Here is a 57,413-nt window from a genome sequence, read left to right on the forward strand (position 1 = left end):
CGGAACTCAAACAACGCTGGCGAACCCTCCAGCACGTCACGATCAGCCCCACCCGCATCGGCGCCATCACACAAGCAGCTCTGGCACTCAACAACGCATGGAAATAACCACCGCTGAGAAAACCTCACTGTGTGTTGAACAGAACGTGCCCCGTTTCAGGAGAGCACCCGGCCTCGCGTAAGCGAGGCATAAAGCCCCGCGGGCCCGCTGAACGACGCGCGCGCCCGCCCCGGACCGGCCCGCCCCATAAGCTCAACGTGCGCGCGGTAAACGACGATTGCGGCGGCCAGGGCAGGCCCGAAGGGTGCGCGCCACCCCAGCCGACCACCGGGAAAACGGCCGCCAACAAGGGACGCGGCCGCGCCCGTTCGGCGAACGGCCCCAGCCCACAGCGAGACCGACCGTTTACCGAGACGGCCGCACACCGGACACCCCTCCCCCCGTAGGTGCCCTCCCTGACCCGCACCACCACAACACCCGACACCCGGCAGACGGCGAGCGGGAGGGCGTCCAGCCCGTAGCCGCCGCCACAGCCGCCCGCAGGGCACCCGCACGGGCACCCCTTGACGCGGCGCCTACGATCGGGAGGGTGCCCGACTCACTCGACCTGGTGCAGCTCCGCAGCTTCGTCGCCATCGCCGACTGCGGAGGATTCGGCCGCGCCGCGGCCGCGCTGCACCTCAGCCAGCCGACCGTCAGCCAGCATGTGCGGCTGCTCGAGAAGCGGCTCGACGCCGAGCTGGTCCGCAGGGACGGGCGGCGCACCCGTTTCACCGACGCCGGGGAGCGGCTGCTGGTCGAGGCCCGCCGCATCCTGTCCGTGCACGACCAGGCGCTCGAACGGCTGGACGCCGCCAGCCGGTCGCGGATCGTCATCGGCTCGGCGGAGACCGCGGCCGACCAGGTGCTGCCCGGGGTCCTGGCGCGGCTGCGGGCGGCGTTCCCGCACCATGGCGTGCAGTTCCACATCGACCGCTCGACGCAGATGACCGAGGCCGTGGCCCGGGGCACCATCGATCTGGCTGTGATCCTGAGCACTACCCCCGACACCCCGGGGCGCCGCGTCGGCTCCCTGCCGCTGGCCTGGTACGCCGCCCCCGGGTGGCAGCCTCCGGCGGGCGGCGAACGCTGGCCGCTCGTGGCCTATGTCGAGCCCTGCGGGATGCGGCAGCGCGCCCTGCACGAGCTGGCCGAGGCGGGCCTCACGGTCGACGTGGTCGCCGAGTCCACCAGCCTCGAGGGCGTGATGGGCGCCGCGCGGGCGGGCCTCGGAGTCGCCGTACTGCCGTCCGCGGGGCGGCTGTTGCCCGGGCTGGTCGAGCGGAACGACCTGCCGGACCTGGGGCTCGCGGGCGTGCACCTGACGGCCCGTCGGGGCCTCGACATCGACGTGGAGGCCGCCGCGCTCGCCGCGATGGAGGGCTTCTTCGCCGAGCTGCGCGGCACCGCCTCCGCCGACCTCGACGAGGTCGCCGAGGTCGCCGACGAGGTCGCGCCCCGGCTGGAGCACGACGGGCGCTGACCGCTCCGCGTCGGCCTTCCATCACCGCTCCCGATGGGTGTCCATCGGACATCGTTGTTGGACGCCCGCGCGGCCCCGTCCTAGGGTGTTGGCCATGACACGCACTCGAGGACACGTCCCAGGGCGACTGCCGCACGGCGCGCTGTCCTGCGCGGTCTCCGTGCCGCGATGTCCGTGTCGCTCCTGTCCGGCCTGTTGAGCCGGTCCCCCGGTCGACGGGGGTCGTGACGGCCGAGGCCGCGCCGTTGGGCGGGCCACCCGGTGAACGCCCTGGCGCCGCACGGCGCCCGGCTCCCCCGCGCCGTCACGCGCTCCCCCTCGCCGCCACCCCGTAACCCGCTCGCCCTCCGCGCCGCCCCCTGGCCCGGTCGCGCCCGGCCGCCGCCGTGCCCGCGACCGCCACGGGGCGGGTGGTCACGCCTGTCCCAGGAGCACCGCCATGCCCGTTCTCGTGTCCCCCGACGAACTCGCCGCCCTGCTCGCCGCCGACCCCCGCGTCCGGGTGCTCGACGTCCGCTGGTCGCTCGCCGCGCCCGATGGGCTGCCCGCCCATCGCGCGGGCCACATCCCGGGCGCCGTCCATGTCGATCTGGAGCGCGAGCTGTCCGCGCCCGCCACCCCCGGCGGCGGCCGCCACCCGCTGCCGCCGATCGCCGACCTCCGGCGCGCGGCCAGCCGTTGGGGCGTCGACGACGGCGACCCCGTGGTGGTCCACGACGACTCGGGAGGGCTCGCGGCGGCCCGCGCCTGGTGGCTGCTGCGCCACGCCGGGGTCGCCGATGTGCGGGTCCTCGACGGGGCGTTCGCCGCGTGGCGCGCCGCCGGGCTGCCGGTGGCCACGGGGGACGAGCCCGCGCCGCCGCCGGGGAACGTGCGGCTGTCCTACGGCCACCTCCCGGTGATCGACGCCGACGAGGCAGCGGCCCTGCCGGACCGTGGCACCCTGCTCGACGCGCGCGCCGCCGCCCGTTACCGGGGCGACGAGGAGCCGGTCGACCCCAGGGCCGGGCACATCCCCGGGGCGGTGAGCGCACCGGCCACCGACCACCTCGACCCGGCGGGCCGCTTCCGCTCCCCCGCCGAACTGCGCGTCCATTACGCGGCGTTGGGCGTGCGCGCGGACCGGCCCACGGCCGTCTACTGCGGATCGGGCGTGACCGCGGCGCACAGCGTGCTCGCGCTGGCCGTGGCCGGGGTCGATGCGGCGCTCTTCCCCGGCTCCTGGTCGGCGTGGTCCGCCGACCCCGCGCGCCCCGTCGCCACCGGCGCCTCGCCCCGGCCACCCGCGCCCACTGCGCCGCCCGCGCCGCCCGTTCCCCCCGCCTCCTCCCCCGCCGCCCCGACGACAGGAGCCCCGGCATGACCGTCGAGTTCATCAGCGCCAGCTATGTGAACGACTCCACCGAACTCCATCCCCGCCCAGGGCAGGGCATCGACCGCTCCTTCCTGGTGCGCTACGCCCGCACGCTGGACGAGTACGGCTTCGACTACACGCTGCTGCCCTACGGGTCCGCGGGCTACGACCCGTTCACCGTGGCCGCCGCCATCGCCCAACACACCGAGCGCGTACGCCCGTTGGTCGCGCTGCGGCCCAACACCGTCTATCCGACGGTCGCCGCCAAGGCGCTCGCCACCCTCGACCAGCTCAGCGGCGGCCGGGCCGCCGTGCACATCATCTCGGGCGGCGACGACCACGAGCAGGCCCGCGAGGGCGACCGGCTGCCGAAGGAGCGGCGCTACGCGCGGTCCGCCGAGTTCATCGAGATCCTGCGCAGGGCGTGGACCGCGGCCGAACCGTTCGACCACGCCGGGGAGTTCTACTCGTTCGAGGACTTCCGCGCCGAGTACCGCCCTGTGGCGGGCACCATCCCCGTCTCCGTCGGCGGCTCGTCGCCCGAGGCGTACCGGGTGGGTGGCGCGCTCGGCGACATCTTCGGGCTGTGGGGCGAGCCGCTGGCCGAGACGCGGCAGCAGATCGACGCCGTCCACCGGGAGGCCGAACGCGCGGGCCGCGCCGACCGGCCCAGGATCTGGGTGACCTTCCGCCCGATCATCGCGCCCACCGAGGAGCTGGCCTGGGAGAAGGCGCACCGGGTGCTGGCCGCGCTGCGCCGCCCCGAGGCCAAGGACGCCATCGCCCGCTGGCCCCGGCGCGAGGGCCGCCCGCAGAACGTCGGGTCCCGGCGCCTGCTCGACATCGCCGACCGCGGCGAGCTGCACGACCGCGCCCTGTGGACCCCGGTCGCCACCGCGACCAACGCGCGCGGCGCCTCCACCGCGCTGGTCGGCACGCCCGAGACGGTGGCCGCCGCGATCCTCGACTACATCGATCTGGGCGCCGAGCTGATCTCGATCCGCGGCTACGACAACCTCGACGACGCGATCGACTACGGGCGTTACGTCCTCCCCCTGGTCCGCCAGGAGCTGGACGCGCGCGCCAGGGGCGCGTCCCGGCTCGACGCCGGTCCGCCGGTGCCGCCCCCGGGATCCCCCTTCGCCGCCGGATCCGGAGCCACCGCGTCCGAGACCGCCAGGACCGAAGCCACCACCACCGCCTGAGCACGGCCCCGCCGTGCCCGCACCCCGAGGAAAGCCCATGCGTCCCCAGACCAGAACCGGGGCGGCCCGCCGCCCCCTCCGCCTGGCCACCGCCGCCGTCGCCCTGCCGCTGACCCTGCTCGCCACCGCGTGCGGCGGGACCGAGGCCGCGGGCGGCGGCGACGCGGGCGAGCCACGCCCGGGCGGAACCCTGGCCGTCGGCCTCAACACGAGCCTGGCCTGCGCCGACCCGCACCAGAACTCCTCGAACGTCACCATCTTCGTGGCCCGGCAGATAGCCGACTCGCTCACCGACCAGGACCCGGAGACGGGCGAGATCACCCCGTGGCTCGCCGAGTCATGGGAGGTCTCCGAGTCCGCGGACTCCTACACGTTCCACCTGCGGGAGGGCGTGACGTTCGGCGACGGCACGCCGCTGAACGCCGAAGCGGTCGCGGCCAACTTCGAGACGATCGCCGACCTCGGCCCCGGCGTCACGCCGTTGGCCTCCACCTACCTGGACGGCTACGCCGGGTCCGAGGTGGTGGACGAGCACACCGTCACGGTCACGTTCGACCACTCCAACGTGCAGTTCCTCCAGGGCACCGCCACCATCACGCTGGGCATCCTGGCGCCCGCCACCCTGGAGCGCACGCCGGAGGAGCGGTGCGCGGGCGAGCTGATCGGGGCGGGCCCGTTCGTCATCGACGGCTACCAGCCCGAGCAGCGGATCACGCTGCAACGGCGCGACGGCTACGACTGGGCCTCCCCCGTGCTCGAGCACACCGGCGAGGCGTATGTGGAGACCGTCGACTTCGATGTGGTCCCCGAGGCCGGGGTGCGCGCCGGGCAGCTGCGCAACGGCGAGCTGCACATCGACACCATCCCGCTCACCGAGGACGTGCCCGGCTTCGAGGGCAACGGCTTCGGCGTCGTCGGCCGCCCCTACCCGGGCGTCGGCGTCAACCTCATCCCCAACCTGCGACGCCCGCTCGCCGGCGAGACCGCCGTGCGCCGGGCCATCCAACTCGGCGTCGACCGCGAGGAGATCGTCTCCGGCGTGCTGACCGAGTACGACCGGGTGGCGGAGAACGTGATCACCTCGGCCACGCCGTTCTTCGAACCCCTCGACGGCATCGCCCACGACCCCGGGCGGGCGGTCGAGCTGCTCGAGGACGACGGCTGGCTGCCGGGCGCCGACGGCGTGCGGGAGAAGGACGAGCAGCGCCTGGAGCTGCTCGCGCTCTACCACGCGGGGCGGCAGGCCGGGCCGATGATGGAGCTGGTCCAGTCGCAGCTGCGGGAGATCGGCATCGACCTCCAGATCAGGCTGCTCGCCCCCGCCGAGCTGGCCGACGCCGAGGCGAGCGGCGAGTGGGACCTGTGGTACTCGCCGTTCCACCGGGCCGAGGCGGACTCGGCGCGCGCGGTGTTCGGGTTCACCGGGCGCAACCAGAACCGGGTCGAGGAGGCCAGGCCGGTGGACGAGCTGCTCCAGGAGCAGTCGGGCGAGGCCGACCCCGAGCGGCGACAGGAGCTGATCACCGAGGCCACCCAGGAGCTGGTGGACGAGGCGTACGCCATCCCGCTCTACGAGCTCGCGGGCGTGATGACGCACCGCGAGGGCGTCCAGGGCTTCCACTTCGAGGCCAGCTCGCGGCTCAGCCTCTACGACGTCTGGCTCGACGAGTGACGCGCCCGCCGCGCCCGCCCCTCCGACCTGATCCGACCTGAGGACTCGACCCATGGGGAAGTACCTCGCCTCGCGCGGCCTCCAGGCGCTGCTCGTGCTGCTCGGGACGTTCACGCTGGCCTTCGTGCTGCTGTCCGTGCTGCCGAGCGACGCGCTGTCCATCAAGCTCTCAGGGGCGGGGGACGCGGCGCTCAGCCCGGATGAGGTGGCCAGGCTGCGCGCGGAGCACGGCTACGACGACCCGCTCGTCGAGCAGTATCTGCGCCAGCTGGGCGGGCTGCTCGGCGGTGACCTGGGGACGTCGCTGCACACCGGCGCCCCGGTGCTGTCCATGCTGGGCAGCGCCCTGCCGCACACCGCCCAACTGGCGGGTCTCGCCCTGCTGTTCGGGGTGGTCGCCGGGCTGCTCGTGGGCAGCGTGGCCGCGCACACCCGTGGCCCGTGGGCCAGGGAGGCGCTGATGTCGCTGCCGCCGCTTGGGATCTCGTTCCCCACCTTCGCGGTGGGCCTGGTGCTGATCCAGGTGGTGGCGTTCCAGTGGCAGGCGCTGCCGTCGGGCGGCACGGACGGCTTCAGGAGCCTGGTCCTGCCCGCGATCACGCTGGCGCTTCCGGTCACCGCGACGGTGGCCCAGGTCTTCCACCGGAGCCTGCGCGAGGTGCTCGAACAGGGCTATGTGGACACCGCGGTCGCCAAGGGCGCGGGGCGGGCGCGGATCCACCTGGCGCACGCCACCCGCAACGCCGCGGGGCCCACGCTCACCGCGACCGCCGTGGTCGTCGGGAACCTGCTCGGCGGCGCGGTGGTGACCGAGACGGTCTTCTCCCGCGAGGGCGTCGGGCGACTCACGGCCGACGCGGTCACCCGCCAGGACCTGCCCGTGGTGCAGGGCGTGGTGCTGCTCTCCGCGCTGGTCTTCGTCGTCGTCAACCTGCTCGTGGACCTCGCCTATCCCCTGCTCGACCGCCGCGTCACCGTCAAGGAGGCCGTCAGATGACCAGCACCGAGACCGTCGCCGCCGAGGTGGCGGGCCCGGCCGCCGCCGGGCCCGCCAGGCGGCGGCGCGAGCCGCGCCGCCTCGGCCCCGGGGTGGTGCTCGCCCTGCTGGTGCTCGGGCTCGCGGTGCTCGCCGCGTTCGCCCCTGGGCTGCTGACGTCGCACTCGCCGACCAGCGACGACGTGCTCGACAAGCTGCGACCGCCCAGCGCCGAGCACTGGTTCGGCACCGACCAGCTGGGGCGCGACGTGTTCGCGCGGGTGGTGCACGGTGCGGGTCTTTCGCTGCGGGCGCCGCTCATCGCGGTGGCCATCGCGTTCGGCGTCGGCTCGACCGTCGGCCTGGTGTCCGGCTTCGTCGGCGGGGCCGTGGACGCCGTGCTCATGCGGCTGGTGGACATCCTGCTCGCGGTGCCCTCGCTGCTGCTCTCGCTGGCGATCGTCGCCGCGCTCGGCTTCGGGATCACCAACGTCGCGGTCGCCGTCGGCATCGCGTCGGTCGCGTCGTTCGCCCGGATCACCAGGGCCGAGGCGCTGCGGGTGCGGGCCTCGCCGTTCGTCGAGGCGGCCGTCGTGCTGGGGGTGCGCCGCCCCGTGGTGCTCGCGCGGCACGTGCTGCCGCACGCGATCGGGCCCGCCCTTGTGCTCTCCACCCTGGAGTTCGGCACCGCGATCCTCTCGGTCTCGGCGCTGAGCTTCCTCGGCTACGGCGAACCGCCGCCGACCCCCGAGTGGGGCAAGATCGTCAGCGAGGGCCGGGACTATCTGGCCACCGCGTGGTGGGTCGCGCTGCTGCCCAGCCTGGTGATCGCGGCGACCGTGCTCGCCACCAACCGGGTCTCCCGCTGGCTCGACACCCAGGGGGCGGGGCGATGACCGCGCTGTCCGTGGGCGCGGAGCGGCACGCCGGGGAACGGGCCGACGCGGGGCCCCTGTTGGAGGTCTCCGACCTCACCGTCGCCTACCGGGTCGGCGGGGCCGAGCGCCCCGCGGTGCGCGGTCTCGGCCTGACCGTGCGCGCCGGGGAGACGGTCGCCGTCGTCGGCGAGTCGGGCTCGGGGAAGAGCACGCTCGCCCACACGGTCAACGGCATGCTGCCGGACAACGGCCGGGTGCTGGGCGGGCGGGTCCACTACGCGGGCCGCGATGTGCTCGGGCTCTCCAGGGCCGGGCTGCGCGCGCTGCGCGGCGCGGAGATCGCCCTCGTCCCGCAGGACCCCGGCACCTCGCTCAACCCCACCACCAGGGTCGGGCGGCAGGTCGCGGAGGCGCTGCGCATCCACCGCATCGCCGACCGGGCGACGGCGGCCGAGCGGGCGGTCGAGCTGCTGGAACGGGTCGGCATCGACCGCCCCGGGACCCGGGCGCGGCAGTTCCCGCACGAGCTGTCGGGCGGGATGCGGCAGCGGGTGCTCATCGCCATCGCCCTGGCGGCCGAGCCCCGGCTGCTGATCGCCGACGAGCCGACCAGCGCGCTCGACGCCACCGTCAGCCGCCGGGTCCTCGACCACCTGGCGACGCTCCGCGCCGAGCGGGGCATCGCGCTGCTGCTGATCACCCACGACCTGGCCATGGCGGCCGAACGCGCCGACCGCATCGCGGTGTTGCGCGGCGGCCTGCTGGTCGAGGAGGGACCGGCGCGGCGGCTGGTCACCGACCCTGGCCACCCGTACACGCGGGAGCTGCTCGCCGACACCCCCAGCCTGCGCGGGCGACGGCTGGTCGCCGCGCGCGAACGGGCCCCGGACGCGGAAGCGGACGCGGACCCGGACCGGCCGCCGCTGCTGCGGGTGCGCGACCTCGTGAAGGACTTCGGGCGGGCGGCCGACGGCGGCGTCCCGCGCGCCGTCGACGGCGTCGGCTTCGACCTGGCGCGGGGCCGAACGCTGGGCGTGCTCGGCGAGTCGGGCTCGGGCAAGACGACGACGGCCCGCATCCTGCTCGGCCTCGAACGCCCCGACACCGGCAGCGTGCGGCTCGACGGCACCGAGCTGACCACGTTGAACGGCGCGGGGCTGCGCGCGGCGAGGCGCCGCCTCCAGATCGTCCAGCAGAATCCTTACGCCTCCCTCGACCCGCGGTTCACCGTGCGCCGGATCATCGACGAGCCGCTGCGCGCGCACCGGATCGGCGACCGGCGCGAACGCGCGGCGCGGGTCGCCGAGATGCTGGAGGCGGTCGCGCTGTCGCCCGAGCTGGCAGAGCGCCGCCCACGGGAGCTGTCGGGCGGGCAGCGGCAGCGGGTGGCCATCGCCCGCGCCCTGGTGCTGCGGCCCGACGTGGTGGTCTGCGACGAGCCGGTGTCCGCGCTCGACGTGACCGTCCAGGCCCAGATCCTCGACCTGCTGACGCGGCTCCAGCGGGAGCTCGGCATCGCCTATGTCTTCATCTCCCACGACCTGGCCGTGGTGCGGCAGATCTCGGACGACGTGATGGTGATGCGCGGCGGCGCGGTCCTCGAACACGGCCCCGCCGACGAGCTGTTCGAACGCCCGCGGCACCCGTACACCCGCGAGCTGCTCGCCTCGGTGGCCGCGCCCTTCCCCCTGGACGACCCTGACGGCCCCGACGCCCCCTGGCCGCACGAGTCCGAGTCCCCCGAGACCCCGAAGGAGGCCACGATGCCCCCGACCGACACCGTTCACCTGGCCGAACTCCTGCCCGGCGCCGACCCGTCGGCGCCCTCCTGGCCCGCGCTGCGCGACGCCGTCACCGACGCCGAGGCGCGGGGCGTCACCACGCTCGTGCTGCCCGCGCCGGGGCCCACCGCCGCGCCTGTCGAGGCGACCACGGTGGCCGCCGCCGTGCTGCGGGCCACGGCCGCGCTGCGCGTGGTGGTGCCGTTCGACCCCGAGCGGGTCGCGCCCTACAACGCGGCCAGGGTGCTCGGCACGCTCGCCTACCTCGGCCCCGACCGCGTGCTGGTGACCCCGGCCGCGCCACCGGACGGGCAGCGGGACGAGGACGGGGACCGCTGGGCCGACTGGCTCGCGGCGGTCCTGGCGCTGTGGGAGAGCTTCCCGCGCGCGGCGATCGTCGCCGACCGCGCCACAGGGCGTTACTTCGACGCCGGGCGGCTCGACCGGCGCGGCCACCGCGGCCCCCACCACACGGTGGCGGGCCCGCTCAACCTGCCGAGGCCGCCGGGCGACGCGCCGCGCGTCTGGCCCGACGAGAGGACGGAGACCCCCCGATGACCGCCGACGACCGGCAGCGCCTGATGCATCTGAGCCTGAACCTCAGCGGCGTCGGGCGGCACACCGCCGCCTGGACGCACCCGGCGAGCGTGCCGGGCGCCGAGCTGGACGTGGACCACTTCGTCCAGGTCGCGCGGGTCGCCGAGGAGGGCCTGTTCGACGCGGTGTTCCTCGCCGACTCCCCGGCGCTGACCCCCGGCGAGCGCGGCGTTCCGCACCGCTTCGAGCCGTTGACGCTGCTGACCGCGATCGCCGTGGCGACCGGGCGGATCGGGCTCATCGGCACCGTCTCGACCACCTACAACGACCCGCTCACCGTCGCCGACCGCGCCCGCTCGCTCCACACGCTCAGCGCGGGGCGGGCCGCGATCAACGCGGTGGCCTCCGCGGGTGACCGGATCGCCGCCAACTTCGGCCTGGCCGCGCAGCCCAGCCACGGGGAGCGGTACGCCAGGGCCGAGGCGTTCCTCACCGCCGTCGAGGAGCGCTGGGCGCAGGCGCCGCCGACGGGGCAGGGGCGGCCGCTGATCGTGCAGGCGGGCGGCTCGTCCCGGGGCCGCGACCTGGCGGCCCGGCACGCCGACGTCGTCTACGCGGGCGGGTATGGGATCGACGACGCGCTGGCGCTGGACGCCGACATCCGGGCCAGGGCGGTGCGGCAGGGGCGCGCCGCCAGGTCGTTGCGGGTGCTGCCCGGCGTGATCCCCTACCTCGCCGACACCACCGCCGAGGCGCACCGGCTCGCCGACCGGCTCGACGCGGTCCAGCGCGGCGTCATCGACCCGATCGCCTGGCTCGGGCCCGTGGTCGGCGCCGACCTCACCGGGCACGACCCGGATGGGCCGCTGCCCACCGAGGCGCTGCCCACCGACCCCGACAAGCTCTCCGGCGCCAGCCTCGCCGGGCTCGCCCGCACCCTGGGCGAACGGGAGGGGCTGACCGTCCGGGGGATCGCCGAGCGGCTGCACGCCGGGGGGTTCGGCAACATCCAGACGCATGTGCACGGCACGGCCGATGAGATCGCGGGGCGGCTGATCGCGTGGTTCAGGCGGGGCGTGGACGGCTTCAACCTGCTGCTGCCGCTGCAACCCTCGGGCGTGGAGCGTTTCGTGGCCGAGGTGGTGCCGCTGCTCCAGCGCGCGGGCGTGTACCGCACGGGGTACGAGGCGGAGACGCTGGCCGGGCACCTCGGGCTGACCGCGGGCGACGCCGGGGACACCGGGGACGCCGTGCTCGCCGGGCCGACGCCGGGGAGGGCCTCGTGACGCGCTATGTGGTGATCGGCGCGGGGGCGGTGGGTGGCGCGCTCGCCGCCGACCTCCAGCTGGCGGGCATACCCGTGGTGTTGGCCGCCAGGGGCGCCGCGCTCGCGGCCATCGAGGACCGGGGGCTGATCCGGATCACCCCCGCGGGGCGGCGGACGGTGCGGCTGCGCGTGGTCGGCGGCCCCGAAGCGATCGAGCTGACCCCGCGCGACGCGCTGGTCCTCGCGGTCAAGACGCAGGACGCGCGGGACACCCTCGCCGCCTGGGCCTGGCGCCCCGTCGTCGACGGCGGGCGGACGGTGGGCGCCGCCTCGGGGCTGCCGCTCTTCACCCTTCAGAACGGCCTTGACGCCGAACGCGTCGCCGCCCGCCACTTCCGCACGGTGCACGGCACGACCGTGCTGGTCCCCGCGCGCCATCTGGTGCCGGGTGAGGTGCTGACCGGCTCGGCGCCGCGGACCGGCCAGCTCGTCGTCGGCGGCCTGCCCCACCCCGCGCCGCCCGGCGAGCCGGGGCCCGCGGCGGTCCGTTTCGCCGAGGACGCCGAGGCCGCGGGCTGGGTGGGCAGGACCGTGCCCGAGATCTCCCGCTGGAAGGCGTGGAAGCTGCTGATGAACGTCACCAACGCCGTGGAGGTGTTCGCCGGGCCCGCCGACGAGTCGGCCGCGGTGAAGCGGGATGCCGCCGCCGAGGCCGCCGCCGCGCTCGCCGCCGCCGGGTACCGGGTCGCCGACCCGGCGGCCGAGGGCTTCCCCGACCCCGCGCTGACGCGCGTCGTGCCGGGCGCGGGCTATGTGCCGGGGCAGCAGTCCACATGGCAGAGCTTCGCGCGCGGCGCGTCGAGCGAAGTCGACTTCCTCAACGGCGAGATCGTCCTCATCGGCCGCCTGCACGGCGTGCCGACCCCGGTCAACGAGGCGTTGCAGCAGCTGCTCGCCGCCTCCGCGGCCGCCGGGGAGCCGCCGGGCACCCGGCGCGTCGCCGAGGTCACCGCGCTCGCCGCCGAGCTCGCCCGACGCGCCGACCCCACCCACGCCATCGCGCACACGACGGGAAACCCAGCGACATGACCTCCGTTGACCACACGCCCGACCCCACCACGCCCGAACGCACCACCTCCGAACGCACCGCGTCCTGGCGCGAGCCCGACGGAATCGCCCCGCGCGGCACCCTCGTCGTGCTCGCGGGCCCGGGCGAGACCGCCGCCGTGTACCGGCGCTTCGGCGCCCGACTCGCCGCCGACGCCTACCGCGTGGTGGCCGTGCCCGCCGACGCCGCGGACGCCGAGGAGGCGGCCGAGGAGGCCCTGGCCGCCGCCCTCGCCGACCCGGACACGCCGAGGCCGCTCGTGCTGGTCGGCTCCGACACGGGGGCGGCCCGCGCGCTGCGGCTGGCCCGTCGGCACGCCGACGCGGTGGACGGGGTGGTGCTCGCCGGGCTGCCCACCCGCGAGGCCACCAGGGCCGACGCCCCCGAGGCCGGGCTCGACGAGCGCACCGCCTGTCCCAACCACCGCCTGGTCCTCACCCGTGAGGGCGCCCTCGACCGCGGGGCCGCGCCGCCCGAACCGCTCGCCGACACCGAGCCGTTGAGGCTTCCGCTGCTCGCGGTGCACGGCGGCGCCGACCGGATCAGCCCTCCCGAGGAGGCGCTGCCCCGTTACCGCGCGCTGGGCGCGGCGCCGCTCGTCACCGTCAGGGGCGGGCTGCACGACATCCTCAACGACGTCACCCACCGCTCGGTGGCCGCCACCGTGGTCCTCTTCCTCGAACGGCTCAGGCTTGGCGCCGAACTCCCCCCGATCGTCGAGGAGTTCATCGAGCCGACGGCGCCGGGCGCATGACCGGGGGTGCCGTCGCGCGGGCGGGCGAGCTGGCCGCGCTGGCCCGGGCGGTGCGCCCTGGGGCGCTCTCGACCGACCCCGGCGACCGCGCCCGCGTCGCGGTGGATCGCTCGGGCCACCGCCAAGAAGGGCTGCCGCTCGCCGTGGTGCGGGCCGGGGCGGTCGACGACGTGGTGGCCACCGTGCGCTGGGCCGCCGCCCACCGGGTGCCGGTGGTGCCGAGGGGCGCGGGCACCGGGCTCGCGGGCGGTGCGACGGCGGGCGCGGGGAGCGTGGTGCTCGACCTCGGCGGCATGGACCGGATCCTGGCGATCCACCCGGGCGACGGCATCGCCGAGGTCGAGCCCGGGGTGATCACCGCCGAACTCGACCGCGCGGCACGGGAGGTGGGGCTGCGTTACACCCCCGACCCGGCCAGCGCCGCGCTGTCCACGGTGGGCGGGAACATCGCCACCAACGCGGGCGGCCTGCACTGCGTGAAGTACGGCGTGACCCGGGACGCCGTGCTGGCCCTCGACCTGGTGCTCGCCGACGGCACCCTGCTGCGCACGGGACGCAGGACCGTCAAGGGCGTGGCGGGCTACGACCTGACCTCGCTCGTCACCGGCTCCGAGGGAACGCTCGCCGTGGTCGTGGGCGCCACGCTGCGGCTGCACCCGCTCCCGGCCGCGACCGGCACGGCGGCCGCGTACTTCGCCTCCCCCGAGGAGGCGGCGGCCGCCTGCGCCGCGGTGCTCGACGCCGGGCTGCGGCCCAGCGTGCTCGAGTTCCTCGACGCCCGCACGCTCGGGGCGATCCACCGGGCGGGCGGCGAAGTCCCCGCGACGGGCGAGACGTTCGTGCTGGCCAGGACCGACGGGTTCGCCGCGGCGGCGGAGATCGAGGCGGTGCACGCCGTGCTCCGCCGCACCGCCACCCGCGCCGAGTACACCGGCGACCCCGCCGCGGCCGACCGGCTGCTCGCCGTCCGCCGCGCGGCCCTGCCCGCCGTCGAACGCCTCGGCCGGGTGCTGATCGAGGACATCGCCGTGCCCCGCTCCCGGCTCGCCGAGGCGGCCGGTGCGCTGACCGCGCTCGCCGACCGCACGGGGGTGCCCGTCTTCACCTTCGCCCACGCGGGCGAGGGCAACATCCACCCCCTCGTGCTGGCCGGTGGTCAGGACCCGGCGGCCGTGCGGGAGACGGTGGACGAGGTCTTCAGGCTGGCGCTGCGCCTCGGCGGCACCATCACCGGGGAACATGGCGTGGGCACCCTCAAACGCGCCTGGCTCGACGCCGAGTTGGGGCCCGCGGCACGAAGTCTGCACGTGAGGATCAAGCAGGCGCTCGACCCGCTGGGCATCCTCAACCCGGGGAAGGCCATCTGAACCGACTCGCCCGCCCGCACCACCGCCACCGTCCGTGTCACCGAGAGGAAGTCCCCTTGTCCACCGAGACCACCGAGACCACCGAGACGTCGGCGAACCCGCACATCGTCGCGCTCTCCGGCAACCCGCGCCCCGGCTCCCGCACCTCCGCCCTGGCCGAGGAGGTGGCCGACGCGCTCGCCCGCGAGGCGCTCCCCGGCGCCGCGGTGACCACCGTCGACCTGGCGGAGTTCGCCCCCGAGATCCTGGCGCCCGAGCACCCGGCCGCTGACGCGGCCCTGGCCACGCTCGCCGCGGCGCGGATCGCCGTGGTCGCCACCCCGGTCTACAAGGCGTCCTACACCGGGCTGTTGAAGGCGTTCCTCGACCTCTACCCCGCCAACGGGCTGCTCGGCGTGGTCGCGGTGCCGCTCGTGGTCTCGGGCGGCCCCGCGCACGCCCTGGCCGGTGAGGTCCATCTCAGGCCGCTGCTGGTGGAGTTGGGGGCGACGGTGCCCACCAGGAGCCTGGTCGTCACGGAGGCGACGCTCGCCGAGCCCGCGCCGGTCGTCGCCGACTGGCTCGCCACGGCGGGCCCCGCGCTGGCCCGCGCGGCGGGCGTCACCGGCGTGGCCGGTGCGGAGGCGCGGCGATGACGGCGGAGCCGACCGGGGCCGATCGCCTCACCGGCCATCTCACCGGCGAGGAGTACAAGGCCGTCTTCCGGCGGCACCCCGCGGGGGTGGCCGTGGTCGCCATGACGCACCGGGGGCGCCCCGTCGGGTTCACGGCCACGTCCGTCATCTCCGTCTCCGCCGAACCACCCCTGCTGGCCTTCTCGTTGGCCGACACATCGTCCTGCGCGCCCGCCGTCGTCGCCGCCGAGACGGTGACGGTGAGCCTGCTCGCCGAGCACCAGGACGACGTCTCGGCCCGCTTCGCCACCAGCGGCGTGGACCGTTTCGCGGCCGGTGGCTGGTCCACGCTGCCGACGGGCGAGCCGGTGATCGACGGGGCACACGCCTGGATCCGCGCCCGCGTCCTCGAACGCACGCCGGTGGGCAGCAGCTTCCTGGTCTCGCTCCTGGCCCTCGAGGCCGAGTGGCACCCCGAGGCGGCGCCGCTGGTCTTCCAGGACCGCGCCTACCACCGGCTGGCCCGACGGTTCAGTGCCGGTGCGGGCGGTACTGCTTCGGAAGCGTGAAGCCGCGCTCGGCCATGACGGTACGCAGCCGGTCGGGGTAGTCGGTGATGATGCCGTCGACGCCGTCGTCGATGAGCTTGTGCATCGTCGCCACATCGTTCACCGTCCACGGGATCACCCGCAGCCCAGCGGCGTGTGCCTCGTCCACCAACTCCTCGGTGACATAGGGGACATAGCCCGGCTGGCCCACCTGGCCGTCCTGCGGGTCGCCGTGCACGGGCGAGATCGCGTCCGCGCCGAAGGAGACGGTGGCGTCGACGAGGCTGCCGTCGAAGTCGTCGATGTCGATGCCGCCGAGCCAGGGGGACGCCCCCGGCTGGCCGACCTGGAGGAACTGCTGACCATTGGTGAGCGCCACGATCGGCAGGCGCGGCTCGACCTCGCTCATGCGCATGAGCGCGCCCCAGTCGAAGCTCTGGATGGTGACCTGGTCGATCAGCCGGGCCCTGCGGACCTCGCGCGCCACGACCTGGACGAACTGCTCGCGGGGCGCCGTCTCGTGCGGCGCGCCCGCCTCGACCTTGGTCTCGATGTTGAGCCGGACGCGGTGCGCCCGATAGCGGTCGACCAGGTCGAACACCTCGGTGAGCAACGGCATCCGCGCGCCCGGGCTCGGCCGCTGCTCCGGGTACTGCGGCAGGGTCTGCGAGCCGCAGTCCAGGGTGCGCACCTGGGCGAGCGTCAGGTCGACGATGTACGTGCCGACATACGGGTACTCGGGGTCACCGGCGAACGCGGGCCCGGTGTCGCGGCACTTGGTCCCCGCGATCCGCCGGTCGTGGGTCACCACCGCGTGGCCGTCCTCGGTGATCTGCACGTCGAGCTCGAGGGTGGTGACGCCGAGTTCGAGGGCGTTCGAGAACGAGGCGATCGTGGACTCCACGCGCAGGCCGATGCCCCCGCGATGGGCCTGGAGGTCGAACTGGCGGTGGTGGCCCTGCCCGTGACCGGGCCCGTGGCCGCCCGAGGCGGCGGCGGGCCCCGCGACGGCCAGCGCCGCGACCGACGCGGCGGCGAGCGCGACCGCCACGAGCGCGCGCGGACGCGGCCGCGGCGAACGGATGCTTCTGAGATGGCCCAGCATGTGCTGCCCTTCCATCGAGACCTGGACTCGCGTATCCGCACGACTATGTGAGGCGCCAGGGGACGGGGCCTTGCCGGGAAGCGCTCTCCCCGTGGCGCGCACATGACGTTTCGGCCACGCGCCGGGCGCGGGACGGGCGGGGCGGCGTGCCGCCGGTCCCCGACCTCGGGAGGTCGGGGACCGGGGCTCGGCGGCCGGTGGCGGTCATGGCGCCGCGGCCGCGGTGGGGAACGTGGTCAGCAGGTGCCGTCCGACTCCCGCAGGCCGGTGTTGGCGCCCGCCGTCTCGCTCACGACGTCCGGCACGCAGCTCGCGTCGTCGAGGCTGTAGGAGTAGGGGATGCTGACCGTGGTGGTGGACTGCGGGTCGGGGCCCGCGGGGTTGGTGTCCTCGCCCGGGCTCGACCACGTCACATTGTCGAAGACGTTGTCGTTGACCTGCCAGTAGCCGGCCTCGTCGGTGTAGAAGGTGCCGAGGACGTCCTTGGAGTCCTGGAAGTAGTTGTTGTCCACCCGGGCGCTGGCTCCCGCGCGGGAGTTGATGCCCGACTCGTGCAGGTCCACGTAGTGGTTGTTGTAGATGTGGGCCGTGCCGCCGCGCAGCAGGGGCGTGCGCGAGTCGATGTTCTCGTACAGGTTGTGGTGGTAGGTGACGAAGCCGTTGGAGCGGTCGCTCTCGCTCGACCCGACGAGCCCGCCGCGGCCCGAGTTGCGCAGGATGCTGTAGGAGAGCGTCACATACTGGGTGTTGTTCTTCATGTCGAAGAGGCCGTCGAAGCCCTCGGACTCCCCGCCCGACGCCTCGAGCGTGACATGGTCGACCCAGACGTTGCGGACGTCGCTCTCCATGCCGATGGCGTCGCCGCCGTTGGACGTGGGCGAGCCGGACTTCTTGACGTTCCGAACGGTCACGTTCTGGATGATGATGTTGCTGGCCTCACGGATGTGAATGCCCAACTGGTCGAAAACGGCCCCGTTCCCGACTCCGATGATCGAGACGTTGCTGATCTGCTTGAGCTCGATCACCCCGGCGGCGGTGTTGCAGCTGTCGCCCGACACCTTCTCGGTGTTGCCGTGGTTGATGGTTCCCTCGACCTCGATGATGACCGGGGTGTCGTCGCTGGCCCTGTCGCACAGGGCCGCGTGGATCGCGGTGCCCGTGGTGGCCCGGACCGTCTGTCCGCCCGCGCCCCCCGTGGTGCCGCCGTTCTGGGTCGCGTAGCCGGTGGCGCTGCCCGCCGCCGCCGACGCCTCGGGGGTCGAGAGCACCACACCGGTCGCGACCGCGACGGCCATCAGGGCCAGCAGCGCGTGGAATCGCAGCGCGAATGATCGTTTCATGCTCGGCTCGCCTTTCGTCTTGACGATACTGGGGTGGGACCGGTCAGTTCATGACCTGGGCGCCGCCGAACGTCACCCTGAGGCTGCCGTCCTCGGCGAAGGACCAGTCGAGCTCGCCCGCGTAGGCGGAGCACGCCGGGCCGTTCTCGCCCGACCAGAACTGGTTGGAGGCGTCGGCGTCGCCGATCGTCCTGTCGTTGGAGCCGCTGTCGCACGAGACGTTGTCCCGGAACACCGAGGAGCCGCCGTCGAAGTTGAAGTTGCGCTCGGCGCTGCCGACGCTGACGTTGCCCGAGACCGCCATCGAGCCGGTGTTGCGGTTGAAGGTGAAGCCGTGCTTGCCGTTGTCGACGGCGATGTTGCCGCGCAGGACGTGGTCGACGCCGATGTCCTCGCCGCCGAGCTTGTAGCCGTTGCGGTCGCCGTTCCCGGCCTGCGAGCCGTCGCTGAGCGTGCCGTTGTCGTAGGCGAGGGAGTTCTCGACGGTCACCGCCCCGATGGGCCCTGTGTCGGACTTGGTGTAGAGGTCGTAGCCGTCGTCGATGTTGTTGTGCGAGACGGTGTGGCGGAAGACGTTGCCGGGGCCGACGGTGAGCTTCGGGGCGAAGCCGTCGGCGTCCTCGCCGTCGGAGTCGGCGTTGTCGTGCGAGACCGCGCTCACGATGAGGTTGTTCGAGGGCCATTCACTCTCGGGGGTGTCCGAGGTGGCCCGGGAGAGTTGCAGCCCGGAGTCGCGGTTGAAGCGCGTCACCGTGCGCTCGATGACGTTGTCGCTGCCGCCGACGAAGATGCCGTTGTCCCCGGCGTGTTCGACGACGATGCCGTGGACGTGCCAGAACGACGCGTTCAGGGCGAGTCCTCGGTTCGCCGGGTCCTCGCTCTGGGCCGAGAAGTCGAGCACCGGGGTCTCGCCCGGGTAGGCGGACAGGGTGGTGCGGGCGGCGGCGGTGCCGTCGTTGCCCTGCGGGATCGTGACCGTCTCGGCGAGGCCGTAGGACCCGCCGCGCAGATAGATCGTCCCGCCGGGGGTGACGCGGTCGAGCGCGGCGGTGAGCGTGGTGGGGTCCGACTCCGTTCCGGCCGCGCTCTCGCCGCCGTCGGGCGCGGCGTAGAGCGCGTCCTGCGCCAGGGGCGCGGCGGCGGGGTCCGCGGCACCGGCCGTGCCACCGGCGCCGAGCAGCCAGGCGGCCATCGCGCCGGTCAGTGACACGGCCGTCGCGGCGACGTACCGGCGGCGGGCTCGGCGGAGGACGGGGGTACGTGACATGGACTCATCTCTCCTGTGCGAGGTCCGGTGGGGGAAGTCCGTGGAACGCCCCGGCCTGACCGAAGGGCGGGACGCGGAGGGCACCGGACATGTGGGGGGTGGTGTGGGGGGTGGTGAACGGCGCGAGGTGGGGCGGCTCCCAGAAATACGACCTCGGCCGGTAAGCGCTTGCCCTCCTGGACGTGAGGGTCCCTCGGTCCAGTCGGGCCACGTGAACGGCCCGACCAGCGTAGGGGCGGGAATCGGCACGATTCCGCGCACCGCGAGGACAATCCCGCGCAGTCCCCGGCCCGTTCCGGCGCGAACTCTCCCCCGGATCCGGTGGGCGCGGCCCGGGCCCGGCGCGGCCCGCCCCGGCCTTACCCTGGGCGTCGGCCGCACAGCGGGCCCCGCCGAGCAGGGAGTTGGGATCGAACGATGAGCCATCGAACGATGAGCCGCGCCTCCACGACAGCCACGGGTCCGCCGCCCGGTGGCGGCCCCGGCCAGGGCCCGGCCGGGTGGCCGATTCCGCTCCCCCCGGCGGGGCGCCGATGAGCCCGCGCTTCGAGGTGTGCGTCGACTCCGCGCGCGGCGCCGTGACGGCGAGGGACGCCGGGGCGCACCGCGTCGAGCTGTGCAGCGCGCTGTTCGACGGCGGCGTCACGCCGAGCGCGGGCCTGCTGGAGACGGTCGTCGAGGCGGCGCGAGGGATCGCGGTGAACGTGCTGATCCGCCCGCGCGGCGGGGACTTCATCTATGACCGTTACGAGGTGGACGCCATGGTGCGCGACATCGGAACGGCGGTCCGCCTCGGCGCGCACGGGATCGTCCTCGGCGCCCTGACGGCCGAGGGCGCCGTCGACATGGCGGTGTGCCGACGCCTGCTGGCCGCCGCCGATGGCCGCCCTGTCACCTTCCACCGGGCGTTCGACATGGCGAGGGAGCCGTTCGAGGCGCTGGAGAGGCTGGTCGAGCTCGGCGTGGAACGCGTTCTGACGTCGGGCCAGGAGATCTCGGCGCTCGAAGGGGCGCCGCTGCTCGCCCGGCTGGTCAGGGCGGCGGGCGACCGCGTCATCGTGATGCCGGGCGGCGGCGTGACGGCGCGCAACGTGTCACGCGTCCTGCGCCTGACCGGCGCGCGGGAGATCCACTTCAGCGCGGGGACGACGGTGGACAGCCCCGCGACCCACCGCAACTCCCGTGCCCTGATGGGCGGAACGCTGAGCAGGGGCGAGTACACGCGCCGCATCACGGGACCGGCCGAGGTCCGCGCCCTGATGAACGCGGCCCGCGCGCCCGAGGGTTCGGCCGAGGGTCCATTGTGAAGGACCAGCACCCCGGGGCTCCGTCAGCGAGCGCCGGAACGCGCTCGCCCCGGTCCCGTCTCCGCTCGTGTCATGCCGTGAGCGAGGCCGGAGTGACCAGTCGTGCGCGCTCGTACAGCTCCCGGGCTGTGCGATTCTTCATGTGCGGAGAGTTGACTTCCTCTCCCGCCTAGAGGCGGGGGGTTCCAGCGGTCGCCCGCTGGGGTTCCTGCTTCATCGACGACTGCCGTGTCCGGGAGGACTCCCGTTGAGGTCTTACACCGTCTCCACAGGCTGCTGCCGCCAGCCCGGCGGCCAGGATGGTGCGTGCCGCGTTCACGTCACGGTCGTGCACCGCGCCGCACTCGCACGTCCACGTCCGGACGTTCAGCGGCAGTTTCCCGCGGACCGCGCCGCAGGCCCCGCACAGCCTCGAGCTGGGGAACCATCGGTCGATCACCACGAGTTCACGCCCGTACCAGGCGCACTTGTACTCCAGCATGGAGCGCAGTTCCGTCCAGGAAGCGTCCGAGATGGCGCGCGCGAGACGCCCGTTCTTCAGCAGGTTGCGGACGGCGAGGTCCTCGATCACGACCGTTTGGTTCTCACGGACGAGCCGAGTGGTGAGTTTGTGGAGGAAGTCTCTGCGCCGGTCGGCGATCCGGGCGTGGACCCGGGCGACCTTACGGCGGGCCTTGTCCCGGTTGTTCGAGCCCTTCCGCTTGCGGGACAGCTGGCGCTGTGCGCGGGCCAGGCGCGTACGGTCACGCCGCTCGTGCCGGGGGTTGGCGATCTTCTCGCCGGTGGACAGGGTCACCAGGGACGTGATGCCCGCGTCGATGCCGACCGCCGCGCCCGTGGCGGGGGCCTCGGTGACGGTGTCCTCGCACAGCAGGGACACGAACCAGCGGCCCGCCGCGTCGCGGGAGACGGTCGCGGTGGTCGGCTCCGCCCCCTGGGGCAGGGGACGCGACCAGCGGATGTCCAGCGGCCCGCTCATCTTCGCGAGCGTCAGCCGCCCATCGCGCCAGGTGAAGGCGCTCCGGGTGTACTCGGCCGACGCCCTCGACCTCTTCCGCGACTTGTGGCGCGGGTACCCGGCCCGCTTGGCGAAGAAGCTGGTGAAGGCCGTCTGGAGATGCCTCAGGGCCTGCTGGAGCGGGACGCAGGACACCTCGCGCAGGAAGGCGAGCTCCTCGGTCTTCTTCCATTCCGTGAGCGCGGCGGACGACTGCGCGTAGGAGACCCGGCGCTGCTCGCCGTACCAGGCGCGCGTGCGTTCCTCCAGCGCCTTGTTGTACACGAGACGGACGCAGCCGAACGTCCGCGACAGCTCCGCCGCCTGCTCGCTCGTGGGGTAGAAGCGGTACCTGAACGCCCGCTTGACCGGTCGCCTCACGCCTCACACCCTATCAACCCCCATGTCAGCCAAGGGTGTCGATCGGTGGCCGTAGACGCCGAACCGCCCTGGCGGCGATCCGCCTTCCCCTGCCCTGCTCCGCAGGAGCCTCGTTTCCTCCCCGGCCTGAAAGCCGGAGTATCCAACTTACGGAGACCAGATGAACGAGGCTGACGGAGATTGTCGCTTCGCGGAGGGGGCGGGATGATTCGCCGCGAAGTTTCCCAGCACCCTCGCCCCAGCGTTGTGGAAACGCTGGTCGCGGCGCGGGACTTGCATGACCGGGAGTGCGGCGACTGCCGGGGCGGGGCGCGCTGTGCGATAGGGGAACGCCTGGCGTCGGCCGTGGACATGGCCACCGCCGTTGAGATTCCCGCCGCCGAATCGGCGTGAGCCGGAAGATCCGGTGTCCGCACTGCTACGGCTTCTTCGGCTGTGCGACGTGCGAAAGCACGTGCAAGGTCCCGTGTCCGGAATGCGCGGGCGGGAACCTGGGGCCGATCACGGCCTATCGATAGAGCCCCGGCGAGCGCGCCAACACTCCCGGGGCATGGCCAACAGAACTTGGGACTGCTGACATGCCGAACTCTACCGGCCGCGCCGTCGCGTGGCTCTCGTTACTGATCAGGCCGCCCGGCCGACACCGCGTCGGGGCTCCCCCGCCCCGGCGCGACCACCCTGGCAACGAGCGAATCTGGCCCGCCACTGGGTGTGCTCCCCCGCCCTGATGTGGTGCCCTACATCGCGCAGTGGAGCGAGGAACGGGACCCGCAAACCACGGTGGTCGCCCGGCGCGGAGGCATCGGCTACGCGGACGAGATCGTCCATGACCGTGACGAGGACGGCGTGCTGTGGACCAGGACCACCCACCGCCCGGGGAAGGGCCGCCCGGAGTTCGGCAAGGTCCACGGCCTGCGGCAGCGCCGCGCGATGTGGCGGCTACTGTGCCAGGTCTGCGCGGGACCCGCCGACCTCAACGACGACGGCGTGCTCTGGCTCCTCGGGGAGGATCCACACGACCCCGCGTCCTGGCCGGAGGACCTGCTCACCTCGCACCCGCCGCTGTGCCTGCCGTGCGCCGCGACGTCCGTCCGCCTGTGCCCACACCTGAGCAGGCGGTATGTGGCCCTGCGCGTCCGCGAGTTCCACCTCGCCGGTGTATGGGGCACGTTGTACCGCCCCGGCTTCCCGCTGCCCGTCGTGGCCGACGCGGCGGGGATCGCCTACGACGACCGACGCCTGCGCTGGCTGCGCGGCCACCAGCTGATCATGCGCCTGGAGTCCTTCACCGCCGTGGATCTCGCAACGGAGACCCACTGAAACATGCGCCACGACCGCGCGAAGACGCGTTCCGCCAGGCGTCGCGGAGCAGGCGGGACTTTCACCACAGGCCTTAGGGGAGCGGCGTTCCGTGGTCCGCCAGGTGGAGCCTGACGCGGCACGGGTCCTCGACCTCGACGAGCACGCGCTGCCCCCAGTGGGCGGTGAGGCGGTGCGCGATGTCGACGAGCCGGTGGCGCTCCTCGGGCGTGTACGCGGGGTAGCGCGCCCAGCCACGGTCGGCGATCTCGTTGCCGAGCTCGCTGAACAGCACGGCCCGGTACCGCCGTTCCTCCTCATCGGTCAGCGGTGAGGGGGCGCCATCCGCGGGCCGCAACCTGACGTTGTAGAGGTCTCGGATCACCGCGACAGCCTATCGATCGGCGTCGGACGCCGCCTCCTCAGGCCTTGGCCTCGACGAGGTCGAGCGCCGCGGCGACGACGCTGTCGGCGTCGATGCCGTGGTGGCGGTAGACGTCGTCGAGGGAGCCGGACTGGCCGAAGCGGGTGACGCCGAGTGCGGTCAACGGGACGCCGTTGACGGTGGCGAGGAACGCCAGCGTGTGCGGGTGGCCGTCCAGGAGGGTCACCATGGGGACCGCGCGGTGGGCGGGGAAGAGCTGCTCGAGGATAGACCCGTCGGCCCGGTCGAGGCCGCGTCGGGCCTGGACCGCGCGGAAGAGGAGGTCGGGGCTCGTCACGCAGACGACGTCGGTGGCGTGGCCGAGCGCGGTGAGGCGGTCGGCGGCGGTGAGCGCCTCCGTGACGAGGGCGCCCATGGCGACGACGGCGAGCGCGGGCCGCTCCCGGCGGCGCAGCACGTAGCCGCCCGCGGTGACCTGGTGGCGGCGCCGTTCGCGCGCGGCCGGGTCGGTGGGGACGGCGGCGAGTGACTGGTCGACGGGGCGGGTCGACAGCCGTAGATAGGCCGAACTCCCGTCGGGCTTGCCGAGGCCCGCGAGTGCGGCGCGCAGGCACCACTCGGCGTCGAGGGCGAACGCGGGCTCGTAGGTGACGCACCCCGGCTGTTCGATGCCGAGCGAGGGGGTGGTGATCGACTGGTGGGCCCCGCCCTCGGGGGCGAGCGTCACGCCGGAGGGGGTGCCGACGAGGATCGACCGGCCACCGGCGTAGATGCCGTAGGACCAGGGCTCGAGGGCGCGGTTGACGAACGGGTCGTAGACGACGCCGATCGGGAGCAGCGGGCGGCCCCAGCGGCTCCAGGTGGCGCCCAACTCGCCGATGAGCCCGACCAGGTTGGTCTCGGCGATGCCGAGCTCCATGTGCTGGCCCGTGGGGTTCTCCTGCCAGCGCAGGATCGTCTCGGCGTCGTCCGCGAACCAGTCGTGCCCCGCCGTGTGCGACCAGACGCCGACCTTGTTGAGCCACCCTCCGAGGTTGGTGGACGAGCTGACGTCGGGGCTCGCGGTGACGATCAGGCGGGCGACGTCAGGGGCGCCGCGGGAGAGGTCGAGCAGCGTTCGGCCCAGCGCCTGCTGGGTGGTGCCGACGCCGGACGGCGCGGCCCTGCCGCTGTCGGGCGGCACGGTGGGCGGGGCGGTGAGGGGGAAGGGCGGGCGGCGCAGCCGGTCGGCGGCCGCCGCGCAGAGCGCCGCCTCGGCCGAGCCCTCGGGGAAGGGGGCCCAGGGGTCGTCCAGGTCGGTGCCGAGGCGCGCGGCGAGGTGCCGCATCTGCTCGGCGGTCAGCAGGGACGAGTGGTTCTGGGGGTGCCCCTCGGTCGGCAGGCCCTGTCCCTTGACGGTGTACGCGAACACGACCGTCGGGCGGCTGTCGTCCACGGCCTCGAACGCGTGGAGCAGGGACGCCATGTCGTGGCCGCCGAGGTTGCGCAGGGCCCGCGCGAGGGTGGCGTCGTCGAGCCCTTCGAGCAGGCGGGCGACGACCTGCGCGTCGCTCCCGTTCCCCGGCAGCCTGTGGCGCAGGTCGGGGCCCTGTCTGCGCAGCAGGCGCTGGTACTCCGCGTTGCTCATGGTGTCGAGGCGCGCGCGCAGTCGCTCGCCGCCGGGGCGGGTGAACAACTCCTCGAGCAGCCGCCCGTACTTCAGCGTCAGCACCTGCCACCCGGCGGCCGCGAACATGCCCTGGAGGCGGGCGGGGGCGGCGCCGGGGACGACGCGGTCGAGGGACTGCCGGTTGAGGTCGACGACCCACACGACCTCGCCGAGGCCCGCGACCATCGGGTCCTGGACGGCCTCCCAGACGGCGCCCTCGTCGAGCTCGGCGTCGCCGAGCAGCGCGTACTGCCGCCCCGGAGGGCTCGGCTCGCCGTAGCGGTCGCGCGCGAAGCGGTGGGCGAGCGCCCCCCACAGGGGCGCCGTGGCGCCGATGCCGACCGAGCCGGTGGAGTAGTCGACGGTGCCGGGGTCCTTGGTGCGGCTGGGGTAGCTCTGCAACCCGCCGAACGCCCGCAGCGTGGTGAGCTGTTCGGGCCGCAGTCGGCCGAGCAGGTGGTTGACGGCGTGCAGGACGGGGGACGCGTGGGGCTTGACGGAGACCCGGTCGTCGGCCGTGAGGTGGTGGAACCACAACGCGGTCATCAGCGTGGTCATCGACGCGCTCGACGCCTGGTGGCCGCCGACCTTGAGCCCTGAGGGGTTGGGCCTGACCCGGTTGGCGTGGTCGACGATCGCGGTGGCGAGCCACAGGACCCTGCGCTCCACCGACTCGAGCACCGCCATCACGTCCGCCGGTGCCCCGCCGTCCGTCGGGAATTCCCGCTCCACCGCCGACGTCATCTCCGCGTACCTCCCCCGGAGCGGGCCGCCCCGCGCCATGCCTTCTGCTCATCACGCTGGCATGTGTGCGGCGATATGCGCAATCGACTCCGTGGGCATCGAGCATTATGCTCAACGGCCGGAGGGGGGAAGGGTTCTCGGTTGAGCAAGGTGAGCAAGGTGAGCAAGGTGAGCAAGGTGACGAGTGGCGGCGGTGTCGGTGGTGTCGGCAACGGCGTGCGCGCCGACGCGACGGATGCCCGCATCCTGCGGGCCCTGGCCAAGGAGCCGCGGGCCACGGTGCTCGCGCTCGCGCAGCGCCTCGGGCTGTCCCGCAACACGGTCCAGGCGCGGCTGGCCAGGCTGGAGCGCGACGGCGTCCTGCGCTCCTTCGAGTACCGCATCGACCCGGCGGCCCTGGGATATCCGCTGACCGCGTTCGTCACCGCGGAGGTCGAGCAACGGCGGCTCACGGAGGTGGGCGAGGCGCTCGGGGAGATCGACGAGGTGATCGAGGTGACGGGGATCAGCGGGGACATGGACCTGCTCATCCGCGTCATCGCCGCCGACGCGGACGACCTCTACCGCGTCGCGGGCCGCATCCTGGCCTGCCCCGGCATCGTGCGGACCCGCACCGCGCTGGCGATGCGCGAGCTGCTGCCGTTCCGCCTCTCCGCGGTGCTCGACAACCTCGCCGGTCAGGCCCCGCGGCCGAAGGGCCTCAGGTGAGGGCGCCGGCCGGGGAGCGCACCGTGTCGCGCAGGCGGGCCGCGTCCCTGCTGGGGGGCGCGCCGAACTGGCGGCGGTACTCCCTGCTGAACTGCGAGGCGTTGTCGTAGCCGACGCGCTGGCCGACCCCGGTGACGTCGCCCGGGTGGGTGGCCAGCAGGAGCCTGGCCTCCTGGAGCCTGATCTGTTTCTGGAACTGGATGGGGCTCATCGCCGTCACCGCCTGGAAGTTGCGGTAGAACGCCGAGACGCTCATGCCCGCGACGCGCGCGACGTCCTCGACCCTGAAGGGCTGCGCGTAGTGCTCGCGGATCCAGCGCACGGCCCGCGCGATGTGGCTGAGGCTGCTGTCGGCGAGGCCGAGCTGCCGCACGATGCCGCCCTGTTCGCCGGTGATCAGGCGCCACAGGATCTCGCGCTTGATCAACGGGGCGAGCACCGCCCGGTCGCGGGGCTCGTCGAGCAGCCGCAGCAGCCGGACGACGGCGTCGAGCAGCGGGGCCTGGGCGTCGCTCACCGCGATGCCCGTCGACGCCGCTCCGCCGCCGCGGGGCGTGTCGCCCGGCCCGGCCATGAGCAGCAGCTCGGCGACGGCCGAGGGCTCGAGCACGAGCCCGAACCCCAGCGCGGGCCGCTCCCTGGTGGCGTCCGTGAAGTTGCCGGTGACGGGCAGGTCGACGGAGGCGACCAGGTACTGCCCGGCGTGGTACTCGAACACCTTGTCGCCGAGCGCGAGGCGCTTGGTGCCCTGGGCGATGACCGCGAGCACCGTCCCCGTCATCGAGGGCGCGGGGGGATCCGACCGGTCGACCCGGGAGATGAGAACGCCGTCGATCGGGGTGGTCCAGTCGGGCCCGGCGTGGCGGGCCAGCAGGGTGCGGAGCTCTTCGATGCGCATGCGTCCCATTGCACCACCCTTCGGCGTCGAAGCTCCCGTGAACGAGAGGATCGAGCAAGTACGGCGGAGCATCGTTCTAACGTTTCCGCAGGTCAGCTCGGTTGAATGGGATCACCGCACTCCACCACCGCGGAAGAGATCCAGGAAGAAGGCACCCATGAACGTCACCTATGGCTTCCAGGCCACCCTGACCGCCGAGCCCGGGATGGGCGACCAGCTGGTCGACCTGCTGCTGACCGGCCTCGACGAGGGCAGCCCTGGCGCGAGCGAGCACTGCGTCGTCTACCTCGTCTCCCGTTCGTCGTCCGACCCCGATGTCGTCCATGTGACCGAGGGCTGGACCAGCGAGGAGGCGCACCACCGGATCTTCGCGGGCGAGGCCGCGCAGGCCATCGTGGCGCGGATCGACGGGCTGCTGGCCACGGAGTCCACATACACCGACCACGTGCCGGTCCGCGGCAAGGCCGCCTTCTGACCCGGCGGTCGCGACAACCGACGCCGTCCCACCACCCCCCACGCCCCACCTCCCACGCCGACACGGAAGCAGGAACCAACCACCATGACCACGGCACGCCCCGCTCTCGACCCCGAGCTGCGCGAGCTGCTCGCCGACCTGCCCCTGATGTCGGGGCTCAGCCCGGACGTTCTCGCGCAGATCCGCCAACTCCCGCCGCCGCCCTTCGAGTCCGTCGTCGGACACCGCCGGGTCGAGCGGCGCGAGGTGACCGTTCCCGCGAAGGACGGCACCCCGATCCCGCTCTCGGTCCTCAGCCCGGCGAACGCCGACCCGACGACCGCCGCGCCCTGCGTCTACTGGATGCACGGCGGCGGGATGGTCATGGGCGACCGCTTCTCGCAGATCGACATCCCGCTGGAGTGGCTCGACGCGCTCGGCGCGGTCGTGGTCTCCGTGGACCACCGGCTCGCGCCCGAGGCCACCGGCACCACCCTGGTCGACGACTGCTACCAGGGGCTGCTCTGGATCGCCGAGCACGCCGCCGAGCTGAACGTCGACCCCGCCCGGATCGTCGTCGCGGGCATCAGCGCGGGCGGCGGGCTCGCCGCCGGGGTCACCCTGATGGCGCGCGACCTCGGCACCCCGGCGATCGCCGCGCAGGTGCTGATCTGCCCCATGCTCGACCACCGCAACGCCACCGCGTCGAGCCACCAGTTCTCCGGCGAACCCGGGGTCTGGACGCGCGAGATGAACGCGTTCGGCTGGCGCGCCGTCCTCGGCGACCTCGCCGACGACGCGGTGCCCGCGTATGTCTCCCCCGCGCTGGCCGACGACCTGTCGGGCCTGCCGACCACCTACGTCGACACCGGCTCGGCCGAGGTCTTCCGCGACGAGGACGCCGACTACGCCACCCGCATCTGGGCGGCGGGCGGCCAGGCCGAGTTGCACGTCTGGGCGGGCGGCTTCCACGGGTTCGACGCGCTGTACCCCGGGGCCCGGATCTCGGCCACGGCCCGCGGGACCCGCACCGACTGGCTCGCCCGGGTCCTGCGCGCTCGCGGCGGCGGTCAGTAGCGGCGGTCAGTAGCTGTAGCGGCGCACGGTCTCCGGGTGGATGACGAGACGCACCTGGTCCGCGGCCAGGATCTCGGCGAGGTCGGCGGCGCGGGCCGGGTCGTCGAGGTCCCAGTAGCGCGCGCCCAGGCGCGCGGCCAAGTCGTGCGCCCCCTCGGGCTCCACCGTGGTGCGCCCTGCGACCGACACCCAGCGCTCGCGTTCCCCCACCGGGGCGGCGACGACGATCGAGGCGCGGGGGTCGCGGCGCAGGCGCCGCACCTTGAGCGAGTCAGGGGCCGTGAACAGCTGGATCGTGCCCTCGTCGGTGGCCTCGAACCACACGGGCCGGGGCTGCGGCGGGACCGGCCCCGCGGCCACGGACAGGAAGCCGTGCAGCGGCCGCCGCAGGAACGCGAGGTCCTGGCCGGTCAGCGAACTCGCGTCGGTGGGCGTGGCGTCGTTGCTCATGGTGCCGATTGAACACGGCCGACGCGGGCCGTCCCATGCGTGAGAATCCGGATCACCTGTGTGTGCGTACCGCCTCGCCCGGGTGGGCCCGTTCGCCGACCCGAGGGCCGCGGCGCGACGCCCCCGACCGGCCGGTCGAGGGCGCTCAGCGCTCGGCCGCGCCCCCGCCGTGCCTGTCGGCGACGGCCGTGGCCGCGATCAGCAGGGCGACCACGGCCACGAACCCCGTTGCCGGGCAGGTCCAGAAGGCGGGATGGACGGAGCCGCCGGACATGGCGGCCACCGCACCGGCGGCCGTTCCCGCCGCCATGGCGTATCCGGTCACGGCGCAGGCCAACAGCCAGGGCCCCGCCGCCCTGTGACCCGCGCGCCAGGCGGCGTCCGATGACCGCGTGACCCTGGTGCGCAGCCCGATCGCCCCGTTTCTCTCCAGGGTCCCCTCGGCCGCCGCGTTCCTGATGAAGTGGGTCAGCGCCGAGAGCATGGCGAGACCGATCGCGGCCGAGAGGAGAGCGCCCGCCTCTTCCACGGTGTCTCCCCCTGTCCCGTCATTCCCGTCATTCCCGTCGTTCCCGCGGACCGTTCAGGCGCCGTCGCCCGACGGGCGCGCCCCCGCGGTGGGCGCGGCCTCGGCCGCCTCGGCCGCCTCGGCCGCCTCGGCCGCCTCGGCCGCGTCGATCTGCTCCTCCGTCCAGCCCTCGTCGCGCCGCCGCACATACGCGAGGACGCGCTTGAGTTCGCGCTTCACCAGCGGCGCCAGCAGATACAGCCCGATGATGTTGAAGACCGCGCCGAGGAAGAGGAAGCAGTCCGCCAGGTCCACCAGCGTTCCCAGCGACAGCAGCGCGCCCGCGACGGTGAGCAGGCAGAAGACGCCCTTGTAGAGGTACTCGCTGGTGCGCGAGGCGCCGAACAGGTGGGTCCACGCCTTGAGTCCGTAGTAGCCCCACGTGATGATCGTGGAGAACGCGAAGAGGAAGACCGCCACGGTCAGCACCCAGGGGAACCACGGCAGCGCGGTGTCGAAGGCGTCCGAGGTGATGGCGATGCCGGGGTCGCCCCCGACCTCCGCGACGCCCTCCGCGGTGGCCGGATCGCCGCCGCCCGCGGCCGTGTCACGGGCGGCGTCGTAGAGCGGGCCGCCCGCGATGACGATCGTCAGCGCGGTCATGGTGCAGATGATGACGGTGTCGACGAACGGCTCGAGCAGCGCGACCAGCCCCTCGCTCGCCGGGCGCTTGGTCTTCACCGCGGAGTGGGCGATGGGCGCGGAGCCGATGCCCGCCTCGTTGGAGAACGCGGCGCGGCGGAAGCCCTGGATGAGCGCGCCGATCACGCCGCCGGTGACGCCCTCGGGGCTGAACGCGCCGCTCACGATGGCGCCGACGGCGTCGGGCACCTCCGCCACGTTGAACCCGATGACGATCAGGCACGCGGTCACATAGATGATCGCCATGGCCGGGACCAAGCGGCTGGTGACCCGGCCTATCGACCTGATGCCGCCGATGATCACCAGGCTGGCGAGCGCGGCGACGACCACGCCGAACAGCAGGGAACCGCCGGAGCCGGTGAAGAAGTCGGTGTGGTCCTCGGTGACGGTGCCGAGCTGCTCCAGGCTCTGATTGACCTGGAAGAGATTGCCGCCGACGAAGCCGAAGAAGAGGATCATCACGGCGGACGCCAACGACAGCACGGTGCCGAGCCCGGCGAGCCCGCGCTCGGCGAGGCCCTTGCGCAGGTAGTACATCGGCCCGCCGGAGACCCGGCCCTCCGCGTCGATCTCGCGGTACTTGACGCCCAGCGTGCACTCGACGAACTTCGTCGCCATGCCGAGGAGGCCGCACAGGATCATCCAGAACGTGGCGCCGGGGCCGCCTATGGAGACCGCGATCGCCACGCCCGCTATGTTGCCGAGGCCCACCGTTCCCGAGACGGCCGATGTGAGCGCCTGGAAATGGCTGATCTCGCCCGGCGCGTCCTTCTGTTCATACTTCCCGCTCACGAATCGCAGCGCCGTCCGAAGGTGACGGAATTGCGCGAAACCGAAGTAGAGGGTGAAGACGAGACCGGCGAGCGCCAACCAGCCCACGATCAAAGGGAAATCGGCATCGAAGAGGCGGACGTCGAAGAAGACGACATCGGTCAGGAACTCGGCGACAGGTTCGAAGAAATCGTTGACGGCCTCGTCAACGCTGTCGGTCCAGGACTCACTTGCCACAGCGAAAAACCTCAGGTGGGGGAATCATGCGAAAAGAGCAATGCCTTGCTTCCTACCATGCGAGCGGCGCCCCGTCGAGGAAGGCGAAATGCCGGAATTAGCAATGCATTTCCGTCACATCCGACCCGCGGCGCGGTGATCGCGCAGGGCGCGGGCACACTGGTCCCATGGTGATGCCCCGTGCCCAGTGCCCGCGCTGCGAGCGGACCGTGGCGGCCGCGCCGATCCCCGACGCCCCGGGCCGTGGGCGCCTGTGGCGGCACGACGAGCCCGGCACGCGCCGCGACGCCGACGGCGCCCTGGTCTCCTGCCCCGGCTCGCTCGAGGCCGTCGAGCTCCCCACGCCGGTCACGCAGCTGACGCTCGACGAGCGGGAGGACGCGGCGGCACCCGACGCCCTGTTCTGAACGCTCTGAACGCTCTGAACGCCGGATCCGGGCCGTGCGCAGGCTCCGCCGGGGCGGCGGCGCTCGCTCAGGCGCCGCCGTACCGACCGGACCGTTCGCGCAGGTGGCGCAGGGCGTCGGCGATCCGGCGGTCGACGTCGTCGCCGTCCGCGTGCGCGGCGGCCTCGTCAAGCAGCCGCTCGGCGGCGTGGTCGGCTCCCCCGCCGACGAGCAGCTCCGCGGCCGCGAGCAACTGGCGCTTGATCCGCAGGGTCATTCCCCGTCCGGTGGCGGCGGACGCGGCGCCGCGCAGCGCCGCCGCGGATGCGGTGGCGGCCCGTTCGGCGTCGCCCGCCGCCACGAGGACGTCCAGCGCCGCCATCACCTCGCCGACCTCGACGTCCTCACCCCCGGCAGCACCCCCGACCACGTCGCCCGCGAGGGCGGCCGCAGCGGCCCGCTCCCCCAGCCTGAGCAGGATCCGCGCCACGCCGAGGCGCTCCCCGCCGACCAGCCCTCGGGCGCGCGCCAGCTCGAGCAGCGCTCGCCGCCCCTCGGCGGGTCGGACCCGGCACAGCAGGTCGAACGCCTCGGTGCGTGCGTTCCAGACGTCGGTGGGCGGGCGTTCCACGAGGCGCAGCAGCAGCTCAACGCCCGCCTGCCGCGCGTCCACCGCGAGCAACCCCCGGACGACGTCGAGCGATTCGGCGGTGTCCTGGAGCTCTCCCCTCGAGAGCTCGACCAGCGCGTCGACGCCCGTCTGCCGGTCGTCGGACTCCACGAGGTCCATGGCGGCCTCACGGCGGATCTGCGGGTCCGCGTGCCGGGCCAGCCAGCGCAGCAGCTCCCGATGCCGCCCGTCGGCGGCGTCCCGCAGGAGCCGGGCCAGGGTCAGCGCCGTCGCGGGAGACGCCGTCACCCGGCCGCGCATCAGCGTGTCGAGGGCCGCGCGGACCTCGTCGGTCAGGCCCTGCTCCCACAACGAGCGGGCCAGCGCGAGCCAGTCGTCGAGCTCGGCGATGCCGTGCCCCGCCTCGGCGGATCCCTCGACGGTTCCCTCGGCGAAACCGGTCAACGCCTCGGTCGCGGGCGCCGGGTGCCCGGCCAGGGAGAGCGCCGCGAGGGACGCGGCCCGCGCCCTCCCGCCGGTCGCCGCGACGGCGCTGTCGGCGATCGCCCGCGCCGTGGCGACATGGCCCGCCGCCCGGTAGCTCTCGACGACGCCCACGATCTGTCCCTCGAAGTCCCTGGTGAGCCAAGGGCCTTCGGACGCGTGGGCCGCGAACATCTCCTCCACCACGCCATCGGCCCGCGTGCGAGCCCCGGCCCGCAGCAGCACCGCCACCTCCCTGGCATACAGCCACCCGCGCTCGGGCCGGTGCGGCGTCAGGAAGGAGAGCGCCCGGTCCGGCTCGCCCACCGCGACCGCCGCCTCGGCGGCGAGGCAGCGCGCCCAGGCGTCGCCGTCCGGCAGGACCAGCCGGTCGAGGAGCGCGTTCACCTCGGGGCGCGCCGCGCCGCCGAGCCGGGACAGCTTGTGGGCGACGAGCGCGCGCACATCGGAGACGCCCACGCTGAGATTGCCGCGCGGGCCGCTCTCGTTGTACTGGGCGGGCTCGGCCAGCTCCAGCAGGGGCCCGACGGCCGCGCGCAGGGGGCGCGGGCCGAAGACCCGGCCGAGCGTGACCACCGCGTCGGCGCGGGCGGCGGCGGGGAGCCGTTCGTCGTGTGCCATGTCCCCAAGGGCGCTCCTGGCCCGGTCGCGCCGCGGCTGGGCGGCGATGATCCGGCAGAAGTGGTCCCCGGTGAAGCGCGAACGGGCGCGTTCGAGTAGACGGCTCACGACGCGTTCGGCCAGGGGCGCGGACGCGGCGACGCCCTCGGCGAGCAGCCGTCCGGCGAGCGCCGCGTGCGCGTCGAGGCGCGTGCTGTCGTCGCCCATCACGATGCCTCCGCCGCGGGACAGCGCGTGCGGGTCGAAGTCGTCGCTCGCGTCGGCCAGGAACGCGAGCAGCCGCTCCGCCGAGGTGCCGGGCCGCTCGGCCCAGCAGGCGACGGTCAGCACGGCCTGCTCCTGGCCCGCACCGGCGAGCGCCCGCCGCAGCAGCGCGTCGGCGCCCGGGGCGGCGCCCGGCCAGTCGTGCGGCAGCTCATCGGCCGCGAGCCGGGCCGCCAGGTACTCGGGAAAGCTGCGGTGCCGCCACGTCGGCGCGCCTGACTCCTCGTCGAGGGTGAACAGCCCGCTCCCGGTCAGCAGCCCGGCCACCAACTCGGGCCAGCCGACCAGGAAGTCGGAAGACCCGGGGACGCCGCGGCGGGTCCAGTCGACGGCGGCCGCGAGGAGCGCGGGGTCGTCCACGGGTGCCACGGCCGCGAGGTGCTGGAACAGCGCCACCCGGTGGTCCAGGAGCCACTCGGCCGCCGCCGCGCCGAGCCCGACGGCGACGGCCGCGGAGCGGAACGCCGCCCGGCGCTCGGCCTCCCCCTCGCGGCCCGCGAGCAGATGGGCGATGAACTCCCGGTACAGGCCCGCCCGTCCCGAGGGCAGCGCCGGGGCACCCGCCCCCTCCGCACCCTCCGCCCGCTCCGCACGCCGGTGGATGTCCAGGGTGAGCGTCGCCAGCAGGGGCGTCCTGACGAGCTGGCGCAGGCCGTTCTCGGCGACCTGCCGCAGAAAGGCGTCCACCCGCTCGTCCACCCGTTCGGGCACCCGCTCGTCCACGTCCGACGGCGGGTGGCCCCCGGGGTCGGCCAGCCAGCCGCGGGCGAGCGCGCGCACCTCGTCGTCGTCGAACGGCGCCAGCGTGAACCGCCCGAAGCCCGCCTCCGCCAACGGCTCCCGCGCCTCGGCGCGCAGCGGCCTGGTCGTGACGATCCACCGGTAGGGGCTTTCGGGTCCCCGGGCGTCGGCGGCGATCGAGGCGACGACCCGCTCCCTGTCCACCGGGTCGGCGATCTCGTCGAGCCCGTCGATCAGCAGCAGCCACGGGTCACCGCCGGGCGCGCGCTCGAAGAGGTCGTCGGGCAGCTCGCGCGTCAGCCGGACGCTCAGCCGCGCGCGGACCGAGCGGCGCAGCAACGACGGCAGCGGGGCGTCGCCCGTCAGATGCGCGGCGGGCACGGCCACCGCGACCGGCTCCCCCGGTGAACGGCCCGTCAGCCGGGCCGTGGCGAGCGTGGTGACCAGGTGCCGGACGAAGGTGGACTTCCCCGCGCCCGAGACGCCCTCGATGAGCAGATGCCGGTGGGTGGCGACCGCCAGGGCCGCCGGGACGCGCTCGGCCGCGAGCCCGGTGCCGTTCCCCTGCCCGCCCTCCCTCATGAGGCGCTGCGGGACATGGACGGGGTCCGCGCGTGGCGCGGGGTGGCCCGCGAGGCGGTAGGAGGGGGCCGCGGCGGCGGCCCGTTCGGCGGTGAGCAGCGCGCGGAGGCTCTCCTCGCGCAGCGCCTCGGGCCCCGGCGCGGGGCCGACCTCGGTGAGCTGCCCGGCCGGTGGCAGGCCGAGGAAGAGCGCCAACTCGGCCAGGCGTGCGGCGTCGAGTCGCTCGTACCACGTGTCCACGCGGCCCGCCGCGAGCTCGCCGAGGCCGTCGGACCTGTGGTGTCGGCGGACGATCCCGATGAGGCGGCCCTCGCTCCACACGGCGGCGCCCGACATGCCCTGCCACGGCGAGACGCGCGGGTCGGGGTCGTGCTCGGGCGGCGGCACGCGCAGCGAGAGGGTGCTCTCGCGCAGGTTCGACCAGGGGCTGGCGACTCCCCGCACATGCGAGGAGTCGCGGTACCAGGTCCCGGCGTCGGCGTCGGCGCGCAGCCGGTGGCGCGGGAACCCCAGGGCGCTGCACGCCAGGTCGCCGTCCCGCTCCCCGACGCGCCCGTAGCGCACCGGCGCGACGGGGCCCTCGGGACGGCCGCTCTCGGGGAGCGCCACCACGGCGACGTCGATCCCCGGGTCGCGCCACAGCACGACGCCCTCGGCCGTCCAGGCCCCGGGGCGGTCCGCGCGGAACCGGACGCGCACCGTGCCCGCGTCGCCCACCACATGGGCGGCCGTCAGCACCATGCCCGCGGTGACCCGGTAGCCCGATCCGCGCTCGTCGACGTCCTGGCCCGGGCCGCCGACGAGGATCTCCGCGGCCCGGTCGGGGTCGAGTCCTGGGCCCATGACTCCCCGGTCAGCGCTCGCCGGGGACGGCCGCGCCCGAGACCTCGGGGCGCCGCCCCGAGGCGGCCACCCTGGGCTCGAGCGTGAGCTTGACGCGCTGGGTGGCGGCGCGGGAGACCTTGCCCTGGCCCTCGGCGTCCACCACCCAGAAGCGGACCTTGGACCCGGCCCCGGCCTCCCTGGTGATGACCACCTCGACCTCGAGCTCGATGGGTCCCACCTCGAACCGCACGGCCTGGCCCGCGCCCGCGGTGATCGCCGCGTCCAGCTCGTTCCGCAGCTCCTCGATCACCTTCGCCAGCTCGATCACAGCGCGCCCCCTCCCTGACGTACCGCCACCGGAACCCTAGCGCGGCCGGGGGTGACGACGTTCACTCGTCCGGGTTCCCGAAGCGGCGGGATCCGGACGGGAAGATCCTCCGCGCACGGGTCTTGACGTGGGCCAGATGGAGCAGGCACAGTGCCAGCTAATTCGCATTAGTCCGGCCGTGGTCAGGCACACGCATCAGCTAATGCGTATTAGTCGGAAGGTGGAGAAGTGACCGAAAGGGAGCCCCGCGCGGCGCGGCGTGGGCGGCCTCGGCAGGCCGAGGTGGCGCGGCTCGCGGGCGTCTCGCAGACGACCGTGTCGCTGGTCCTCGGCGGCAACAAGCAGGGCATCGTCATCCAGGAGGCCACCCGCGCCCGGGTGTTGGAGGCGGCGCGGACGCTCGGCTACGTCCCCGATCCCGCCGCGCGGCGGCTCGCGGCGGCGCGGAACAACCTGCTCGGGGTGTTCAGCTTCACCGCCACGTTCCCCACGGCCGTCGAGCACTCCTACTACCGCTTCCTGGTCGGCGTCGAGCAGGAGGCCGCCGCGCGCGGCTACGACCTGGTGCTGTTCACCGGGTCGAGCAGCGGCGGCGCGGGGGCCGGGGCGCCGGGGGCGCTGGACCGGGTGCGGCTGGCCGACGGCTGTCTGCTCCTGGGGCGGCACGTGCCCACCGAGCCGCTGCGGCGGTTGGTGGCGGACGGCTTCCCGCTGGTCTCCATCGGCCGCAGGGAGGAGCCCGAAGGGCTGGCCTGGGTCGGGGCCGACTACGCGACGGCGAGCGCCGAGGTCGTCGGGCACCTGGCGGGGCTCGGGCACCGCGGGGTGCTGCTGGTCCGCGAGGACGACGACGCCCCCGCGTCGGCCGACCGGCAGCGCGGCTTCGTCGAAGGGCTCGCCGCCGCCGGGCTGCCCGCGCCCGATGGCACGGTCGTGCGCACGGCGCGGCCCGCCGCGGAGATCGACGCCGCGTGGGTGCGGGCCCGATACGCCGAGGGCGTCACCGCGTTCGTGGCCGAGGAGACCGACACAGGGGACGCGTGGCGGGCGCTGACCTCCGCCGTGGCGGGGGCCGGTCTTCGGGTGCCCGACGAGGTGTCGCTCGCGCTGCTCGGCTCCCCGTCCGCCGACCTGTCGGGGCAGCCCGAGCCCACCGGGTTCGACATCCCCAGGGCGGAGTTGGGCGCCACCGCCGTCCGCCTGCTCACCGACCTGCTCGCCGACCCCCTCGCCGAAGGGGAACGGCCCTCGGCGGGCCTGGTGAGCTGCGGCTTCCGCCCCGGCGTGACCGTGGCGCCGCCCCCGCGCCGCGCCGCGCCGTGAACGCCGCACCGCACGTACCGGGCGCCGACCGCGCCCCGAGCACCGACCGAGGAGAGGCTTCCATGCCGGAACCGACCAGCCCACCCGCCGAGACCGACGTCCTGATCGTGGGCGGCGGCCTGGGCGGGGTCGCCGCAGCGCTCGCCGTCTGCCGGGCCGGACGGCGCGCTGTGCTGACCGAGGAGACGGACTGGATCGGCGGGCAGTTGACGGCGCAGGCCGTGCCGCCCGACGAGCACCCGTGGATCGAGCAGTTCGGCGCCACCGCGACCTACCGGGCCATGCGCGGCCACATACGGGACTACTACCGCCGCTGGTACCCGCTGCGTTCCGAGGCCCTGGCGGTCGCCGAGCTGAACCCGGGCGCCGGGCGCGTCAGCAAGCTGTGCCACGAGCCGCGCGTCGCGCTCGCCGTCCTCGAGGCCATGCTCGCCCCGCACCGCGCGGCCGGGCGGCTGACGGTGCTGACCGAGCACCGGCCGGTCGCCGCCGATGCCGAGGGCGACGCGGTGCGCGCGGTGACGCTGCTCGACACCCGCGAAGGCGTCCGCCGCACGGTGACGGCGCCCTATGTGCTGGACGCCACGGAGACCGGGGAGCTGCTCGACCTCGCGGGCGTCGAGCACGCCGTGGGCGCCGAGGCGCGCGCCGAGTTCGACGAGCCGCACGCGCCCGACGAGGCGCAGCCGCTCAACCAGCAGGGCATCACCGTGTGCTTCGCCGTCTCCCACCACGAGGGCGAGAACCACGTGGGGGAACGCCCCGCCGACCACGCGTTCTGGCGCTCCTACCGCCCGGACTTCTGGCCGGGGCCGCTGCTGGGGTTCACCGCCCCCGACCCGCGCACGCTCGAGCCGGTGGAGCGTTCGTTCCGGCCCAACCCGCAGGCCGACCCGCTGGTCGTCGCCGCCGACCAGAGCGCGGACGCGGGCGACAAGGAGCTGTGGGGCTTCCGCCGCATCCTGGCGCGTGGGCTGCACAGGCCGGGCGCGTTCGACTCGGACATCACGCTGGTCAACTGGCCGCTGAACGACTACTGGTTGAAGCCGCTGGTCGGCGCGGGCGACGAGGTGGCGCGTGAGGCGCTCGCGGGGGCGCGCGAGCTGTCCCGCTCGGTGCTGTACTGGCTCCAGACCGAGGCGCCGAGGGCCGACGGCGGCACCGGCTTCCCCGGCCTGCGGATCCGCCCCGATGTGACGGGCACGCCCGACGGCCTGGCCAAGTCGGCCTATGTGCGGGAGGCCAGGCGGATCAAGGCGGTCACCACCGTGACCGAGCACGACGTGGCGATCGACCTGGTCGGCCCCTACGGCGGCACCAGGCACCGCGACTCGGTGGGCGTCGGCGGCTACCGCATCGACCTGCACCCCTCGACCGGGGGCGACGACTACATCGACATCGGCTCCGTGCCGTTCGAGATCCCGCTCGGCGCGCTGCTGCCGCGCCGGGTCACCAACCTGCTCCCCGCGGGCAAGAACATCGGCACCACCCACATCACCAACGGCTGCTACCGGCTCCACCCCGTGGAGTGGAACGTCGGCGAGGTGGCCGGGGCGCTCGCCGCCCACTGCCTCGACGCCAAGGTCACGCCGCACCAGGTGCGAGAGGAGGAACAGCGGTTCGCCGACTTCGCCCGGGTCCTCGACCGCGCGGGCGTCGAGCGCCACTGGCCCGACGTCCGCGGCTACTGAACGCCCGGGCCCCGGCGGCCCGCACCCGTGGTCGGTGGGATCCGGGCGGGACAGCTCCACCTGTCCCGCCCGGCACCGCCCACTTCCGACATGGCACACAAGGAGGTGTCCCTCGAACATGACCGCTCAACGGACCACTCACCGCCTGCGCGTCGGCATCGACGTGGGCGGAACCTTCACGGACGCGGTGGCGGTCGACGCCACCTCGCTCGAGCTGATCGGCCAGGTGAAGGTGCCGACCAGCCACCACCATCGCGACGGCGTCGCGCATGGCATCGTGGAGGCGCTCGACCGGCTGCTCACCGAGATCGGCCGCGCCCCCGAGGACGTGACGTTCCTCGCGCACGGCACGACTCAGGCTACCAACGCCCTGCTCGAGGGCGATGTCGCCCCCGTGGGGCTGATCGGGATGGGGAAGGGGCCCTCCGGGTTCCTCACCCGCCGCCTCGCCGCGCTCGGCAAGCTCGAGCTCGCACCGGGGCGCAGACTGCCGCTGCGCTACGCCCACCTCGCCGACCCCGGCGACCCGGACGCCGTGCGGGACGCGGTGGCGCGGGTCCACGAGGCGGGCGCCGAAGTCGTCGTCGCCACCGAGCCGTTCAGCGTGGACGCGCCCGAGGGCGAGGAGGCGGTGGCCGCGGCGGCGCGCGCCGCGGGCCTGCCGGTGACCACGGCGCACGAGATCACATCCCTCTACGGGCTCGGCAAGCGCACCCGCACCGCCGTCGTCAACGCCGCGATCCTGCCCAGGATGCTGGCCACCGCCGACCTGGTGGACACCTCGGTGGTGAAGGCGGGCGTGCGGGCGCCGCTCATGGTGATGCGCTGCGACGGCGGCGTGATGTCGCTCGAGGAGATGCGCCGCCGCCCGTTGCTCACCATCCTGTCGGGCCCCGCGGCCGGGGTGGCGGGCGCGCTGATGCGGGAACGGGTCAGCGAGGGCGTCTTCCTCGAGACCGGCGGCACGTCGACCGACATCAGCGTCATCCACCGCGGCAAGGTCGCCGTCCGGCACGCCGAGATCCTCGGCCGCGGCTCCTACCTGCCCGCCCTCGATGTGCGGACGGTCGGCGTCGGCGGGGGCTCGATGGTGCGCGTCGGCGGGGGCGCGGTGGTCGCGGCGGGGCCGCGCAGCGCCCACATCGCCGGGCTGCCCTACGCCTGCTTCGCCGACCCGGACGACCTGCGGGACGCCACGCTCACCCGGATCCGCCCCATGGAGGGCGACCCGGACGACTACGCCGTGATCGACGCGGCGGGCGGCCGTTTCGCCGTGACGATGACCTGCGCGGCCAACGCGCTCGGCCGGGTCCCCGAGGGCGACTTCGCGCGCTCGGACCCCGCCGCCGCGGCGGCGGCGCTCGCCCCGCTCGCGCGGGAGCTCGGCACGGACGTGGCGGGCGCGGCGCGGGCCGTGCTCGACGCGGGCGCGGCCAAGGTCAGGGAGGTCGTGGACCGGATGATCCGCGACTACCGGCTGGACGAGGACGCCGTCGTGCTGGTCGGCGGCGGGGGCGGCGCGGCGTCCGTCACGCCGCACCTGGCGGCGCTCGCGGGGCTGCCGGGGAAGATCGCCGAGCACAACGAGGTGATCAGCCCGGTGGGCGTGGCCCTCGCGCTGGTCCGCGAGCAGATCGAGCGGATCGTGCCCGGCGCCACCCAGGAGCAGATCCTCGGGGTGCGCAACGAGGCCGAGCAGGCCGTGGTCGCGCAGGGCGCGAGCCCCGACGCGGTCGAGGTGGAGGTGACGGTCGACCCGCAGACCAGCACCGTGCGGGCCATCGCCACGGGCGCCACCGAGCTGCGCACCCAGGACCGCGCCCACCGCGCGGACGACGCCGAACGCCTGCGCGCCGCCGCGGCCAGCCTCAAGGTGGAGCCCGAGCGGGTGGAGGTGCTCGCGGGCACCCCGTCCCACACCGTCTACGGGGCGGTGCGACGGCGGCGGCTGCGGCGGGCGTTGCACCCGGTGCGGGTGCTCGACGCCGACGGGGTGGTGCGGCTGCACGCGGCCGACGCCCGGGTGGCCACCACGACGGTCGCCGAGGCGCCGGGCGTGCTTGCGGAGCTGGTGCGCGAGGCCACCTTCTACGGCGACGGGGGCGTCCGTGCCCCCGCGGTGCGCCTGTTGCTCGGCACCAGGATCGCCGACCTGTCGGGCGTGCTGGACGCCGAGCCGCTGCTGGCGCTCGCCCGCAGCGAGCTGCGCTCCCGCACCGGGGACGAGCCGGTCGTCGCGGTGCTCGAGGTGCGGTCATGAACGCCTCGCCCCGCGCCCCCCGCCCGAGCGCCCCCGCCCACCGGAAGGCGCCGAAGGGCGCCTCGTTGGCCGAACGCCTCGGCCCCGCCCGCCTCGAGCGGCTGCTCGCCGAGTGCGCCGAGCTGGCCGAACGCGACGACACCGCGTTCGCCGTCACCCTGCTGGCCGGGACGCCGACCCACGAGGCGCGCGACGAGCGGGATCTGCGCCGCTGGGCGGTCGCGGCCACGCGGTTCGGCGCCGAGCTGGCCGCCGACGCGGCGGACGGCGAGCGGCCCCGGGTCGTGGAGCGCTCGGGCGGCCTCGACGAGGACGTGCCGCTCCTGGCCCGCTACCGCTCACGGCCCGAGCCGACCGTCGAGGTGTTCCTGGACACCGTGGCGTCGGCCGAGGAGCTGATCGAGCTGCTCGGCTGGCGTGACCTGTACCCCACGGGCTCGGTGCGCGCCGCCGCGCTCGCCCACGAGGCGGGCCACCACCGGCTGCACGACCCCGCCGTGAAGCGAAGGCTGCGGGTCGCCCTCGACCATCCGGTGCTGCGCCTGGGCCGTTGGCGGCTGCTCGGCCATGTCGCGGGCGCCGACGAGATAGCGGCGCACGCCTACGCCGGGGCCGCGCTCGGCCTCGGCAGAGGCCCGCTGCTGGTGACCGCCGCGCTCGCGCGCGCGGTCGCCGCCCTGCGAGAGGACTGAGAACCCATGGGAATCGTCATTCTGCTGATCATGCTGGCCGGCGTCGTGCTGATGCTGACCCGCAAGCTGCCCACGGCGTTCGCCCTGGTCCTCCTCGGCGTCGCCGTCGCCCTGGTGGTGGGGGCGCCGCTGACCGGGGAGGCCAGCGTCTTCGACACCGTCCTCCAGGAGGGCTCGGCCAGGCTGGCGGCCACCATGATCGCCATCCTGCTCGGCTCGTGGCTCGGCAAGCTGCTCGACGAGACGGGCATCGCGGGCACCCTGGTCCGCAAGATCGTGGAGTTCGGCGGGGACCGGCCCACCGTGGTCGCGCTCGGCGTCCTCGGGATCTCCGCGCTCGTCGGCACCGTCACCGGGTCCGCGCCCGCCGCGATGCTCGCGGGCATCATCGGCATCCCCGCGATGATCGCGGTGGGCGTGCCCAAGGTGACCGCCGCGGGGACCATCCTCATGGGCATCGCCGCGGGCATGCCGTTCGAGCTGCCGGTCTGGCAGTTCTTCTCGACCGCGCTCGACCTGCCGGTGGACACGGTGCGGAGCTTCATGATGAAGCTGTTCCCGTTCGCCGCCTTCTTCGCCGTGCTGTTTGTGCTGGTGGAGACCCGGCGGCGTGGCGTGGAGCACACGTGGTCGCTGCGGTCGTTCGACGCGCGCCCCGACCGGCGCCCCTCGCGGCGTGAACGGCTCGGCGACGCGCCGTGGTACGCGCTGTTCACGCCTGCGGTTCCGCTGGTGCTCGCCCTGGTCTTCGAGGTGGCGATCATCCCGTCGCTGCTCGCGGGCGTGCTCTTCGCGCTGGTCACCACGACGCGCCCGCGCGACATGAACACCCGCCTGCTGCGCACCCTGTACTCGGGCTTCGACGTGGCGGCCGCGCCCATCGCGCTGTTCGTGGCGATCGGCGTGCTGCTCGCGGCGGTGCAGCTGCCCGACTCCGTCGAGGCCCTCGAGCCACTGGTGGAGAACGTCAGCCCGCAGAACCCCGTGCTGTTCGTGCTGGTCTTCACCGCGCTGGTGCCGCTGTGCCTGTACCGGGGGCCGTTGAACGTCTACGGCCTCGGCGCGGGCATCGCCGGGGTGCTGATCGCGGCGGGGATCTACCCGGCCGTGGCGGTGCTCGGCCTGACCGCCTCCTACAACCAGGTGTTCGGCGTCGCCGACCCCACCAGCACGCAGACGGTGTGGAGCGCCCAGTACTCGGGCGTCAGCCCCCAGCAGGTGATGGTCAGGACGCTGCCCTACGTGTGGTGCGTCGCCCTCGGCGGCTTCGTCGTCACCGCGGCGCTGCACCTCTGAACGTTCCCCCACACGACCCGTACCACTGAAGCGACCCGTACCACTGAAGCGACGGAGTCCCCCATGTCCCTGAACCGCCGTACCTTCCTGTCCGCCGCCGCGGCCTCCGGCGGCCTGGTCGCCCTCGGCACATCCGCGACCCCGACCGCCGCGGCGCCGGGCGGCTTCCCCGACTACACCTACCTGCGCACGCTGCTGACCCCGGGCCAGCTCTCCTACAACCCCACCGGCGAGATCATCTTCCCCTGCGTCAGGGGCGTCTACGACCGGCTGTCGTCGGCGCTCGGCCGCTACTACCTCTACTACGCGCCGCACGACGCGCCCGGCGGCATCTGCCTGGCGTACGCGGACTCCATCGACGGCCCCTACACCGAGTACCCGGGGAACCCGGTCGTCTCGCGCGCCTGGTCACCGCACTACTCGGTCAGCCATGTCTCGTCCCCGCACGTGATGTGGCACGAGGGGGAGCGCGAGCTGTGGCTGTACTTCCACGGCGAGAACACCACGACGCGTCTGGCCCGTTCGTCCAACGGCGTCGACTTCGTCTACGACCGCACCGTGCTGACCACCTCGATGCTGCCTTCGGGCACCACCGAGGCGTCCTACGCGCGCGTCTTCCCGCACGCGCTGCCCGACCGCGGCGCGCGCCATGTGATGCTTTTCATGATCAACACCACGGCCAACCACCGGTCGATCGGCTGGGGTTGGTCGGCCGACGGGCGCAGCTGGAGCTTCGCGGACCAGCCGCTCGTCAGGCACTCCGACGTGGGCGTCAACGACCTGAGCGGCCCGCACCTGCTGACCAGGAACGGCTCCGCGTTCGTCGTCTACCACACCGACAAGGCGAGCGGCGGGACCATCCGCATCACCGAGGTCGGCGCCGACTTCTCCCGCCGGAACCATCTGGGCGTCTTCTACCGGCCGTCGGCCGGGGCACCGGACAACGGCCGGGCCGCGGCACCGGCGTTCGGCACGGACCGCGGGGTGCCGTACATGATCTACGAGGCGGGCGACCGCCTCGCCGGGAGCATCGCCATCGCCCGCGGCTGAACGGCGCGTGACCCGCCGCCCCCCGGAACCCGGGGGGCGGCCCGGCGCGTTCGAGGGCGCGCGCCCCGCCGTGCGCGGTGACCCATGTCACATCCGACTCCCGTCAGGAATCGGGGAGCCGTCTCGCTCAAGGGGCAAGCGAACCCGACAGGAGCGACACCATGAAGCACCGCATCGTCGTCCTCGGCGCCGGATACGCCGGGGTCTACGCCGCCGGAACCCTGGCCCGCCGCCTCTCCCCCGCCGACACCGCGATCACCGTCGTCAACGCCGAGCCCGACTTCGTCGAGCGGATGCGCCTCCACCAGCTCGCGGCGGGCCAGGACATCGCGAGCCGGAGGCTCACCGACATCTTCGCGGGCACCGGGGTGAAGCTGCGCGTGGCGCGCGTCACCGCCGTGGACCCAGGGCGCGGGACCGTCTGGATGACCGAGAGGGACGGCGACGGGCTCCCCCACGAACTCCCCTACGACACACTCCTGTACACGCTCGGCAGCGCCGTCGCCGACCATGGCGTCCCCGGCGTCGCCACCTATGCCTTCGACGTCGCGGGGCGGCCATCGGCGCTGCGCCTGCGCGAGCGCCTCGACACCCTCGAAGCCCTGGGCCAGGGCGGGAACGTGCTGGTCGTCGGCGAGGGCCTGACGGGCATCGAGGCGGCCACCGAGATCGCCGAGTCACGCCCTGGCCTCTCGGTCGCGCTCGCCGCCCGCGGCGAGCTGGGCGCCTGGCTCTCCCCCGGCGCCCGCGGCCACCTGCGGCGCGCCTTCGACCGGCTCGGCATCACCGTCCACGAGCACACCACCATCGAGGCCGTGGAGCCGACGCGGGCGATCGGCGCGGACGGCGCGTCCTTCGCTTCCGACGCGACCGTGTGGGCGGCCGGGTTCGCCGTCCACCCCATCGCCGCCGCCAGCGGCCTCGAGGTCGCGGGCACCGGCCGGATCGTCGTCGACGGCACGATGCGGTCCGTCTCGCACCCCGACGTCTACGCCGCGGGCGACAGCGCCCACGCGATCGACGGGAACGGCCGCCCGCTGCCGATGTCCTGCGCCTCGGCGGGCGTCACGGTCAGGCAGGCGGCGGACGCGATCGTGGGCAGCCTGACCGGCCGAAAGATCCCGAGCACGTCGCTCACCTACTACGGCAACCACATCAGCCTCGGGCGGCGCGACGGGATCATGCAGCTGGTCGACGGCGAATGGCACGCGAAGTCCTGGTCGGTGCGCGGCCGGACGGCCGCGCGCACGAAGGCGGGCATCCTCAGGGGCGCGCTGTGGGGCGTGGCGCACCCGACGTTCGGCATGCCCAAGCGCAGGCGCCGCCTGGCCACGGGGCTCGCCCGGTCCACGGAGAGGGTGGCCGTCTAGGCTCCTGGGATGAGCGGGATGGACAGCGCCTCCACCGAACGGTTCGAGGCCAGCCGGGACCGGCTGGCCTCGCTCGCCTACCGGCTGCTCGGCTCGGCCGCCGACGCCGAGGACGCCGTGCAGGACGCGTTCCTGCGCTGGCAGGCCGCCGACCGCGATCTGATCGCGGTGCCAGAGGCGTGGCTGACCAAGGTCGTCACCCATCTGTGCCTCGACCGGCTCCGCTCGGCGCGGGCGCGCCGCGAACGCGCGGTCGGCGCCTGGCTGCCCGAGCCGCTCCTCGAGAACGACCCGATGCTCGGCCCGGCCGACACGTTCGAGCAGCGCGAGTCGGTGTCCCTCGCGGTGCTGATCCTCATGGAACACCTCTCCCCGGTCGAGCGGGCCGTCTACGTCCTGCGCGAGGTCTTCTCCTACCGGCACGCCGAGGTCGCCGAGATGCTCGACATCTCCGAGTCGGCGAGCCAGCAGCACCTCCACCGGGCCAGGCGGCGGGTCGCGACGGCGCGCCGCGGCGGCGAGGCCGACCCCGCGTCGGCGCGCCGGATCGTCGAGGAGTTCCTCGCTGCGGCCTCGTCGGGGCGCACCGAGCGGCTGGTGGCGTTGCTCACCGACGACGCGACCGCGATGTCGGACGGCGCCGGGCGGGCCAGGACGGTGCTGCGCTACGAGACCCCCGCGCGCGTCGCGGTCGTCGCGCGGGCCGCCCTCGCGCCGACTCCCGCGAAGCGGCGGCTGATCGGCGGCTCGCCCGCGCTGCACTTCGCGCTGGTCAACGGCGGCCCCGCGCTGCTCGCCGTGCTCGACGACCGGCTCGTCGGCGCCGTGACGTTCGACATCGGCGACGGCAGGGTCGCGGCCATGCGCGGCTTCGCCGACCAGGCACGCCTCACCAGGCTCGCCGAGGCATGGCGGCGGCACGAGCCCGACGCGCCGCTCGTCGCGGCGTGGTGACCTGGTCCGGCTCCGCCGCCGCCCCGGGCGGGATCCCCGACGAGCCGCCGGGGCCGGTCAGAACTTCGGGTCGAGGAACGACCCCCATGTGTGGTCGCCCGAGGCGCCCAGGGTGTAGCGGGTGCCGATCTCCACCTCGTCCCAGTCGGGGTTGTCGGGGTCCAGCAGACTGTTGTTGAGGTACTGGTCGCCGTCGGGGACCATGCAGATCTCCCAGTGGTACCAGCCTTCTCCGAGGTACATGTCGGGGCGGTTCGTGTCGGACCGGTCCTCGAGATACACGCCCCAGTCGTAGTGGCCCGCGGCCAGGAAGATGTCACGGGACTCGCAGATGCTCACGCTGCCCGGCGGTGGCATCTGGGCGAGGTAGGCGGTCCTCTCCTGGTGAACGGTCTCGGCCGCCGACGCGGTACCCGACGTGCCCAGGACGACCGCGCCGAGGAGGGCCAGGAGTGTGGGGAGGCGTCGCGCGATTCGCGCCATGATCGCATCCTTTCGCTTCCGATGAGTTCGGTGAATTCGATGAGGTGGACCGGTGCACCCGAGACAGCGGGACGGGCGGGTCCGGCGTGCGCGGCCGGTGCCCGCGGCGCCCCCGGCTCAGGTGACCCCCTCTCAGGTATAGGGCCGGGCAGGCGGGACCCCTCCCGGCCGCGGCGGGGCGTTGGCGGCTCGCGGCCGCCTTCCCGTGAGCGGGTCGACGCCCCGGTGGCGGCGGGGAGGCGGAAGCCTCGCGATCGCCCCGCACAGTCAACAGGGCGTCGCGGCAAGGCTTGTGTGAGTAATGGTCACGGCGATCGCCGCCCCGGGCGTGTACCAACGCGGCCTGGGCATCGCCTACGCCACCCCGACCGAGGTGCCGCGCAAGGCGGTTCCGGATCTGGCCGAGCGAGACGTGTGCCCCTACCCGGGCCTGGAGCCGTTCACCGCCGAGCACGCCGCATGGTTCCACGGCCGCGAGGCGGCGATCGACCATGTGCTCGAGGCCCTGCGCAGGCATCGGCTGGTGCTCCTGCTCGGCCCGTCAGGAGCGGGCGAGTCCTCGCTCGTCCAGGCCGGGGTGCTGCCCGCGTTGGCCGACGGTCGGATCGTTCCGGGCGGCGACCGCTGGCTGCCCGTGCTGACCCGGCCTGGGCCACACCGGGGCGGTGAACTCGATGGCCTTCTCCCCGGACGGGAGCACGCTCGCCACCCCGAGCGACGACGGGTCCGTGCGGCTGTGGGACGTGGCGCTCCCGGACGCGGAGGAGATCACGCGGCGGATCCGCCGCGCTCTCGAGCGGGACTTCACCGACGAGGAGCGTCCGCAGTACCTCATGGGCATGGCCGATGAGCCCGTGTGCCCGACGTCGCTGGCCACCTGAGCGGCGCACGCCCCGCCGCGGCGGGCTCGCGCCCGGGTCGGCGACGCCCGGGTTCGGGGCGTCAAGCGGTGGGCGCGGGCGCGTTCGCGGACGGCCGTGTCGCCCCGCGGGCGTCAGCCCCTGCGCGGGGGGCACGAGGCCCGCAGGATCACCTCGCCCGGCACGCTGATGTCCTCGGTGGGCAGGGCCGTGCCGTCGAGGGCGAGATCGGCCGCACGGCGGCCGATCTCGGCGAGGGGGAAGCGCACGGTGGTGAGTTGGGGGGTGACGTCCGCGGCGGTCGCGATGTCGTTGAACCCGGTGACGGCGATGTCGCGGCCCGGCTCGATCCCGCTGTCGCGCAGCGCGGTCATCGCGCCGACCGCCATGAAGTCGTTGCCCGCGCACAGCACGTCGGCGTCGGCGATCCGCCCCGACTCGATCAGCCGCCGCATCGACCGGTACCCGCCCAGGCGGTCGAAGGTGTCGCTCTCGACCATCGCGATCTCGCCGCCCAGCGAGGCGAGCCCCTGCCGCAGGCCCTCCGTCCGCTCGGCCACGGTCAGCAGCGACTCCGAGCCGGTGATCACCGCCGCCCTGCGGTAGCCCAGGTTCGCGATGGCAACGCCGAGCTCCCTGGCGCCCGAGGTGTTGGCGGGGTGCACCGCGCCGAGACCGCCGACCGGCTGGCTCAGGAAGATGGCCCTGCCGCCGCTGTCGGTGAACCCCCGCAGCTCGGCGAGGAGCGCGTCGGCGTGCGGGCTGTGCGACACGCGGCTGCCGCTCACCAGGATGGCGCGCGGCCGCTGCCCGCGGATCAGGCGCAGGGAGGCCAGCTCCCACTCGCTGTCCCGCGCGGTGACCGCGATCGTCACGATCACGCCGTGCGCGTGGGCGGATTGGGCGACCCCCTCGGCGATGGCCGAGAAGTACGGGTCGTCGATGCTGCTGACGAGCAGGGCGAGCACGGGGGCCATGCCGCGGGCCATGGCCTGCGCCGACAGGTCCGTCCGGTAGTCCAACTCCCGTGCGGCGCGCAGGACTCGCTCCCGGTGCTCCTGGCCGACCTTGCGGTCGCTCTCGTTGAGCACCCGGGACGCCGTGGCCAGGGAGACTCCGGCCCGAGCGGCCACATCCGTGAGCGTGGCGTTTCCGCTGGTCGCCCTCGTCCTCTTCCGCTTCCTTCGACCCGACCCTTGCACAGGCATTGACCCTCCACCGACGCCAACTTAATATCCCGGAAATGGGAAAGCGCTATCCCACTTCCGCGGGCACCACGGGTAAGCGCTTTCCCAGCATAGCGAGGGTTCTCACCATCGTCCCCACCGAAGCGTGACGTGAGGTCCGCATGACTCAACAGGCACAGCAGGCCACAGCCCTTCCTTCAGTCCCGCTGCCCCAAGGGACACCGAGCCGCAGGCGCCGTCCTTCGCGTGGAGTGATGGCGGCGGTCTACCCCGCCACGTTTCTCGCGCTGCTGGTGGTGGCGTGGTTCGCCGTCACCGCCACCGAGCTGGTCGAGCCCTACATCATTCCCTCGCCGGGAGACACGTGGCAAGCGTTTGCCGACTACCCCGACTACCTGTGGGAGCACACGCTCGTCACCACGGGCGAGACCATCGCGGGCTTCGCGATCGCCGGCGTCGTCGGCGTCCTCTTCGCCGTCCTGATGGTCTACTCGTCCACGCTGGAGAAGACGTTCTACCCGCTCATCCTGTTCGCCCAGGTGATCCCGAAGATCGCGATCGCGCCGCTGTTCGTGGTGTGGCTCGGCTTCGGCGCCAGTCCCAAGATCCTCGTGGCCGTGCTCATGGCCTTCTTCCCCGTGGTGATCTCCGGGATCAGCGGCCTGCGTTCGGTCGACCCCGAGCTCCTCGAGCTCACCTCGACCATGGGCGCGTCCCCGGTCAAGACGTTCTGGAAGGTCCGCTTCCCCGCGGCGCTGCCCGAGCTGCTCTCCGGCCTCAAGGTCGCCGCGACCCTGGCGGTCACGGGCGCGGTCGTGGGTGAGTTCGTCGGCGCCAACTCCGGTCTCGGCTATGTGATCCTCCAGGCCAACGGCAACCTCGACACGGCCATGCTGTTCGCCGCGCTCATCATCATGTCCATCCTCGGGATCCTGCTCTTCGCCGTGATCCAGGTCGCCGAGATGTTCCTGATCCCCTGGCACGCGTCGCGCCGCAACCGACGCTGAACCGCCCTCTCCACCATCCCTCTTCGACCGAAGGATGCCTCATGGCCACTCGAACGTCCCTCAGGCCTGCGCGCTCCGCCCTGACCGCCCTCGTCGCCGTGACCAGCGCCCTCGCCCTCGTCGCCTGCGGAGGCGACGAGGAGGCGGGGGGCAACGGCGGTGACGAGGTCACGTTGCAGCTCAACTGGTACCCCTACGGCGAGCACGCCCCCTTCTACTACGGCGTGGAGGAAGGAATCTTCGAGGACCACGGGATCTCGCTCTCGATCGAGGCGGGGCAGGGGTCCGCCAGGACCGTACAGGCCATCGGCCAGCAGGACTTCGACTTCGGCTGGGCCGACACCCCCGCGGTGCTGGCCAACATCGACAGCGGGGTCGACGTGAGATCCGTGGGCGTCTTCCTCCAGTCCACCCCGTCGGCGGTCCAGGTGTTCAGCGAGACGGGCATCGAGGAGCCCGCGGACCTCAGCGGCAGGACGATAGCCGTCTCCGCGGGTGACGCCGTCACGCTCACCTTCCCCATGTACCTGGAGGCCGTGGGGCTCTCCGAGTCCGACGTCCAGCAGCAGAACCTCGACTCCGCGGGCAAGAACGCGGCGATGATGAGCGGCCGGGTCGACGGCCTCATCGGCTTCGCCCACGACCAGGGCCCCACGCTCTCGAGCGAGAGCGGCAAGGAGGTCACCTACCTGCGGTACACCGACGCCGGGCTGAACTTCTTCAGCAACGGCCTCATCGCCCACACCTCCACCATCGCGGACGACCCCGACCTCGTCGAGCGGATGGTGGCCGCCACCTCCGAGGCGTTCGCGGCCGCACAGGAGTCCCCCGAGGACGCCGTCGCCGCCATGGACACCGGGGATCCGCAGATGCCGGACACGGATGTGCTCCTCGCCCAGTGGGAGGAGACGATCTCGCTGCTCAGCACGGAGAACACCGCGGACCTGGCGCCGGGCCACACCGCCGAGGAGGACTGGCGGCAGACCATCGAGGTGCTGGCCGAGGCGGGGCTCATCGGCGAACCCCAGGAGACCGAGGCGTACTTCGACGCCTCGTTCACGACGGGAGGGGAGTGAGCGTGCCCACGAGGACCGCCGACGGCGACCGGCGCGGACCGCGGGGCGGGGCGGCCCGGCCGCAGGGCCCGATGGTCGCCGTCCAGGGCGTCGACGTCACGTTCAGGACCAAGAGCCGCACGGTGCACGCGCTCAGCGGCATCGACATGACCATCGAGCCCGGCGAGTTCCTCAGCATCGCGGGCCCCTCGGGCTGCGGGAAGTCGACCCTGCTGCGGGTCATCGCCGGGCTGACCGAGCCGAGCGCGGGGCAGGTGACGCTCCGCGGCACGCCCGTGGTGGGCCCCCGCCGCGACGTCGGGTTCGTCTTCCAGCGCGCGGCGCTCCTGGACTGGCGCACCGCCCGCAGCAACATCCTGTTCCAGGCCGAGATGCGCGGACTGCCGAAGGCGTGGGCCCGTAAGCGGGCCGACGAGCTCATCGAGATGACCGGCCTGACCGGCTTCGAGAACGCCATGCCCTTCGAGCTCTCCGGCGGCATGCAGCAGCGCGTCTCCCTCTGCCGCGCCCTGCTGCACGAGCCCGACGTCCTGCTCATGGACGAGCCCTTCGGCGCCCTCGACGCGCTCACCAGGGAGAACATGAACGTCGAGCTGCGCCGCGTCTGGGAGGCCACCGGCATGACCGTCGTGCTGGTGACGCACTCGGTGACCGAGGCGGTGTACCTGGCCTCCCGCGCCATCGTGATGGGCCCGCGGCCCGGGCGCGTCATCGAGGAGTTCACCGTCGACATACCGGGGCACCGGGAGTACGAACCGACGCTGGAGAGCCCGGAGTTCCAGCGGCTCAGCGCCCGCGTCCGCGAACTCCTCGGCTCGGGCGCCGACTGAGGGACGGGATCGACCTCGGCACCGCCCGGTGCCCGACCGCCCCGCTCGGGAGCGTCGGCCACCGGGCGGTGCCGCGTGTGGTCCGGACCGGAGGGGTTTCGGCCAGGGTGGACCGGATCCGGCTCTCCTCGCTCGTCGCGGCGAAAATCTTGTGCCGACTTATTGCCCTTCGCGAGCCCCCGGTGGCATGGTCTAGACCTAGGGCCCAGCGCCACAGAGAGTGAAGTCCGGTGACGGCGGCTCGCGTCGACGAGCCGCGCCGTCCGGCCTCAGCGCAACCCCCACCCCCCCTTCTCGCCGCCGCGGATCGCGCCGGACCTCCCGCCCCGCACGGTCCACTCCGGCGACACGACGCAGGAGTTGTCATGCACAGGAAGACGAAACTGGCCGCCGTGATCGGCGCCGCCATCGCCCCGCTCCTCGCGGTGAGCCTCCCCGCCCCGACGGCGAGCGCCCACGGATACATCAACTCACCGGCGAGCCGACAGGCCCAGTGCGCCGCCCGCACCGTCTCCTGCGGCTCCATCCAGTGGGAGCCGCAGAGCGTGGAGGGCCCGAAGGGCCAGCGCAACTGCCACGGCGGCGTGGCCCGCTTCGCCGAGCTCAACGACGACAGCAAGGGCTGGCAGCGCCACAACGTCGGCTCCTCCACCAGCTTCAGGTGGACGCTGACGGTCCAGCACCGCACCAGCACCTGGCAGTACTACGTCGGCAACACCCTGGTCGCCGAGTTCGACGACGGCAACTCCATCCCCGGCCAGACCGTGACCCACAACGTCAACTTCGGCAACATCCGCGGCAACCAGAAGGTCCTCGCCATCTGGAACATCGCGGACACCGGCAACGCCTTCTACGCCTGCGTCGACGTCAACATCGGCTGACGCGGCGGTATCCGTCGCCGACGGGACCCGGCAGGCCGGACGCGGTCGGCCGGGGGGCGTCGGCGGAGCGTTGCGGTGGGACACGAGGGCCTTCCGTGGCAGCGGTGCGGGACGCGCGTTCCGCACCGGCCCCGGAGGGCCCTCACGTGTGCCCGCACTTCGGCGGTCGATCCATCGGCGGAACGGGTGAATCCGCTGTGGTAGCTTGCCGGGGCCAGTCGAACCCACGTGCGTGGGTCAGGGAATCCGGTGCGAATCCGGAGCTGACGCGCAGCGGTGAGGGGGACGGGCGGGGCATCAGCCACTGGACCACGAGCTCGGTCCGGGAAGGCGCCTCGTCCGGGTGAACCCGAGTCCGAAGACCTGCTGGCGGCCTCCGCGCCCGATGCCGTGCCGCGGAGGGACACCGTCCGCCAGGGTTCCGCGTTCGAGCCCTCGACATCCGGGGAAGTCCCATGCCGGTCGCGCACTTCGTCCGTCGTTCCGTCCCGCTCCTCTCGGGGGTCCTGCTCCTGACCGGCTGCGCCGCCGACGATCCCTCGCCGCCCCCGTCGTCGCAGGCGGGGGCGGGTGGTCATCCGCTGGAGATCGACAACTGCGGGCGCGCGGTGGAGGTCGCCGAGCCGCCGCGGCGGGCGGTCTCGCTGAACCAGGGCACCACCGAGATCCTGCTCTCCCTCGGCCTGGCCGACCGGATGGCCGGGACCGCGGGCTGGACCGACCCGCTGCCGGGGGCGCTCGACGAGGCGAACGCGTCGGTGCCCCGCCTCGCCGACAACGCGCCCTCGTTCGAGCGGGTCCTCGACGCCGAACCCGACTTCGTCGCCGCGTCGTTCGCCTCCATGCTCGGCACGGGGGGCGTGGCCACCCGCGAGCGGTTCGACGAGCTCGGGGTGCCCACGTATCTCTCCCCCGCCGACTGCGTCGGCAAGGACAACAGCGGCGGGGGCGACGGGGCGCGCACCGAGGCGTTCACCATGGAGGCGGTGCACGGCGAGGTCCGCGACCTGGCCAGGGCCTTCGGCGTCGAGGAGCGCGGCGATGAGCTGGTCGCCGAGCTCGAGGCGCGCGCGGCGCGGGCCACCGCGGGCATCGACGCGTCGGGGGTGACGCTCCTCTACTGGTTCGCCAACTCCGAGTCCCCCTACCTGGCGGGCTGTTGCGGTGCGCCCGGCGCCATCACCGAGGCGCTGGGCGCGGAGAACGTCTTCGACGACACCCGCGAGGAGTGGCCCCAGATCAACTGGGAGACGGTCGCCGACCGCGACCCCGACGTCCTGGTGCTCGGCGATCTCACCCGCAGGTCGCAGACGTCCGAGAGCGCGGCGGAGAAGATCGCGTTCCTTCAGGCGCACCCGGTCACCCGGAACATGACCGCCGTCAGGAACGAGCGGTACGTGCTGCTCAGCGGCCAGGCCATGAACCCGACCATCCGCACCGTCGAGGGCATGGAGCGGGTGGCCGAGGGGCTGCGCGCGTTCGGGCTCGCGGAGTGAGGCACGGCTTGGCTTCCTCCCCCGTCTCATGGGCGGGGGGTTCCAGCGGTCGCCCGCTGGGTTTCCTGTTTCATCGACGACTGCCCTGTCCGGGAGGACTCCCGTTGAGGTCTTACACCGTCTCCACAGGCTGCTGCCGCCAGCCCGGCGGCCAGGACGTTGCGTGCCGCGTTCACGTCACGGTCATGCACCGCGCCACACTCACACGTCCACACGCGGACGTTCAACGGCATCCTCGCCGCGACCGTGCCGCAGGCCCCGCACAGCTTCGAGCTGGGGAACCACCGGTCGATCACCACGAGTTCACGCCCGTACCAGGCACACTTGTACTCCAGCATGAAGCGAAGCTCCGTCCAGGAAGCGTCCGAGATGGCGCGCGCGAGACGCCCGTTCTTCAGCAGGTTGCGGACGGCGAGGTCCTCGATCACGACCGTTTGGTTCTCACGGACGAGCCGAGTGGTGAGCTTGTGGAGGAAGTCCCTGCGCCGGTCGGCGATCCGGGCGTGGACCCGGGCGACCTTCCGGCGGGCCTTCTCGCGGTTGGCCGAGCCCTTCGCCTTGCGGGACAGCTGGCGCTGTGCGCGGGCCAGGCGGGCGCGGTCACGCCGCTCGTGCCGGGGATTGGCGATCTTCTCCCCGGTGGACAGGGTCACCAGGGAGGTGATGCCCGCGTCGATGCCGACCGCCGCGCCCGTGGCGGGGGCCTCGGTGACGGTGTCCTCGCACAGCAGGGACACGAACCAGCGGCCCGCCGCGTCACGGGACACCGTCACGGTGGACGGCTCCGCCCCCTGGGGCAGCGGACGCGACCAGCGGATGTCCAGCGGCCCGGACATCTTCGCCAGCGTCAACTCCCCCTCACGCCACGTGAAAGCGCTTCGGGTGTACTCGGCCGACGCCCTCGACCTCTTCCGCGACTTGTAGCGGGGGTATTGGGCCCGCTTGGCGAAGAAGCTGGTGAAGGCGGTCTGGAGATGTCTCAGGGCCTGTTGGAGCGGGACGGAGGACACCTCGCCCAGGAAGGCGAGTTCCCCGGTCTTCTTCCATTCCGTGAGCGCGGCGGACGACTCCATGTAGGAGATCCGGCGCTGCTCGCCGTACCAGGCCCGGGTGCGTTCCTCCAGCGCCTTGTTGTACACCAGGCGGACACAGCCGAACGTCCGCGACAGCTCCGCCGCCTGCTCGTCCGTGGGGTAAAAGCGGTACCTGAACGCCCGCTTGACCTGCCGCACCACACCTCACAACCTATCAGCTCCCGCGTGAATGGCAGGCGTCGGCCGGTGAGCGGCGCACGCCGCTCCGCCCTGACGGCGAACCGGCATTCCCTGCACTGCTCCGCAGGAGCCTCGTTTCCTCCCCGGCCTGAAGGCCGGGGTATCCACGAAGGAAAGCCCTGATGAGGGCGGCCGCGCGTGACGGCCTGCTGTGGGCGGCCGGACTCGCCGTGCTGTGCGCCTCCGTCGCCGCCGCCGTCACGATCGGGCCCGCGGCCATCGGCGTCGGCGACGTCTGGTCCACCCTGGCGTCCCGCCTGGGCTGGGGCACGTCGGACCTCACGGTGCTGCGGGGCGAGATCGTGTGGAACCTGCGGCTGCCGCGCGCCCTGCTGGCCGCCGTGTGCGGGGCCGGGCTCGCGGTGTGCGGGGCGGTGATGCAGTCGTTGCTGCGGAACCCGCTCGCCGACCCCTTCGTGCTCGGCGTCTCCTCGGGGGCGTCGACCGGGGCCGTCGTGGTGGTCGTCCTCGGCGCCGGGGGCGGCGCGCTGTCGATCTCGGGGGGCGCGTTCCTCGGGGCGGTCTGCTCCTTCGCGCTGGTGCTGCTGCTCAGCCACACCCTGGGCGGCGCCCCCGACCGGGTGGTCCTGTCCGGGGTCGCCGCGATGCAGCTGTTCTCCGCGCTCACGTCCTTCGTGGTGATGACGGGCGCCGACGCGGAGACCACCCGCGGCGTGCTGTTCTGGCTGCTCGGTTCGCTCGGCGGGGCGGACTGGACGGACGTGTGGCTGTGCCTTGCGGTGCTGCTCGCGGTCCTGGTGGTGTGCCTGGGACACGGCAGAACCCTGGACGCCTTCGCCTTCGGGCAGGACGCGGCGGCCTCGCTCGGGGTCTCCGTCGCCCGCACCCGGCTGATCCTGCTGTGCGCGACCGCGCTGCTGACCGGCGCGCTCGTCAGCACCGCGGGGGCCATCGGCTTCGTCGGCCTGGTGCTGCCGCACGCCGCCAGGGCGTTGACAGG

47 protein-coding genes, 3 pseudogenes and 1 riboswitch (1 of these 51 running past the window's edge) are annotated in these 57,413 nt (G+C 73.8%); of the genes and pseudogenes, 35 read left to right on the plus strand and 15 right to left on the minus strand.

Annotated features, from left to right (window positions below):
- The first annotated feature begins 589 nt into the window (after positions 1-589).
- The 13 genes from D7318_RS27075 to D7318_RS27135 all read left to right on the plus strand — a co-directional run bounded on the left by D7318_RS27075 (position 590) and on the right by D7318_RS27135 (position 15,604).
- A complete protein-coding gene (locus D7318_RS27075; protein WP_120699853.1) occupies positions 590-1,522 on the plus strand; it encodes a LysR family transcriptional regulator in 933 nt (310 codons plus the stop codon).
- A gap of 439 nt (positions 1,523-1,961) precedes the next feature.
- Complete coding sequence (locus D7318_RS27080; RefSeq protein WP_120699854.1) at positions 1,962-2,885, plus strand: sulfurtransferase; 924 nt, start codon at positions 1,962-1,964, stop codon at positions 2,883-2,885.
- Entirely contained in the window at positions 2,882-4,081 is a 1,200-nt protein-coding gene (locus D7318_RS27085) for an LLM class flavin-dependent oxidoreductase (RefSeq protein WP_120699910.1), read from the plus strand. The genes D7318_RS27080 and D7318_RS27085 overlap by 4 nt, the downstream gene beginning before the upstream one ends.
- 37 nt (positions 4,082-4,118) lie before the next feature.
- Entirely contained in the window at positions 4,119-5,753 is a 1,635-nt protein-coding gene (locus D7318_RS27090) for an ABC transporter substrate-binding protein (protein WP_120699855.1), read from the plus strand.
- A gap of 52 nt (positions 5,754-5,805) precedes the next feature.
- Positions 5,806-6,750 carry an ABC transporter permease gene (locus D7318_RS27095; protein WP_120699856.1) on the plus strand — a complete coding sequence of 315 codons (945 nt, stop codon included), beginning with the start codon at positions 5,806-5,808 and terminating at the stop codon, positions 6,748-6,750.
- Positions 6,747-7,625: an ABC transporter permease gene (locus D7318_RS27100; protein WP_120699857.1), complete on the plus strand. Its 879-nt coding sequence runs from the start codon at positions 6,747-6,749 to the stop codon at positions 7,623-7,625. The genes D7318_RS27095 and D7318_RS27100 overlap by 4 nt, the downstream gene beginning before the upstream one ends.
- Complete coding sequence (locus D7318_RS27105; protein ID WP_120699858.1) at positions 7,622-9,946, plus strand: dipeptide ABC transporter ATP-binding protein; 2,325 nt, start codon at positions 7,622-7,624, stop codon at positions 9,944-9,946. Before D7318_RS27100 ends, D7318_RS27105 begins: the two co-directional genes overlap by 4 nt.
- Positions 9,943-11,211: an LLM class flavin-dependent oxidoreductase gene (locus tag D7318_RS27110; protein ID WP_120699859.1), complete on the plus strand. Its 1,269-nt coding sequence runs from the start codon at positions 9,943-9,945 to the stop codon at positions 11,209-11,211. The genes D7318_RS27105 and D7318_RS27110 overlap by 4 nt, the downstream gene beginning before the upstream one ends.
- Complete coding sequence (locus tag D7318_RS27115) at positions 11,208-12,281, plus strand: ketopantoate reductase family protein (RefSeq protein WP_183091623.1); 1,074 nt, start codon at positions 11,208-11,210, stop codon at positions 12,279-12,281. The genes D7318_RS27110 and D7318_RS27115 overlap by 4 nt, the downstream gene beginning before the upstream one ends.
- Positions 12,278-13,054 carry an alpha/beta hydrolase gene (locus D7318_RS27120; protein ID WP_230424129.1) on the plus strand — a complete coding sequence of 259 codons (777 nt, stop codon included), beginning with the start codon at positions 12,278-12,280 and terminating at the stop codon, positions 13,052-13,054. Before D7318_RS27115 ends, D7318_RS27120 begins: the two co-directional genes overlap by 4 nt.
- Positions 13,051-14,421, plus strand: a complete 1,371-nt coding sequence (locus tag D7318_RS27125) for an FAD-binding oxidoreductase (protein WP_120699861.1) — start codon at positions 13,051-13,053, stop codon at positions 14,419-14,421. Before D7318_RS27120 ends, D7318_RS27125 begins: the two co-directional genes overlap by 4 nt.
- A gap of 56 nt (positions 14,422-14,477) precedes the next feature.
- Complete coding sequence (locus tag D7318_RS27130) at positions 14,478-15,056, plus strand: NADPH-dependent FMN reductase (RefSeq protein WP_220729827.1); 579 nt, start codon at positions 14,478-14,480, stop codon at positions 15,054-15,056.
- On the plus strand, positions 15,053-15,604 hold the full coding sequence (locus D7318_RS27135; RefSeq protein ID WP_120699862.1) for a flavin reductase family protein: 552 nt from the start codon (positions 15,053-15,055) through the stop codon (positions 15,602-15,604). The genes D7318_RS27130 and D7318_RS27135 overlap by 4 nt, the downstream gene beginning before the upstream one ends.
- Here D7318_RS27135 and D7318_RS27140 read toward each other — a convergent pair.
- The 3 genes and pseudogenes from D7318_RS27140 to D7318_RS27150 all read right to left on the minus strand — a co-directional run bounded on the left by D7318_RS27140 (position 15,567) and on the right by D7318_RS27150 (position 19,295).
- A complete protein-coding gene (locus tag D7318_RS27140; RefSeq protein WP_120699863.1) occupies positions 15,567-16,688 on the minus strand; it encodes a glycerophosphodiester phosphodiesterase in 1,122 nt (373 codons plus the stop codon). The genes D7318_RS27135 and D7318_RS27140 overlap by 38 nt on opposite strands.
- Positions 16,689-16,855: 167 nt before the next feature.
- A pseudogene (locus tag D7318_RS27145) lies at positions 16,856-18,028 on the minus strand (pectate lyase family protein); the annotation flags it as partial.
- Between the two features lie 43 nt (positions 18,029-18,071).
- Positions 18,072-19,295, minus strand: a complete 1,224-nt coding sequence (locus D7318_RS27150) for a right-handed parallel beta-helix repeat-containing protein (RefSeq protein ID WP_183091624.1) — start codon at positions 19,293-19,295, stop codon at positions 18,072-18,074.
- 533 nt (positions 19,296-19,828) lie between these two features.
- Between D7318_RS27150 and D7318_RS27155 the strand changes: the two genes are divergently transcribed.
- The gene (locus tag D7318_RS27155) at positions 19,829-20,602 is read left to right on the plus strand and encodes a copper homeostasis protein CutC (protein WP_120699866.1); all 774 of its coding nucleotides are present in this window, start codon (positions 19,829-19,831) and stop codon (positions 20,600-20,602) included.
- A gap of 169 nt (positions 20,603-20,771) precedes the next feature.
- Here D7318_RS27155 and D7318_RS27160 read toward each other — a convergent pair whose 3' ends face one another.
- A complete protein-coding gene (locus tag D7318_RS27160; protein ID WP_120699867.1) occupies positions 20,772-21,980 on the minus strand; it encodes an RNA-guided endonuclease InsQ/TnpB family protein in 1,209 nt (402 codons plus the stop codon).
- A gap of 732 nt (positions 21,981-22,712) precedes the next feature.
- Here D7318_RS27160 and D7318_RS27170 point away from each other — a divergent pair.
- Positions 22,713-23,300, plus strand: a complete 588-nt coding sequence (locus D7318_RS27170) for a hypothetical protein (protein ID WP_230424130.1) — start codon at positions 22,713-22,715, stop codon at positions 23,298-23,300.
- A 73-nt stretch (positions 23,301-23,373) separates the two neighbouring features.
- Here the strand turns inward: D7318_RS27170 and D7318_RS27175 are convergent, their stop codons facing one another.
- Together D7318_RS27175 and D7318_RS27180 are read right to left on the minus strand one after the other, a co-directional pair.
- Positions 23,374-23,664: a hypothetical protein gene (locus tag D7318_RS27175; RefSeq protein ID WP_120699870.1), complete on the minus strand. Its 291-nt coding sequence runs from the start codon at positions 23,662-23,664 to the stop codon at positions 23,374-23,376.
- A gap of 37 nt (positions 23,665-23,701) precedes the next feature.
- Positions 23,702-25,999, minus strand: a complete 2,298-nt coding sequence (locus D7318_RS27180; protein WP_408055540.1) for a transketolase-like TK C-terminal-containing protein — start codon at positions 25,997-25,999, stop codon at positions 23,702-23,704.
- Positions 26,000-26,224: 225 nt separating this feature from the next.
- Here D7318_RS27180 and D7318_RS27185 point away from each other — a divergent pair, with 225 nt between their 5' ends.
- Positions 26,225-26,764 (plus strand): Lrp/AsnC family transcriptional regulator, encoded by a 540-nt coding sequence (locus D7318_RS27185; RefSeq protein WP_230424136.1) that lies wholly within the window; start codon positions 26,225-26,227, stop codon positions 26,762-26,764.
- Here the strand turns inward: D7318_RS27185 and D7318_RS27190 are convergent.
- On the minus strand, positions 26,757-27,662 hold the full coding sequence (locus D7318_RS27190) for an AraC family transcriptional regulator (protein WP_120699872.1): 906 nt from the start codon (positions 27,660-27,662) through the stop codon (positions 26,757-26,759). The genes D7318_RS27185 and D7318_RS27190 overlap by 8 nt on opposite strands.
- Positions 27,663-27,819: 157 nt before the next feature.
- Here D7318_RS27190 and D7318_RS27195 point away from each other — a divergent pair, with 157 nt between their 5' ends.
- The gene (locus tag D7318_RS27195; RefSeq protein ID WP_120699873.1) at positions 27,820-28,137 is read left to right on the plus strand and encodes a putative quinol monooxygenase; all 318 of its coding nucleotides are present in this window, start codon (positions 27,820-27,822) and stop codon (positions 28,135-28,137) included.
- 84 nt (positions 28,138-28,221) lie between these two features.
- A complete protein-coding gene (locus D7318_RS27200; protein WP_120699874.1) occupies positions 28,222-29,193 on the plus strand; it encodes an alpha/beta hydrolase in 972 nt (323 codons plus the stop codon).
- A 6-nt stretch (positions 29,194-29,199) separates the two neighbouring features.
- Here D7318_RS27200 and D7318_RS27205 read toward each other — a convergent pair whose 3' ends face one another.
- From D7318_RS27205 to D7318_RS27215, 3 genes are all read right to left on the minus strand, one after another.
- The gene (locus D7318_RS27205; protein WP_120699875.1) at positions 29,200-29,643 is read right to left on the minus strand and encodes a pyridoxamine 5'-phosphate oxidase family protein; all 444 of its coding nucleotides are present in this window, start codon (positions 29,641-29,643) and stop codon (positions 29,200-29,202) included.
- A 145-nt stretch (positions 29,644-29,788) separates the two neighbouring features.
- A complete protein-coding gene (locus tag D7318_RS27210) occupies positions 29,789-30,172 on the minus strand; it encodes an SdpI family protein (RefSeq protein ID WP_120699876.1) in 384 nt (127 codons plus the stop codon).
- A gap of 54 nt (positions 30,173-30,226) precedes the next feature.
- The gene (locus D7318_RS27215; RefSeq protein ID WP_120699877.1) at positions 30,227-31,861 is read right to left on the minus strand and encodes an alanine/glycine:cation symporter family protein; all 1,635 of its coding nucleotides are present in this window, start codon (positions 31,859-31,861) and stop codon (positions 30,227-30,229) included.
- 167 nt (positions 31,862-32,028) lie between these two features.
- Between D7318_RS27215 and D7318_RS27220 the strand changes: the two genes are divergently transcribed.
- Positions 32,029-32,268, plus strand: a complete 240-nt coding sequence (locus D7318_RS27220; protein ID WP_120699878.1) for a hypothetical protein — start codon at positions 32,029-32,031, stop codon at positions 32,266-32,268.
- Between the two features lie 67 nt (positions 32,269-32,335).
- Here D7318_RS27220 and D7318_RS27225 read toward each other — a convergent pair whose 3' ends face one another.
- Positions 32,336-36,412 carry a serine protease gene (locus D7318_RS27225; RefSeq protein ID WP_120699879.1) on the minus strand — a complete coding sequence of 1,359 codons (4,077 nt, stop codon included), beginning with the start codon at positions 36,410-36,412 and terminating at the stop codon, positions 32,336-32,338.
- Positions 36,413-36,422: 10 nt separating this feature from the next.
- Complete coding sequence (locus D7318_RS27230; RefSeq protein WP_120699880.1) at positions 36,423-36,722, minus strand: trypco2 family protein; 300 nt, start codon at positions 36,720-36,722, stop codon at positions 36,423-36,425.
- Positions 36,723-36,950: 228 nt separating this feature from the next.
- On the opposite strand from D7318_RS27230, the gene D7318_RS27235 reads away from it, so the two are divergent.
- The 8 genes from D7318_RS27235 (at position 36,951) to D7318_RS27275 (ending at position 47,358) form a co-directional block, all read left to right on the plus strand.
- Positions 36,951-38,045: a LacI family DNA-binding transcriptional regulator gene (locus D7318_RS27235; RefSeq protein ID WP_230424131.1), complete on the plus strand. Its 1,095-nt coding sequence runs from the start codon at positions 36,951-36,953 to the stop codon at positions 38,043-38,045.
- Positions 38,046-38,107: 62 nt separating this feature from the next.
- Positions 38,108-39,736 carry an FAD-dependent oxidoreductase gene (locus D7318_RS27240; protein WP_120699882.1) on the plus strand — a complete coding sequence of 543 codons (1,629 nt, stop codon included), beginning with the start codon at positions 38,108-38,110 and terminating at the stop codon, positions 39,734-39,736.
- A 118-nt stretch (positions 39,737-39,854) separates the two neighbouring features.
- Positions 39,855-41,996, plus strand: coding sequence for a hydantoinase/oxoprolinase family protein (locus D7318_RS27245; RefSeq protein ID WP_120699883.1), 2,142 nt, complete (start codon positions 39,855-39,857; stop codon positions 41,994-41,996).
- Complete coding sequence (locus D7318_RS27255; protein ID WP_230424133.1) at positions 41,993-42,688, plus strand: hypothetical protein; 696 nt, start codon at positions 41,993-41,995, stop codon at positions 42,686-42,688. The genes D7318_RS27245 and D7318_RS27255 overlap by 4 nt, the downstream gene beginning before the upstream one ends.
- A 6-nt stretch (positions 42,689-42,694) precedes the next feature.
- Positions 42,695-43,984 carry a TRAP transporter large permease subunit gene (locus D7318_RS27260; protein ID WP_120699884.1) on the plus strand — a complete coding sequence of 430 codons (1,290 nt, stop codon included), beginning with the start codon at positions 42,695-42,697 and terminating at the stop codon, positions 43,982-43,984.
- 63 nt (positions 43,985-44,047) lie between these two features.
- On the plus strand, positions 44,048-45,034 hold the full coding sequence (locus D7318_RS27265) for a glycoside hydrolase family protein (protein ID WP_120699885.1): 987 nt from the start codon (positions 44,048-44,050) through the stop codon (positions 45,032-45,034).
- 161 nt (positions 45,035-45,195) lie between these two features.
- Entirely contained in the window at positions 45,196-46,404 is a 1,209-nt protein-coding gene (locus D7318_RS27270; RefSeq protein WP_120699886.1) for an NAD(P)/FAD-dependent oxidoreductase, read from the plus strand.
- Between the two features lie 18 nt (positions 46,405-46,422).
- Positions 46,423-47,358 (plus strand): sigma-70 family RNA polymerase sigma factor, encoded by a 936-nt coding sequence (locus D7318_RS27275; protein WP_120699887.1) that lies wholly within the window; start codon positions 46,423-46,425, stop codon positions 47,356-47,358.
- Positions 47,359-47,415: 57 nt separating this feature from the next.
- Here the strand turns inward: D7318_RS27275 and D7318_RS27280 are convergent, their stop codons facing one another.
- The gene (locus D7318_RS27280) at positions 47,416-47,841 is read right to left on the minus strand and encodes a hypothetical protein (RefSeq protein ID WP_120699888.1); all 426 of its coding nucleotides are present in this window, start codon (positions 47,839-47,841) and stop codon (positions 47,416-47,418) included.
- A gap of 301 nt (positions 47,842-48,142) precedes the next feature.
- Between D7318_RS27280 and D7318_RS34825 the strand changes: the two are divergent.
- Both D7318_RS34825 and D7318_RS35140 read left to right on the plus strand, forming a co-directional pair.
- Positions 48,143-48,475: pseudogene (locus D7318_RS34825) on the plus strand (nSTAND1 domain-containing NTPase); the annotation flags it as partial.
- Positions 48,476-48,491: 16 nt separating this feature from the next.
- Positions 48,492-48,596: pseudogene (locus D7318_RS35140) on the plus strand (WD40 repeat domain-containing protein); the annotation flags it as partial.
- A 239-nt stretch (positions 48,597-48,835) separates the two neighbouring features.
- On the opposite strand, the gene D7318_RS27290 reads toward D7318_RS35140, so the two are convergent.
- Positions 48,836-49,834: a LacI family DNA-binding transcriptional regulator gene (locus tag D7318_RS27290; RefSeq protein ID WP_120699890.1), complete on the minus strand. Its 999-nt coding sequence runs from the start codon at positions 49,832-49,834 to the stop codon at positions 48,836-48,838.
- Between the two features lie 215 nt (positions 49,835-50,049).
- On the opposite strand from D7318_RS27290, the gene D7318_RS27295 reads away from it, so the two are divergent.
- From D7318_RS27295 to D7318_RS27315, 5 genes are all read left to right on the plus strand, one after another.
- The gene (locus D7318_RS27295; RefSeq protein WP_120699891.1) at positions 50,050-50,895 is read left to right on the plus strand and encodes an ABC transporter permease; all 846 of its coding nucleotides are present in this window, start codon (positions 50,050-50,052) and stop codon (positions 50,893-50,895) included.
- Between the two features lie 41 nt (positions 50,896-50,936).
- Positions 50,937-51,971 (plus strand): ABC transporter substrate-binding protein, encoded by a 1,035-nt coding sequence (locus tag D7318_RS27300; RefSeq protein WP_120699892.1) that lies wholly within the window; start codon positions 50,937-50,939, stop codon positions 51,969-51,971.
- Between the two features lie 71 nt (positions 51,972-52,042).
- A complete protein-coding gene (locus D7318_RS27305) occupies positions 52,043-52,801 on the plus strand; it encodes an ABC transporter ATP-binding protein (protein ID WP_120699915.1) in 759 nt (252 codons plus the stop codon).
- Between the two features lie 365 nt (positions 52,802-53,166).
- Positions 53,167-53,682, plus strand: coding sequence for a lytic polysaccharide monooxygenase auxiliary activity family 9 protein (locus tag D7318_RS27310; protein WP_120699893.1), 516 nt, complete (start codon positions 53,167-53,169; stop codon positions 53,680-53,682).
- Positions 53,683-53,895: 213 nt separating this feature from the next.
- A riboswitch (cobalamin riboswitch) is annotated at positions 53,896-54,053 on the plus strand.
- Between the two features lie 84 nt (positions 54,054-54,137).
- Positions 54,138-55,178 (plus strand): ABC transporter substrate-binding protein, encoded by a 1,041-nt coding sequence (locus D7318_RS27315; RefSeq protein ID WP_120699894.1) that lies wholly within the window; start codon positions 54,138-54,140, stop codon positions 55,176-55,178.
- A 26-nt stretch (positions 55,179-55,204) separates the two neighbouring features.
- Here the strand turns inward: D7318_RS27315 and D7318_RS27320 are convergent, their stop codons facing one another.
- Positions 55,205-56,413: an RNA-guided endonuclease InsQ/TnpB family protein gene (locus tag D7318_RS27320; protein WP_120699895.1), complete on the minus strand. Its 1,209-nt coding sequence runs from the start codon at positions 56,411-56,413 to the stop codon at positions 55,205-55,207.
- A 161-nt stretch (positions 56,414-56,574) separates the two neighbouring features.
- Between D7318_RS27320 and D7318_RS27325 the strand changes: the two genes are divergently transcribed.
- A protein-coding gene (locus tag D7318_RS27325) for a FecCD family ABC transporter permease (protein ID WP_120699896.1) crosses the window boundary here: on the plus strand, positions 56,575-57,413 show its 5' portion. It continues 193 nt past the right edge of the window; the window shows 839 of its 1,032 coding nt (coding positions 1-839); it begins with the start codon at positions 56,575-56,577; its stop codon lies off the right edge, out of view.

Source organism: Streptomyces radicis (genome assembly GCF_003626575.1).
Lineage (GTDB): Bacteria > Actinomycetota > Actinomycetes > Streptomycetales > Streptomycetaceae > Streptomyces > Streptomyces radicis.

Bases quoted from the DNA above. Each gene is read 5' to 3' on its own strand.
- D7318_RS27080 (WP_120699854.1), top strand. From the start codon at position 1,962: ATGCCCGTTCTCGTGTCCCCCGACGAACTCGCCGCCCTGCTCGCCGCC.
- D7318_RS27085 (WP_120699910.1), top strand. From the start codon at position 2,882: ATGACCGTCGAGTTCATCAGCGCCAGCTATGTGAACGACTCCACCGAA.
- D7318_RS27090 (WP_120699855.1), top strand. From the start codon at position 4,119: ATGCGTCCCCAGACCAGAACCGGGGCGGCCCGCCGCCCCCTCCGCCTG.
- D7318_RS27095 (WP_120699856.1), top strand. From the start codon at position 5,806: ATGGGGAAGTACCTCGCCTCGCGCGGCCTCCAGGCGCTGCTCGTGCTG.
- D7318_RS27100 (WP_120699857.1), top strand. From the start codon at position 6,747: ATGACCAGCACCGAGACCGTCGCCGCCGAGGTGGCGGGCCCGGCCGCC.
- D7318_RS27105 (WP_120699858.1), top strand. From the start codon at position 7,622: ATGACCGCGCTGTCCGTGGGCGCGGAGCGGCACGCCGGGGAACGGGCC.
- D7318_RS27110 (WP_120699859.1), top strand. From the start codon at position 9,943: ATGACCGCCGACGACCGGCAGCGCCTGATGCATCTGAGCCTGAACCTC.
- D7318_RS27120 (WP_230424129.1), top strand. From the start codon at position 12,278: ATGACCTCCGTTGACCACACGCCCGACCCCACCACGCCCGAACGCACC.
- D7318_RS27125 (WP_120699861.1), top strand. From the start codon at position 13,051: ATGACCGGGGGTGCCGTCGCGCGGGCGGGCGAGCTGGCCGCGCTGGCC.
- D7318_RS27135 (WP_120699862.1), top strand. From the start codon at position 15,053: ATGACGGCGGAGCCGACCGGGGCCGATCGCCTCACCGGCCATCTCACC.
- D7318_RS27140 (WP_120699863.1), bottom strand. From the start codon at position 16,688: ATGCTGGGCCATCTCAGAAGCATCCGTTCGCCGCGGCCGCGTCCGCGC.
- D7318_RS27150 (WP_183091624.1), bottom strand. From the start codon at position 19,295: ATGTCACGTACCCCCGTCCTCCGCCGAGCCCGCCGCCGGTACGTCGCC.
- D7318_RS27155 (WP_120699866.1), top strand. From the start codon at position 19,829: ATGAGCCCGCGCTTCGAGGTGTGCGTCGACTCCGCGCGCGGCGCCGTG.
- D7318_RS27180 (WP_408055540.1), bottom strand. From the start codon at position 25,999: ATGGCGGTGCTCGAGTCGGTGGAGCGCAGGGTCCTGTGGCTCGCCACC.
- D7318_RS27190 (WP_120699872.1), bottom strand. From the start codon at position 27,662: ATGCGCATCGAAGAGCTCCGCACCCTGCTGGCCCGCCACGCCGGGCCC.
- D7318_RS27195 (WP_120699873.1), top strand. From the start codon at position 27,820: ATGAACGTCACCTATGGCTTCCAGGCCACCCTGACCGCCGAGCCCGGG.
- D7318_RS27200 (WP_120699874.1), top strand. From the start codon at position 28,222: ATGACCACGGCACGCCCCGCTCTCGACCCCGAGCTGCGCGAGCTGCTC.
- D7318_RS27205 (WP_120699875.1), bottom strand. From the start codon at position 29,643: ATGAGCAACGACGCCACGCCCACCGACGCGAGTTCGCTGACCGGCCAG.
- D7318_RS27220 (WP_120699878.1), top strand. From the start codon at position 32,029: ATGGTGATGCCCCGTGCCCAGTGCCCGCGCTGCGAGCGGACCGTGGCG.
- D7318_RS27225 (WP_120699879.1), bottom strand. From the start codon at position 36,412: ATGGGCCCAGGACTCGACCCCGACCGGGCCGCGGAGATCCTCGTCGGC.
- D7318_RS27240 (WP_120699882.1), top strand. From the start codon at position 38,108: ATGCCGGAACCGACCAGCCCACCCGCCGAGACCGACGTCCTGATCGTG.
- D7318_RS27245 (WP_120699883.1), top strand. From the start codon at position 39,855: ATGACCGCTCAACGGACCACTCACCGCCTGCGCGTCGGCATCGACGTG.
- D7318_RS27255 (WP_230424133.1), top strand. From the start codon at position 41,993: ATGAACGCCTCGCCCCGCGCCCCCCGCCCGAGCGCCCCCGCCCACCGG.
- D7318_RS27260 (WP_120699884.1), top strand. From the start codon at position 42,695: ATGGGAATCGTCATTCTGCTGATCATGCTGGCCGGCGTCGTGCTGATG.
- D7318_RS27265 (WP_120699885.1), top strand. From the start codon at position 44,048: ATGTCCCTGAACCGCCGTACCTTCCTGTCCGCCGCCGCGGCCTCCGGC.
- D7318_RS27270 (WP_120699886.1), top strand. From the start codon at position 45,196: ATGAAGCACCGCATCGTCGTCCTCGGCGCCGGATACGCCGGGGTCTAC.
- D7318_RS27275 (WP_120699887.1), top strand. From the start codon at position 46,423: ATGGACAGCGCCTCCACCGAACGGTTCGAGGCCAGCCGGGACCGGCTG.
- D7318_RS27280 (WP_120699888.1), bottom strand. From the start codon at position 47,841: ATGGCGCGAATCGCGCGACGCCTCCCCACACTCCTGGCCCTCCTCGGC.
- D7318_RS27295 (WP_120699891.1), top strand. From the start codon at position 50,050: ATGACTCAACAGGCACAGCAGGCCACAGCCCTTCCTTCAGTCCCGCTG.
- D7318_RS27300 (WP_120699892.1), top strand. From the start codon at position 50,937: ATGGCCACTCGAACGTCCCTCAGGCCTGCGCGCTCCGCCCTGACCGCC.
- D7318_RS27305 (WP_120699915.1), top strand. From the start codon at position 52,043: ATGGTCGCCGTCCAGGGCGTCGACGTCACGTTCAGGACCAAGAGCCGC.
- D7318_RS27310 (WP_120699893.1), top strand. From the start codon at position 53,167: ATGCACAGGAAGACGAAACTGGCCGCCGTGATCGGCGCCGCCATCGCC.
- D7318_RS27315 (WP_120699894.1), top strand. From the start codon at position 54,138: ATGCCGGTCGCGCACTTCGTCCGTCGTTCCGTCCCGCTCCTCTCGGGG.